The 57,671-nt window shown below is 63.1% G+C and carries 46 protein-coding genes and 5 pseudogenes (1 of these 51 running past the window's edge); 37 read left to right on the top strand and 14 right to left on the bottom strand.

Features of this window, described 5'->3' with window-relative positions; all coding sequences use genetic code 11:
• The 7 genes from HQQ79_RS17940 to HQQ79_RS17915 all read left to right on the top strand — a co-directional run.
• Positions 1–223 carry the 3' portion of a hypothetical protein gene (locus tag HQQ79_RS17940; RefSeq protein ID WP_173036125.1) on the top strand. The gene continues 695 nt to the left of window position 1, outside the view, so only the last 223 of its 918 coding nucleotides appear in the window; its start codon lies beyond the left edge, outside the window; it ends in the stop codon at positions 221–223.
• Complete coding sequence (locus HQQ79_RS17935; protein WP_173036123.1) at positions 205–1,344, top strand: alpha/beta hydrolase; 1,140 nt, start codon at positions 205–207, stop codon at positions 1,342–1,344. Before HQQ79_RS17940 ends, HQQ79_RS17935 begins: the two co-directional genes overlap by 19 nt.
• Positions 1,345–1,516: 172 nt before the next feature.
• Positions 1,517–1,756, top strand: a complete 240-nt coding sequence (locus tag HQQ79_RS17930; RefSeq protein WP_152427111.1) for a hypothetical protein — start codon at positions 1,517–1,519, stop codon at positions 1,754–1,756.
• Positions 1,757–2,035: 279 nt separating this feature from the next.
• Positions 2,036–3,871: a hypothetical protein gene (locus tag HQQ79_RS17925; protein ID WP_173036121.1), complete on the top strand. Its 1,836-nt coding sequence runs from the start codon at positions 2,036–2,038 to the stop codon at positions 3,869–3,871.
• Positions 3,872–4,125: 254 nt separating this feature from the next.
• Complete coding sequence (locus tag HQQ79_RS17920; RefSeq protein WP_173036119.1) at positions 4,126–4,998, top strand: ParA family protein; 873 nt, start codon at positions 4,126–4,128, stop codon at positions 4,996–4,998.
• A gap of 161 nt (positions 4,999–5,159) precedes the next feature.
• Positions 5,160–5,366 (top strand): hypothetical protein, encoded by a 207-nt coding sequence (locus tag HQQ79_RS18435; RefSeq protein ID WP_159558278.1) that lies wholly within the window; start codon positions 5,160–5,162, stop codon positions 5,364–5,366.
• Positions 5,367–5,426: 60 nt separating this feature from the next.
• On the top strand, positions 5,427–5,663 hold the full coding sequence (locus HQQ79_RS17915; RefSeq protein WP_173036117.1) for a hypothetical protein: 237 nt from the start codon (positions 5,427–5,429) through the stop codon (positions 5,661–5,663).
• A 115-nt stretch (positions 5,664–5,778) separates the two neighbouring features.
• Here the strand turns inward: HQQ79_RS17915 and HQQ79_RS17910 are convergent, their stop codons facing one another.
• The 3 genes and pseudogenes from HQQ79_RS17910 to HQQ79_RS19010 form a co-directional block, all read right to left on the bottom strand.
• Entirely contained in the window at positions 5,779–6,135 is a 357-nt protein-coding gene (locus HQQ79_RS17910) for a hypothetical protein (protein ID WP_173036115.1), read from the bottom strand.
• 106 nt (positions 6,136–6,241) lie between these two features.
• Positions 6,242–6,982 carry a nucleotide-binding protein gene (locus HQQ79_RS17905; protein WP_301952602.1) on the bottom strand — a complete coding sequence of 247 codons (741 nt, stop codon included), beginning with the start codon at positions 6,980–6,982 and terminating at the stop codon, positions 6,242–6,244.
• 84 nt (positions 6,983–7,066) lie between these two features.
• Positions 7,067–7,195, bottom strand: a pseudogene (locus tag HQQ79_RS19010) (hypothetical protein); the annotation flags it as partial.
• A gap of 388 nt (positions 7,196–7,583) precedes the next feature.
• Here HQQ79_RS19010 and HQQ79_RS19300 point away from each other — a divergent pair.
• From HQQ79_RS19300 to HQQ79_RS17875, 6 genes are all read left to right on the top strand, one after another.
• Complete coding sequence (locus HQQ79_RS19300) at positions 7,584–8,864, top strand: tyrosine-type recombinase/integrase (RefSeq protein WP_173036111.1); 1,281 nt, start codon at positions 7,584–7,586, stop codon at positions 8,862–8,864.
• Between the two features lie 305 nt (positions 8,865–9,169).
• On the top strand, positions 9,170–9,850 hold the full coding sequence (locus tag HQQ79_RS17895) for a hypothetical protein (RefSeq protein WP_173036109.1): 681 nt from the start codon (positions 9,170–9,172) through the stop codon (positions 9,848–9,850).
• Between the two features lie 341 nt (positions 9,851–10,191).
• Positions 10,192–11,199: a Fic family protein gene (locus tag HQQ79_RS17890; RefSeq protein ID WP_367948130.1), complete on the top strand. Its 1,008-nt coding sequence runs from the start codon at positions 10,192–10,194 to the stop codon at positions 11,197–11,199.
• Between the two features lie 446 nt (positions 11,200–11,645).
• Complete coding sequence (locus HQQ79_RS17885; protein WP_173036105.1) at positions 11,646–12,950, top strand: NRAMP family divalent metal transporter; 1,305 nt, start codon at positions 11,646–11,648, stop codon at positions 12,948–12,950.
• A gap of 1,098 nt (positions 12,951–14,048) precedes the next feature.
• Positions 14,049–15,839: an alpha/beta fold hydrolase gene (locus HQQ79_RS19295; protein ID WP_367948129.1), complete on the top strand. Its 1,791-nt coding sequence runs from the start codon at positions 14,049–14,051 to the stop codon at positions 15,837–15,839.
• 134 nt (positions 15,840–15,973) lie between these two features.
• Positions 15,974–16,423, top strand: a complete 450-nt coding sequence (locus tag HQQ79_RS17875; protein ID WP_173036039.1) for a hypothetical protein — start codon at positions 15,974–15,976, stop codon at positions 16,421–16,423.
• Here HQQ79_RS17875 and HQQ79_RS18840 read toward each other — a convergent pair.
• Positions 16,321–17,355, bottom strand: a pseudogene (locus tag HQQ79_RS18840) (PepSY-associated TM helix domain-containing protein). The gene HQQ79_RS17875 and the pseudogene HQQ79_RS18840 sit on opposite strands and share 103 nt — an antisense overlap.
• Before the next feature lie 68 nt (positions 17,356–17,423).
• Positions 17,424–18,044, bottom strand: a complete 621-nt coding sequence (locus HQQ79_RS17865; protein WP_173036100.1) for a DUF5134 domain-containing protein — start codon at positions 18,042–18,044, stop codon at positions 17,424–17,426.
• Positions 18,045–18,153: 109 nt separating this feature from the next.
• On the opposite strand from HQQ79_RS17865, the gene HQQ79_RS17860 reads away from it, so the two are divergent.
• The 5 genes from HQQ79_RS17860 to HQQ79_RS17840 are packed head-to-tail and all read left to right on the top strand — an operon-like array spanning position 18,154 to position 23,960.
• The gene (locus tag HQQ79_RS17860) at positions 18,154–18,531 is read left to right on the top strand and encodes a BlaI/MecI/CopY family transcriptional regulator (protein WP_173036098.1); all 378 of its coding nucleotides are present in this window, start codon (positions 18,154–18,156) and stop codon (positions 18,529–18,531) included.
• Between the two features lie 16 nt (positions 18,532–18,547).
• The gene (locus HQQ79_RS17855) at positions 18,548–19,360 is read left to right on the top strand and encodes a hypothetical protein (RefSeq protein ID WP_173036096.1); all 813 of its coding nucleotides are present in this window, start codon (positions 18,548–18,550) and stop codon (positions 19,358–19,360) included.
• Positions 19,361–19,400: 40 nt separating this feature from the next.
• Positions 19,401–19,610, top strand: a complete 210-nt coding sequence (locus HQQ79_RS17850) for a heavy-metal-associated domain-containing protein (RefSeq protein WP_173036094.1) — start codon at positions 19,401–19,403, stop codon at positions 19,608–19,610.
• Positions 19,603–21,699 carry a cytochrome c oxidase assembly protein gene (locus tag HQQ79_RS19290; RefSeq protein ID WP_173036092.1) on the top strand — a complete coding sequence of 699 codons (2,097 nt, stop codon included), beginning with the start codon at positions 19,603–19,605 and terminating at the stop codon, positions 21,697–21,699. Before HQQ79_RS17850 ends, HQQ79_RS19290 begins: the two co-directional genes overlap by 8 nt.
• Positions 21,700–21,701: 2 nt before the next feature.
• A complete protein-coding gene (locus HQQ79_RS17840; protein WP_173036090.1) occupies positions 21,702–23,960 on the top strand; it encodes a heavy metal translocating P-type ATPase in 2,259 nt (752 codons plus the stop codon).
• 382 nt (positions 23,961–24,342) lie between these two features.
• Here HQQ79_RS17840 and HQQ79_RS17835 read toward each other — a convergent pair.
• Positions 24,343–24,459: pseudogene (locus tag HQQ79_RS17835) on the bottom strand (IS481 family transposase); the annotation flags it as partial.
• 1,803 nt (positions 24,460–26,262) lie between these two features.
• On the opposite strand from HQQ79_RS17835, the gene HQQ79_RS17830 reads away from it, so the two are divergent.
• Together HQQ79_RS17830 and HQQ79_RS17825 are read left to right on the top strand one after the other, a co-directional pair.
• The gene (locus HQQ79_RS17830; protein WP_173036088.1) at positions 26,263–27,099 is read left to right on the top strand and encodes a beta-propeller fold lactonase family protein; all 837 of its coding nucleotides are present in this window, start codon (positions 26,263–26,265) and stop codon (positions 27,097–27,099) included.
• A gap of 344 nt (positions 27,100–27,443) precedes the next feature.
• Positions 27,444–28,142 carry a DsbA family protein gene (locus HQQ79_RS17825; RefSeq protein WP_173036086.1) on the top strand — a complete coding sequence of 233 codons (699 nt, stop codon included), beginning with the start codon at positions 27,444–27,446 and terminating at the stop codon, positions 28,140–28,142.
• A 1,302-nt stretch (positions 28,143–29,444) separates the two neighbouring features.
• Here the strand turns inward: HQQ79_RS17825 and HQQ79_RS19285 are convergent.
• The 3 genes from HQQ79_RS19285 to HQQ79_RS17810 form a co-directional block, all read right to left on the bottom strand.
• Entirely contained in the window at positions 29,445–29,711 is a 267-nt protein-coding gene (locus HQQ79_RS19285; protein WP_173036084.1) for an MgtC/SapB family protein, read from the bottom strand.
• Between the two features lie 74 nt (positions 29,712–29,785).
• The gene (locus HQQ79_RS17815) at positions 29,786–31,141 is read right to left on the bottom strand and encodes a nitrate/sulfonate/bicarbonate ABC transporter ATP-binding protein (protein ID WP_173036082.1); all 1,356 of its coding nucleotides are present in this window, start codon (positions 31,139–31,141) and stop codon (positions 29,786–29,788) included.
• A gap of 29 nt (positions 31,142–31,170) precedes the next feature.
• The gene (locus HQQ79_RS17810; RefSeq protein WP_173036079.1) at positions 31,171–32,913 is read right to left on the bottom strand and encodes an ABC transporter permease subunit; all 1,743 of its coding nucleotides are present in this window, start codon (positions 32,911–32,913) and stop codon (positions 31,171–31,173) included.
• Positions 32,914–33,123: 210 nt separating this feature from the next.
• Between HQQ79_RS17810 and HQQ79_RS17805 the strand changes: the two genes are divergently transcribed.
• From HQQ79_RS17805 to HQQ79_RS17765, 9 genes are all read left to right on the top strand, one after another.
• A complete protein-coding gene (locus HQQ79_RS17805) occupies positions 33,124–33,501 on the top strand; it encodes a helix-turn-helix transcriptional regulator (protein ID WP_173036077.1) in 378 nt (125 codons plus the stop codon).
• A gap of 2,194 nt (positions 33,502–35,695) precedes the next feature.
• Positions 35,696–36,235: a thioredoxin domain-containing protein gene (locus HQQ79_RS19280; RefSeq protein WP_173036075.1), complete on the top strand. Its 540-nt coding sequence runs from the start codon at positions 35,696–35,698 to the stop codon at positions 36,233–36,235.
• Between the two features lie 448 nt (positions 36,236–36,683).
• Positions 36,684–37,298: a vitamin K epoxide reductase family protein gene (locus HQQ79_RS19275; protein WP_367948128.1), complete on the top strand. Its 615-nt coding sequence runs from the start codon at positions 36,684–36,686 to the stop codon at positions 37,296–37,298.
• A 39-nt stretch (positions 37,299–37,337) separates the two neighbouring features.
• Positions 37,338–38,132 (top strand): DsbA family protein, encoded by a 795-nt coding sequence (locus tag HQQ79_RS19270; RefSeq protein WP_367948127.1) that lies wholly within the window; start codon positions 37,338–37,340, stop codon positions 38,130–38,132.
• Between the two features lie 1,309 nt (positions 38,133–39,441).
• Positions 39,442–39,984, top strand: a complete 543-nt coding sequence (locus HQQ79_RS17785; RefSeq protein WP_173036069.1) for a hypothetical protein — start codon at positions 39,442–39,444, stop codon at positions 39,982–39,984.
• 72 nt (positions 39,985–40,056) lie between these two features.
• Positions 40,057–40,653: a S24/S26 family peptidase gene (locus tag HQQ79_RS17780; protein ID WP_173036067.1), complete on the top strand. Its 597-nt coding sequence runs from the start codon at positions 40,057–40,059 to the stop codon at positions 40,651–40,653.
• A gap of 29 nt (positions 40,654–40,682) precedes the next feature.
• Complete coding sequence (locus HQQ79_RS17775; protein WP_173036065.1) at positions 40,683–41,375, top strand: GntR family transcriptional regulator; 693 nt, start codon at positions 40,683–40,685, stop codon at positions 41,373–41,375.
• A 133-nt stretch (positions 41,376–41,508) separates the two neighbouring features.
• On the top strand, positions 41,509–41,991 hold the full coding sequence (locus HQQ79_RS17770) for a hypothetical protein (RefSeq protein WP_173036063.1): 483 nt from the start codon (positions 41,509–41,511) through the stop codon (positions 41,989–41,991).
• Positions 41,992–42,029: 38 nt separating this feature from the next.
• Complete coding sequence (locus HQQ79_RS17765; RefSeq protein ID WP_173036061.1) at positions 42,030–43,103, top strand: family 43 glycosylhydrolase; 1,074 nt, start codon at positions 42,030–42,032, stop codon at positions 43,101–43,103.
• Positions 43,104–43,146: 43 nt separating this feature from the next.
• Here HQQ79_RS17765 and HQQ79_RS18825 read toward each other — a convergent pair whose 3' ends face one another.
• Together HQQ79_RS18825 and HQQ79_RS19265 are read right to left on the bottom strand one after the other, a co-directional pair.
• On the bottom strand, positions 43,147–43,548 hold the full coding sequence (locus HQQ79_RS18825; RefSeq protein ID WP_254066377.1) for a hypothetical protein: 402 nt from the start codon (positions 43,546–43,548) through the stop codon (positions 43,147–43,149).
• Positions 43,549–43,599: 51 nt separating this feature from the next.
• A pseudogene (locus tag HQQ79_RS19265) lies at positions 43,600–43,824 on the bottom strand (GntR family transcriptional regulator); the annotation flags it as partial.
• Between the two features lie 2,149 nt (positions 43,825–45,973).
• Between HQQ79_RS19265 and HQQ79_RS19005 the strand changes: the two are divergent.
• From HQQ79_RS19005 to HQQ79_RS17730, 5 genes are all read left to right on the top strand, one after another.
• Entirely contained in the window at positions 45,974–47,749 is a 1,776-nt protein-coding gene (locus tag HQQ79_RS19005; protein WP_173036054.1) for a glycoside hydrolase domain-containing protein, read from the top strand.
• Positions 47,746–48,579 carry a L,D-transpeptidase gene (locus tag HQQ79_RS19260; RefSeq protein WP_367948126.1) on the top strand — a complete coding sequence of 278 codons (834 nt, stop codon included), beginning with the start codon at positions 47,746–47,748 and terminating at the stop codon, positions 48,577–48,579. Before HQQ79_RS19005 ends, HQQ79_RS19260 begins: the two co-directional genes overlap by 4 nt.
• A 64-nt stretch (positions 48,580–48,643) precedes the next feature.
• A complete protein-coding gene (locus HQQ79_RS17740; RefSeq protein ID WP_173036050.1) occupies positions 48,644–49,855 on the top strand; it encodes a chromosome condensation regulator RCC1 in 1,212 nt (403 codons plus the stop codon).
• 118 nt (positions 49,856–49,973) lie between these two features.
• Positions 49,974–50,912: a DMT family transporter gene (locus HQQ79_RS17735; protein WP_173036048.1), complete on the top strand. Its 939-nt coding sequence runs from the start codon at positions 49,974–49,976 to the stop codon at positions 50,910–50,912.
• 138 nt (positions 50,913–51,050) lie between these two features.
• Positions 51,051–51,497, top strand: a complete 447-nt coding sequence (locus tag HQQ79_RS17730) for a hypothetical protein (RefSeq protein ID WP_173036046.1) — start codon at positions 51,051–51,053, stop codon at positions 51,495–51,497.
• 469 nt (positions 51,498–51,966) lie between these two features.
• Here HQQ79_RS17730 and HQQ79_RS17725 read toward each other — a convergent pair whose 3' ends face one another.
• The gene (locus HQQ79_RS17725) at positions 51,967–52,311 is read right to left on the bottom strand and encodes an Lsr2 family protein (RefSeq protein ID WP_173036044.1); all 345 of its coding nucleotides are present in this window, start codon (positions 52,309–52,311) and stop codon (positions 51,967–51,969) included.
• Positions 52,312–52,593: 282 nt separating this feature from the next.
• Between HQQ79_RS17725 and HQQ79_RS18815 the strand changes: the two genes are divergently transcribed.
• The 3 genes from HQQ79_RS18815 (at position 52,594) to HQQ79_RS17715 (ending at position 54,658) form a co-directional block, all read left to right on the top strand.
• A complete protein-coding gene (locus tag HQQ79_RS18815; RefSeq protein ID WP_367948132.1) occupies positions 52,594–52,770 on the top strand; it encodes a hypothetical protein in 177 nt (58 codons plus the stop codon).
• Between the two features lie 58 nt (positions 52,771–52,828).
• Positions 52,829–53,182: a PDDEXK nuclease domain-containing protein gene (locus HQQ79_RS18810; RefSeq protein ID WP_367948125.1), complete on the top strand. Its 354-nt coding sequence runs from the start codon at positions 52,829–52,831 to the stop codon at positions 53,180–53,182.
• A 981-nt stretch (positions 53,183–54,163) separates the two neighbouring features.
• Positions 54,164–54,658 carry a hypothetical protein gene (locus HQQ79_RS17715; RefSeq protein WP_173036042.1) on the top strand — a complete coding sequence of 165 codons (495 nt, stop codon included), beginning with the start codon at positions 54,164–54,166 and terminating at the stop codon, positions 54,656–54,658.
• Positions 54,659–56,198: 1,540 nt separating this feature from the next.
• On the opposite strand, the gene HQQ79_RS17710 is transcribed toward HQQ79_RS17715, so the two are convergent.
• Both HQQ79_RS17710 and HQQ79_RS17705 read right to left on the bottom strand, forming a co-directional pair.
• Positions 56,199–56,963: an IS3 family transposase gene (locus HQQ79_RS17710; RefSeq protein ID WP_173036040.1), complete on the bottom strand. Its 765-nt coding sequence runs from the start codon at positions 56,961–56,963 to the stop codon at positions 56,199–56,201.
• A 213-nt stretch (positions 56,964–57,176) separates the two neighbouring features.
• Positions 57,177–57,671 (bottom strand): annotated as a pseudogene (locus HQQ79_RS17705) (DUF11 domain-containing protein); the annotation flags it as partial.

Below are 57,671 nucleotides of genomic sequence, written 5' to 3'. Positions count from 1 at the left end.
CTCGCTCCGCCTGTTCGTTATGTCTGCCCGAGACCAGAGTGCCGGCAGGCCCCCTCTTCGCCTCCAAGGCAGCGCTGAGGTCGTCGCCGCGCAGCGGTACATCGAGCTCCGCGACAAGATCGTCGCCGGCCGCCTCGAGGTCACGGAACAAGAGCAGCGCTACTTACAGCGCGTGGACGAACGGCTCGCGAAGGGAGTCACCGCATGGGCGTTATCGGTGTAGCAGCAGGAGCGGCCACCCTGACGGCCATCGCGGCCGCGACAGCCGCAGGGGTGGTGGTCGCGAAGAAGGCGATCCACCCGCGCCCGAAGCGGACCGTCACGGTCGTCGACGTCGACGACGACGTCATCACTGTCCCCTCGGATGAGCAGACACGGTGCCCTGGTGAGTACCGCGTCTACTTCCACGATGGCCAGCACAGCATCCTCGTCGGAGATGTGCTCGATGACGACGGCCGTCACGTCCGCCGGACGATCTTGGGCGAACCCGCGACCGTCCCTGCAGCGGACGACAAGCTTGTCTGGAGCGGATACCTCCTCGATACACCAGCATCCGTGTCGGCATCCTTCCAAGAGGCCGCGATCACCGCAGACGGTGACACCCGCAAGGCGTGGTACTTCCCCGTCGAAGGCGCCATCACCTGGGCCATCCACGTGCACGGGATCCACTCGGGCCGGCAAGCCATCCTCCGCGCCGTACCCGACACCCTCTCTGCCGGAATGAGCTCCCTCGTCATCGGATACCGCGGCGACGTCGAAGACGGCCGCGGCCTGCCGGCGACCTTTGGTAACGACGAGTGGCACGACCTAGACGCAGCGATGCGCCACGCCGTCGACCACGGAGCAGAGCGCCTGGTGCTCGTCGGATGGTCGATGGGCGCAACGATCGCTCTACACGCAGCCGCCCGCTCTGCCCTCCGCGACCGGATCGACGCCATGATCCTGGTCTGTCCAGCTCTTGACTGGTTCGCGGCCCTGCGTGCCGGCGCAGCCAAGGCCGGGTTCCCGGGGTTCCTCGGGTCCCTGGGTGCCCTCACGCTTACGATCCCGGGAGTCGCTCGCTTCGCCGGCCTACGGAAGGCCATTCCGAGGCGATGGATGCGTCCCACCCCGCCCGCTGGGCTGCCGATCCTCCTCATCCACAGCTCCGGCGACAGAGACGTCCCCCTCGAGGTGTCCAAGCGCTTCGCCGCCACGCCCGGAGCCGCCGCAACCCTCGTGGAGATCGCGCCCTGCCCCCACGGCATGGAACTTAACCGTGAGCCCGAGCTGTTCCACGGCTCGATTGCGCGCTTTCTTTCATCGACTCAGGCCCTATCCGAGGCTGCAGAGATGCACGAATAGGGTACTTTGGTCGTGCCTAGCGATTTGGTCGGGCTGCGACATCGGGTACCACGGAGTCGCGCTCGCCAGTCGCTTGAGTCGCCTACCCGCAAGGAGAAGGAGCATCGATGCAGTCTCGCGACACGCCGCCCCAGATGACCGCGCGCATGCATGTTCCCGCCATGGTGTGACTATGAGCGACTTTGGACGACGCGCCAGCCGAGCGCAGAACGCCCCGACGGTCCTTCTGCAGGGCCGTGTGCTTCCTGAGACCCGCCAGGCGTTCAAGGACGCCGCTGAAGAGAGCGGCGTCTCAGTCGCCTACTACCTCGACGCGCTAGCGCGGACGCTTGTCGCCGAAAACGGCGCGATGCCGCTCGTCGAGGACCCGCGCCGACTCAACCGAGTGGAGTTGCCTATCCCGGCCGCTTAACGACAAAACCCCCGCCAGAGGCGGGGGTTCGGGGCTAGGCCCCAAGTCATGTTTCTCACTACCTGCTACGTCGCCAAACAGATCAGGTCGTGAGCTTCCGAGAGAAGAAGCCCGGTTGGAGCCGGGAGCCTTCGTCGTACCGCCACCCCGAGAGGAGGAGGTGTCGCCATCGTAACGCACATTGCTGCGCCCGGCACGGGTGAATTCATCGGCGTGTCCTCTTCGGATAGTGCCTGGGATTTGACGCGTGCCATCGCGCCTCGTCGGTACGTGAACCGCATGATCGCGGAGGCGGACGGGACGATCCGGTCGAACAGCTACCCGTCGAAGTTCCCGACTGCAGGGCACGCTCCCCCGTCGACGCCGTGGACGATCGATCTCACCGACCTTGACGGACGGTTCTGGTTCGCCGCGTTCGACCTCGACGCGAAGACCCCGGAGGACTTCGACCAGGCGGCCGAGGACCTTGGCGTGCTGGTGCGGATCCTCCGCGACGCGCAGGTGCCGCACGTGGTGTGCCGCTCGAGCCCCACGGGCGGTTTCCACGTGTGGGTGCCGCTCGGAGGCGTCGATAAGGCCACGATGGTGCAGCTTGCCGGCGCAGCCCGCGCTGTCCTGCCGTCCCTTGACCACGGGCTGCTCTGCAACGACCGCACGGGCGCCGTCCGCCCGCCGCTGACCCCACACGCACGGGGTGGCGCGTCCGAGGTGATGGCTGGCGCCGGCGACGTCGACGTGCTCCGCACCCCGACCGTGACCGCCGGCGATCTCCTCCGTGTCACGGCTGCGTTCCGTGAGCTCCGCCCGGCCGTGGATCCTGCGGACTCCTCCCCCACCGGTCCCGTCGACGCCCGTCACCGGGTGCACCGGTCGCTGCCGGCGTGGGGTGAGGCGCACATGGGAACCGTTGCCGGCGGCCGCGACCCGTCCCGCACCGGCTACCTGTGCCTGCTCGCGGCCGCGGTGTCCGGGTGGACCCTCGCCGACGTCGAGCACGCCGCGAAGACCGCACCCGGCATGGAGCACTACCGCACCCGCAACCGTCCCACCGGCGGCCGTGAGCCCCGCACCGCGGCCGAGGCTGCCGCGCGCCTCGAGCGGCAGTGGGCGAAGGCGCAGGAGCGGGCCGTGCTGTACCGGTACGCACCCGAGGAACGCCAACAACGAGACCTGACCCAGCTGACCGGCATCGTCGACGTCGTCCAGGCCATGCTGCAGGCGTTCACCGCCTCCCCCGGCCGCTGGACCCGCACCGAGGCGGACCTGCACGACAGCACCGTCCTGACCTACCTCGCTTGGGTGTCCCTGCGCTCCGGCTCCCGCGACGTCGGCGCCGCACTCCGCTCCGTGGCGATCGCCACCGGGATCCCCTCGAGCACCGTCGACCGCTCACTCCGCCGCCTCCACACCGCCGGATGGATCACCCGCCGACGCCAGGCAGACGGACCCAACGCAGCCGTCTGGCGGCTCACGGATCGGTTCTCCACACCGCCCGTACACATCGGGCCACTTCACGATGTGACCGCCCGCCCCCCGGCCGAGCTGTTCGACGTCAGAGTCACCCTCCTAGACGCTCTTGAAGACCGACTCGACGCCGGACGACACGACGTCTTCACCCGCGCAGGACTGGGACCCACAGCCCGCCGTGTCTACGAAAGCCTGACCACCGACGAGCATGCGCCCGAGGTGGTCGCTGACCGCGCCGGACTCCCCCGCGGCCGCGCACGAGCAGCGCTCGCACGCATGCGTCGTTGGACACTCGCGATCGCCACACCCACCGGCTGGCGCCGGCGACTCCAGGACTTCCGCACACACGTGGCCAAGCATCTCGGCGTCGACGGGATCCTCCAGCGCCGAGAACAGCAGTACGCCGACGAGCGAGACCTCTGGGCCTGGTGGCAGAACCACCTCATCCGTAAAGCCGGCAGACGCGGCCGCGACCGCACCCCCACCACGCAGGTCGTCTTGTTCCGATCTGTCGACGAACACGGTGGACCCGAGGCATATCCGGCGTACCCATGCTTGAGCGATGGCCGAGCCGACCACCAAGAGGCCATGAGGTTTGTACGCCGTGGGGTCCTGCAAGAGCTCCGGGACTTCGAGTTGGCAGCTTGAGTGTGCGTTCCTCGCTCGTCGAAGCAGTCAATGCAAGTGTTTATTGTGTTGCAACCCTTGCAACCCTTGCAACCCTTGCAACCCTTGCGTGTGTTGCAAGCCTTGTGCAGCGGAGCTCTACCCCTCCCCGGTGAACGCACGTGTTTATTGGGTTACTTGTCTTACAACCCTTGCATTTGTTGCAAGACTTGTATATGTTTGGTTGCATGGCTTGCAACCAAAACAAGCCTTGAAACGATTGCCTCGGAGGGCTGATGACGCACATCACAGCAATTGCCAACAACAAGGGTGGTGTCTCCAAGACGCAGGTGACTTGTCAGCTCGCTGCTGCTCTTGCGCGGGCTGGACGCCGCGTTCTTGTCGTAGACATGGATCCCCAGGCGAACGCCACTCGACGTCTAGGGATCGAGTGGGATCCTTCTGCACCGATCCCCACCATGTCCGAGGTGATCGCGGCCGCTCAGGATGGCGCAGGGGAGGCGGCTGTAGTTGCCTGTGGCTGGGATACAGATGTGGCACCAGAAGGAGAACGGATTGATGTGCTCCCGGCCCGCTTTGATCTGATCAATCGTGAATCCGAGGCTGGGGTCGTCGGCGCCGTACGTCGTCTCACCAAGGCACTGTCCGGTTGGACGGACGTGTACGACGTCGTCCTGATCGACACCCGGCCTGATCTCGGCCACCTAGTGCAAATGGCGTTCGCCGCTGCAGACACCGTGCTCATTCCCTCTGACCCGAACTACGACTCTGTCGAAGCCGCCATCCGGGTTCGAGACTTCGTCTCACTTCACGCCGCCGACCTGATGAACTCAAATCTGCGCGTGGCTGGCGTTGTCGTCACGCGGCGGAAGCGAACCAAGGAACATGATTTCCAGATCGAAGGCCTCGCCGACGCCTTCGGCGAGCTCGTCTGGAAGCTTGGGGGAGTGGTTAAGTTCGACGACGGGACCGACCTCTTGAACCCGAAATACCTTCCCGAGTGGTCTCGTTTTGCGGAGGCTGACGCCGCCGCAACATCACTGGGTGCCTGGCCCGGTGTTGACGGCCGGAAGGCGGTCGCGCTCTACGACGCACTCGGTCAGATGTACGCACAGCGCATCCTAGAGAAGGAGAAGAACGCCGTATGAGTGCGCCAGAACGCCGCCGCCCCGGTGCGAACAGCCCAATCAGACTCACCGCCAACGTTGAACCGGTTCGAACAGGCGCCGAGGCACCCGTGACGCCTGAGTCGCCGAGGCGGGATGCCCCGCCCGCCGAGCCAATTAAGGAAGCGACGATCCCCACGACCGTGGCGCTGCGGGAAGGTCTCAAGCGTCGCGCCCAGACGGCAGTCCTCCACACAGCTGCCTTGCCCGGCGGCTACCGGTCCTTCGCGGCGCTGGTCGACGGGGCGCTCGAGCGAGAGCTTGAACGACTCGCGAACGAACACAACGGCAGCGTTCCGTTCGAACCGAACGCCGGCGGGTTCCGCACCGGCCGACCGTTCGGCAGCTAAGGCCCAGGCCGGCCAAGCGACCGTCGTCCGCATCATCGTGCTCGAGAACCCGGCCGTTACGTGCGCGGCGATCTCCAGAAGGACCAGACGCCCACCCGCCACAACGTCGAGGTGTGGTTCGACCTCGGCGAGAACGCTGCGACCACCATCCGTTCCAGAATGTCAGTGATCATCGTCGGCGACGATCGCGCCGAGTCGTGGGATGCGGGCAAGGAGCACCAGTTCCGCCGCGTCCTCCGCGCCAGCGCCATCGGCCCGGATCTCCGCTTCCAGGTCGGGCGAGTCCGCAAGGTCTAGCGCGATGGTAACGACCTCTCCCGATAGGTCTCGATAGGCCCGCCGACGCGGACCCTCTGCCGGTATCGACGACAACGCCCCGGCTATTCTCTCAGGCCGGGGCGTTGTCTAAGTTCTACTTGCCGAAGATCAGGGGTGTTGCTGCCGCGACTAGCCCAGGGAACGTGAAAACTGCGGTGTAGACCGAGCACACGATCGCTGCATCCGTGAACGGCTTTTCGGCGGTGCCGGCGTTCTTGCGGTCCTGCGCGATTGCGCTGAGCATTTCTTTCGCCACTGCGCAGGCGGCCCCGAGACAAACCGAGAGGAACGCGATCCAGGGCGACCCGGGCACCTTGAGGATGACCGGAAGGGCCAGGGCTACGCCTACCGCGACGACGAGGAAGATGATGGTCGCCGGGTGACGGAAGAACCCCTCGACTCCGCGGCCGAAGCGAGCAGCCAGAGGGGGAGGGGCGATGGGTGAAGTCATGGACGGACCCTTTCGGAATGTGACAGCGCCTCATACCAGCGCCATGACCCACTTTGGTGAGCGCCCGTGGTCCATCGTCGCTCGGAAACGATCTTTAGGCGGGGGATCACCCCTGAACCAGCCCAGCGGCGTCCAGTTCGGTGCGAAGCGAGTCTTTCCAGTTCGAGCCTGGGTACTTGACGTAGCTCAGTCCGGCCAAGTCGGAGGGGCGCTCCACGTCAGCGTCGACGACCACTATGTTTTCGCGACCGATGTTGCCGATGAAGTAGCCCAGTTCGAGGACGACGTTTTGGCGTGCGCGCGCCTTCGGCTCGGTACCTGCCTGGTGGTCCCCGATGGTCTGGCCCACGTCGTCCGGCGTGAGCAGGACGATCACGAAGGACGCGGCCACGCCGTACGCCTCGAACTTCTCGATGATCGTCTGCCCGCGGCCGGCTTCTTCCGCAAGCGAAATAGGCATTAGGCCCGTGACCCTGTGGGCGAAGAGCTTGATCGAGTTCAACGCCGCCTCGTCGTGACCGTGAACGATGAAAATCGACTTCGGTGCATCGGCGCCGGCGGCGGCGGCGACTTCGGAGGCAGGCGTAGCGGCTGGCGTGAGAGCAGGGGTAGCGGTCGATCGCAACGGTGGAGCGACCGGATCCAGGTCGTCGAGGAGATCATCCGCCCAGTCGACCGGAAGTCGGTTTGCCCTCGGCGAATCCGTCAACCAAGCGTCCGGGTCTTCCTCCACCTCGTTCGCGGGCGTGCTCCGCCAGACAGCGGGAATCTCGGAGGCAACGCGCGATTGCAGGTAATCATTGAAGAGCTTCCTGGTCCGGTTCGGTGCGTGTTCCTGCACCCACATGACCAAGTTCGGCATCGAATCGGCGAAGAGCTCCATCCGGCCTGCCTCGCCGGAGTTCTGTTCGACCGCTTCGGAAGCGAGGATCTGGCCGACAACCTCGGATGCGGCGTCCGGGTAGTCCGGGTCAGCAAAACCCAGCGAGCGATACAACCGCGGGTGTCGATCGATGATGTCGCTCGTACCGGTCTCCCGTCCCAGCACGCGCCAATCCGAGTCGTTCCAATTTCGGCCGCGTAGGCAGCAACAGCGATTTGCAGGGGATCCACACGAGCCATCCTCGAATCATACGAGGTAATCGCAAACGACCGTTTCTGGGATGTCTCTCGTCCGACATCCCCATGACCGGCGAGGGCTTGCTGTTCGTGTTGCAGAGGGCAGCACCGCAGCGTCGTGTGACGGGAGGTGAGACGAGTGTCGCTACATCGCACGTGAGTAGACGGGGCGCAGCCCGGCGCCGGAGGGATCTCGGGCGAGCATGGTGCTGCGTGCGTGCGAGGTGCCTAGTCGCTTCTACCCCCGCCAAAACGTTCAGAGAATGACTATTATCGGATCTGACCCGGCAGTCGTGCGCAGCGCCGGCGCCGCCAGGAGACGAGGCCGTGTGGACCAGGACATCGCAGTCGAGGGTGCCGCGGCGGATCCTGTGGCAGCGCTCGCGCAGCGTGGTGCGCGTGGTCGGGCTGCGTCAGCGGAGGAGCGTGCGGCGGCGGAGCGGTCCCGGACGGCCTTCGCCAGGCTCCGCGCGGCAACGGGGGAGGGGAGCACGGCCGCTCCGGGCGCCGTGACGGTGCCGGCGGACGCGTCCCCGCGCGTCTTCGCGGAGGCATCCCTGTCGCCGAACACCATCCGTGCGTACCGGTCGGACCTGCGCCAGTTCGCCCGCTGGCGCGCCGGGTTCCTCGACCACGAGATCTCCGAGCCGCACGAGCTCGAGCAGATCATCACGGCGCCGGTGGCCCCGGCGGAGGTCGCGGCGTTCCTCGCCGACAAGGCCAACGCGGTCCTGCCGGACGGTGCGCAGCGGTACGCACCCGGCACGATCAGTCGTTACGTCGCCGCGATCGACTGGGAGCACGCCCGCCGCGGCCACACCCCACCCGGCACCACCCCGATCGTCCGCGACGTCCTCAAGGGCATCCGCCGCACCCGGTCCGTGCCGGTGCGGCGGGCGAAGCCGATGACGTTGAAGGCGCTGCAGACGACCCTGCTGCAGATCGACGTCGCCGACCTCCAGGCTGGCGCGTTGGCAACTCGGGACCAGGCGTTGCTGCTGTTCGGGTTCGTCGGCGCGTTCCGCGAGTCCGAACTCACCGCCCTGACCGTCGGAGATCTCCGCCTCGTCGACGGGGAGGGTGTCTACGCCCGCGTGCGGCGGTCGAAGACGGACCAGGACGGTGTCGGCCGCATCAAGGTGCTGCAGCAGGGCGCGAACCCGGTCACCTGCGCCCCGTGCGCGTTCGTGCGTCTCTCACGGCTCATGGCGGCGCAGGACGCCCGGGGCGAGGCTGGCCTGTTCGCCGCGCTCACCGGCGCCACACTCGCGGTCCACGTCTGCGCGGACGGGGTCGGCCCGAATCGGTTGCCGCCGTCGATGCCGTTCTTCCGGGCGGTGTCAAAGTGGGGCCTGTTCCGGGACACCGGTATCAGCCCCACCACCGTTGGGAAGGCCGTCGCCCGCCGCGCGCACGCCGCCGGGCTGGGGGAGGAGGGCTGGTCGGGGCACTCTCTCCGTGCTGGGTTCGTCACTGAGGCACGCAACGCCGGCGCGACGGACGTGGAGATCATGAACCAGACCCACCACACCAACGCCGCCACCCTGCAGATCTACGACCGCGAATACGCACCCTTGGTCCGCAACGCCGTCACCCGGATGCGCTTGTGACTCCCGAAAGCTCCCCCAAACCCGGCGCCGAATTCCGCCCTGACACGGAGCTGCTGCTCGAGGCGCACTGGGGCAGGTTCGTCGCGTGGTGCGCCGCGACCGGACACGAACCACAGCCGGCGACTGCAGCCACGGTCGAGCAGTTCCTGACCCAGTTCCCCGGGGCTGCGTCGACGCAGCGGCTCCGCCGACACTCGATCCGTGCGCACCACCTCGCTGCTGGCCTCGCGGACCCGATACCTACAGTGCAAGCGCGCGTGTGGCCGCGACGAGAAGCTCCCGACCGTGCCGCGGTCGAGGCAGTGTTGGCGGCGATTCCGAAGTACCGGTACCCGATCGGGCTCCGCGGCCGCCGCGACGCGTTCCTCATCGTCCTCCTCGGCACCCTGCACCTCACCCGCGGGCAAGCACGCACCATCAACCCTGACGACGTCGCGGTGACCAGCATCGTCCGGATCCGCGGCCACGTTGTTCCCTCATCGGACGAGCCGGCGTCCTGTCCGGCGTGCGCGGTGACCCGGTGGCTGCGCATCGTCGGGCCCGTTTGGACCGGGTTCCGGAGCGACGCCATCCGGCTGCTGGATCCAACGAGGGGGAACCTGGACCAGCACGACTGCGAGCAGCCGCTACCGGGGGAGTGGCGTCGGGCAGAGCAGCTGCTGTTGCCGTTAGACGTGCACGGCTGGGCCCGCACCGGCGTCGCCCTGTCCGGGCGGTCGATGACCAGCATCACGCCGAGGCGACGCGACGCCGCGGCGAAGGGTCCAATTACCGAGGTCCTCGGTGCTGTCGCACGGCAGCCGTCACGGTTCGACGCGTTGACGCTGCAGGAGACCTACACCGAGCTCGGCGCCATGGACGCTGCCGTCGACGCCGCCCTCGCACGGCTCGCCGCGATCTGGAACGACGCGCAAACACTCGACGCTGACCTCGAGCAAGCAGTTACTCCACGCAAGCGAGAGATAGCACCGGATATCGATAGCTAGCAAGTCCGTCGTGGTGCTCGCATTGAGCCCCCGTCGCCCTGACCGGTACGCCGGAGCCGTGGACTTGCCTGGCAGCATCTCCGACGTTGTTGCCACTTGTCACGGATAACTGACATCATCGAGAAAGCTATCGTCAGGAAGGAGCCGCGGTGACTGATTGGCCAGTGCACACGACACGCGTCGTCCCCTGGACGAGCACGAGCCGTCGCGGCACCCGCGACGACCGAACCTTCACCGAGGTCACCGTCTCCATCCCGCCGACGATCGCTGATGTCGACGTTCCCGTCATCGCAGAGCGGGACCTCGCCCGTGCCCGCTACGAAGCGGCCGACCTCGAGCGCGTGGCCGACGGCGTGCTGAGCCCCTTGGCCGGGTTCCTGATCCGCATGGAGTCGGTCGCGTCGAGTCGCATCGAGCACGTCGAGGCGACGCCTCGAGCGTTCGCTCGCGCGATCGGCGGACTGAAGGAGAACACCTCCGCGATGTCGATGGTCGCCGCGGGCGCTGCGATCACGAAGCTCATCGACGCCTCGAGCACGACGATCACCATTGCTGAGATCCTCGCCGCACACAAGGCACTCATGCGGAACGACCCGGACCTTACAGAGCGCCCCTACGCCGGCCGGGTCCGCGACGTGCAGAATTGGATCGGCGGCTCCCAGCACTCACCTCGCGGCGCGCTCTACGTCCCGCCGCCGCCGGAGGAGGTCCCCGCGCTTCTCGAGGACCTCATCGTGTTCGCCAACCGCGACGACGTCGAATCCGTCACCCAGGCGGCGATCGCGCACGCCCAATTCGAGAGCATCCACCCGTTTACTGACGGCAACGGCCGCATCGGTCGGGCGCTCATCGGTGCGATCCTCCGCCGGCGAGGTGTCACGCCGCACACGGTCCTTCCGGTCGCCAGCGCCCTCGCCGCCGACACGACGCACTACTTCTCCCTCCTGACTGCGTACCGAGCCGGTAACGCCGAGGCGATCGTCACCGATCTGGCGCTCTGCGTCGAGACGGCCGCACGGGAGGCCCGCGGTACGGCGCGAGCCTTCGCCGGCTATGTCGACGCTTGGCGAGAGCGGGCCGCGCCCAGAGCGGGGAGTGCTGCTCAGCGGATCCTGCCGGTCCTCCTGACGTTGCCGGTATTCACCGTCGAGCAGCTCGTCGACGAGCTCGGCGACGTTCCCGAGCGCAGCGTTTACCGCGGTGTGCGGGCCCTCGAGGAGGCACAGGTCGTTGAAGCTGTGACGGACCGGAAGCGAGACCGTGCATACGCGGCCATGGATGTGCTGGACGAGTTCGGGGATCTCGACGCTCGCATCCGCGAACGCATCAGCCGCCTTCGCGCCGCCTGAGACGCCGTGTCCGCGCGAGCACTGCGACACGATCGAGAGCGGGCCTCACGTGACCGACGACGAACGGTTGTCGCTGGCCGTGGTGTACGACCACAAGACCCTTGCGCGCATGTGTCGCAGAAGAACGCTTTGGCACCCCAGAACCACGGGACACCACTCCCCATGAGGTGTGGTGATGGGGTCTACCCGTAGAACTACGGCTTGGCTGGTCGGCGACGCATCCGTCGGACCTTCGTCCGGTTTGGTTGCAAGTCGACGGACGCGAAACGCGGTGCAGACGCCGATCTGTTTGTAGTCGTTAGCGTCTGTCCTTACCGGACACCCGTCGTGAGGGACCGCTGCAGGTACCACTCTCATACCTGTAGCTCGCGATCCTCAAAGGCAGTGCAAGCAGCTTCATGAACTCCTATGGTTATGGCGGTTAGGTTACCCTTACCTTCGATTCCATGCTCGAGAACACCACCGCCCCACCCGTCGAACTCGCCGCGCCGGCCGCGGACCGACACGGCGACCCGATGCCGCCGCGTCGCCGTGGCCTCCTCGCGGTGTGGGGTCCCGGTCTCATCGTGATGCTCGCCGACACGGACGCCGGCTGCCTCATCACGGCGGCAGAGTCCGGGGCACAGTGGGGCTACACGATGGTGCTCCCTCAGCTCGTGCTCATCCCGATCCTGTTCATGGTGCAGGAGATCACCGTCCGGCTCGGGGTCGTCACGCAGAAGGGTCACGGGCAGCTCATCCGGCAGTACTTCGGCGGACGCTGGGCCTGGGTCTCGGCGGGCACTCTCGTCCTGTCCGCGGTCGGGGCGCTGCTGACCGAGTTCGCTGGGATCGCCGGCGTCGGGGAACTCTTCGGCGTCTCACGTTGGATCACGGTGCCGGTCATCACCCTCGCGCTGGTGGTCGTCGCGATGCTCGGCAGCTACCGGCGGGTCGAGCGCATCGGCATCGTCGTCGGACTGGGGCAGCTGGCCTTCGTGCCGGCGATGCTCCTCGCCCACCCGTCCTGGAACGAACTCGCTCGGCACTTCACCGCACTCCCCCTCTCGGACCACGACTACATGTACCTGCTCGCCGCGAACGTCGGCGCGGTGATCATGCCATGGATGATCTTCTACCAGCAGACCGCGGTCATCGACAAGGGACTGACTGTCCGGGACCTCGGTCGTGAACGGCGGGATACCGGGTTCGGCTCCGTCCTCACGCAGGGGGTCATGATCGTAGTGATCATCACCCTGGCCGCGACCGTTTGGAAGGGTGGTGTCGGTGCGTCCGCGCAGCTCGGTACCGTCGGCGACATCGCCAGGGCGTTGGAGCCCGCGCTCGGCAACGTCCCTGCTCGGGTCCTGGTGGGTCTGGCGATCCTCGGCGGGGCGCTCGTGGCTGCGATCGTCGTCTCCCTCGCTGGCTCTTGGGGCATCGCGGACGTCCTCGGATGGAAGCACTCGCTGAATGGTGGGTTGGACCGCAGCAACCGGCGGTTCTTCGTCGTGTACGCCCTGACGCATGTGGTCGGCGCCGTCATCGTGCTGTCGAGCCTCGACCTTGTCCGGCTCGCCGTCGATGTCGAGGTGATGAACGCACTGTTGCTGCCGATTGTGCTCAGCTTCCTTCTGCTGCTTGAGCGTCGGGCGCTTCCGCCGGAACAGCGAATGCGTGGCCTGTACCGCTGGCTCGTGACGGTGCTCGCCCTGATCGTGATCGGCTTCAGCTTGTACTCGGTCCCCGGCGCACTCGGCCTGCTCGGCTGACCCCGACACCGGAGCCCCGATAGCGCAGACCCCGGACCGATATGGCAGGGGCAGAAGCAGCCGAGACTCCGGGTGGCAATGGCCGTGAACGATACCGGAAGGCTGTTGCCTCCGCTCCCACGGGGTAGCACCCGTATGGGGCGCCTCCCCATCTGGGGACTTCGTCGGGTTTGACTTCCGGAGCGCTCCACCAGTTGTTCCCCTCCCGTCGTTGGCGGCCGACTTTGGCGACCTCCGCTCGGCTGGGCACACTTCGCGATGGGGTCCTGACACCTGCGCCCGCCGGCGCCGTCTGATTCGGGAGCACAAAAGTCGACGGCAGGGCGACCCGGGGAAGATCGCGACCATGTCACCTATCGATCTCGAATACAGCCTCGATGGGCTGCTCGCCGCCGAGAGCGGTGGCCCCATCAGGCTCAAGCGGCAGTACCGGTCCCGCACCGCTGGCCTTCGGACGAGGCGCCCGTCGCGGTCGGAGCCGCGTCCTTCGTGCTCATCGGCGTCCAGGGCGGCCGACCTCCAGCGCCGCTCCAGATCGCCGCGGACGTCGTGACCAATGGCCCAACTGCTCACCGAGCCGGACCGCTCGCCCCTGAAGCTCCTCCGGGTACTTCCTCGGTGCTCCCATAACTCTCCTCCTCCCGTGGGTCGAGAGCCTCCATCAGACCCGGGGCGGAAGAGTTCCGTGTTCTGGGAGAGCGACAACGACGACATCGAAGTGCCCGCTACCGCGGCGACCAGCCACGCGCGCGGGAACGGGTGAGCGCATGCGGGCGGTCGGGGTGTGGCCGACATGCCGCCACACCTAGAGGTGGCCCGCACCACACCCTTGGCGCGCCTTCGGTGCTGATGGATCCGGCGACGGAGCGCCGGTCCTGCCGGGCCTACGGCCCCATTATCTGCCTTGAAGCCTTCGGCAGCGTACGGACGTCCGGGACCCGATCAACTGGCTTTCGCAGTACGGCCGACTATAACCGCGACTGATGATTATCCCACAGCATGAAACGCGTGGAATATTGGATTCCGACCTATGAGTATTTTCATGAATGACAGGGTGAAATTCAGTGGGTCGGCAGTTTTGCGATCCATCATCAATCGATGCAGATACTCCGGAACATGTTGCGTGGCGCGACATCTGGCTTCTCAAAAGCGCTGACTCTCGACCGGGGCCGCACACTGCGCATGGCGGAGTGCTTGACAGCTGTCACGGTTCTCGCCAGCGTGTCTGAATATGTCACAAACGGGGGAGACCGTCGTAGAGGGGGCCTAAACGACTGGCAGGTAGTGCGCGAGACTCAGCGTCAGATGCTGCCGGCGGGAGCTTTCCGACTTTTCGACGTCGTGTCAAACCGCGTGGTTAGCTTCACGCTGACGCTGTCCAAGGGGGTCATTGCGATTGTGGTTCTATCGGGACGCGCCAACCCCCGTATTTCTGGGGCCCTTCAAATAGGTTCCGCGCTCGCACAGCTCCTTCTTGGGCCGCGCACCCGCCGCGGCTCCGATGGGTCGGACAATGCCACCATGCAGGCGGCAATAGCTATCGGCGCGGCTCGCATCTTCGGCACGCCACGTGCGACTGACGTTGCCCTTTCCCATCTTGCGCTCCAGGCAACCCTTGCCTACCAGGCTGCGGGGTGGACTAAGCTCCCCAATCCGGATTGGAGGAGCGGCGAAGCTCTGCTCGGGGTAATGAGAACACGCGCGTACGGAGACGGTCGGTCGTGGCAGATATTGCATTCCCACCCTCGAGTCGCTCGTGTGCTGAGCTGTAGCGTACTCGGCTTCGAATGTGCATTCATGCTGGTGTTCGCGCGTTGCGCACCGCTGACCTGGCTGTTAACCGCAATCGCGGCTTGCTTTCATGTTACTGTCGGAATCACGATGGGACTTGGCCGATTTACCACCGCATTCCCTGCGATGCTGGTCGCAGTCCCTTATGTCTTCGGGTCGCGTCGCGTGGGGGCAGCCGATCAAGTGCTCCCACGTCTGTTCGCTGGCACAATCGGAATCGGCTGTACCCTCGGCGCAATAAGTTCAGCCCGTCGGGAGCACCGCTATCGACGCGCGAAGGCATTATTGCGCTCTCATCAGACGAAAGAGGGGACAACGGTTCGATTCGAAGAATACTGCTCTGACCTGGCAAGCGATCTCTGCTTCGTCCTCCTTCCAGGTCTTGGTTCGAGCGAACAGGACCTAGTGCGATGGGCTACACGGCTCTCGAGCGCAGCACGCGTGATCGTCCTGGCCGACGTACTTGGCGGGCAGACGCTTACGGCCGGTGGACTGGATACAGCGCTTCTCGGCATAAGCGAATTCGCTTCGACTCTTCCGGAGCGGGTGGTGCTGGTCGGGCACTCGCTCGGTGCGTGTCTTGCCGGCTCTATCGCTGACCTCGTGCCGGAGTCAGTATTCAGCGTTATTCGGGTCGATCCAACGAATCCTGCAACAGTAGATACAAACGCTTCCACGAACGCAATCCTGCGATCTCTATACCTATTTCCATCAACGTTGTTCCTCTCTGGCGGCTGGTCTCTCCGCCGGCCGGAGCGGGGGGCTGGGCTTCCAGAGCCGGCCCGTCGACGTTCCTCGGATCTGCAACGAACCCCATCTTGGTGGCGACGGACGGCCCATCTATTCCGGGTAGTTCTGGATGGGTGGGCCACGAACGGAGTCCCGGGTGTAGTTTCAAGCCAAGGTGTCGACATATTCTCGCCCGGTGTGTTTCGTCAACGAACTTCCGATGCGTTGGCAGATCCCAGGCGCCCCCACCACGTGATTGACGGTTCTTCTCATCATTCGCTCCTCAGTGCACCCGAACACGCCCGAGCGGTGACTGACATCATTCTTGAACACGTCAAGTACCTCGAACACGCCCAGGACCGCGGATGAAGCATCGTGTTGTTGTCGCTGCTCACTGGTGTTTCACGTGTGCGTCATGTGCGCTCCTCGTTCTCACGCTCCTCCGCCAGCACCCTAATCGTTCCGTCGCGCTCCTGCCGCACGTGCGTGGTCTGCAACCCTTCATGGATGAATTGGTACCTGACTGGCGCTTCTTTGCTCCCCGTCCGATGACGACGGATGTTCTGCTGTTCGTGCGCTCGCTCGACGCCTTTGAAACACCATCCGAGTGGGTGGCATTAACTAGCTACCCTGAGCGTAAGCTCCGTCAGCTCATATTCTTCCCTGATCGTCGTCGTAGCAAAGCCCTCCTGGATGTCACGAATCTGTTCCTACAGCAGCTAGAGCAATTTCCCGATGACTTCAGTCAGCGATCGATGTATCGGTTACTCGCTGAACACGTTCGTATGAAGGTGCAGATGATTGAACCGGCTGCGATCGGGTTCCAGTTCTGCATTGTGCGGAACAATGGTTACGAGGGTGGCGACATTACTATTCCGTTCACGTCGGGGTACATTCCTCTCGCTGCACAAAGCGGTGAGTTGAAAATAAGAGAAGAAGAGGAAGCAAAATGACTATCGACATGACGCAACAGTTGCTCGCACAGGCCACAGCTGACCGACCACTGACGCGAACCACGGCACCATCGTTTGTCCGGACCCCCATTCAAACGATGTCCTTCGCAGCCATGGCGTTGGCAGCATTCGCAGGGGCCCAACTTCTTGCGGAAATGGGAGCACTTGACATGGCAGCAGGGGCCGGGGCGGCGGCTGCTACCGCCTTGGCAGTCTGATAGGAGGGCCGGGGAGAAACTGAGTCGTTCGTGCACCGCGTTCAGGAGACGCGGTGCACGAGGCTGAGTCGAGGCTTGCCAAGAGAAGATTCGCCGGTAGCCGCGGACACCACATGCAGGACCGACCATGTCGCGCTTTGCGCGTATCTTCCGGATCCGTATCACCCACAGGCCGAGACCGGCAAGGGCGACGACGCCGAGCCAGGACGCGGCTGTTTCGCTGTAGAGCCGGCCGACGTCGCCGAGGAACAGAGACCGGTGGAACGTGTCCACCCAGGTGCGGAACGGCAGCGCCCCGGAGGTGCCGTACACGAGCAGGTCGCCGCGGACCTTAGCGGTGCCGGGGTCGATGAAGATCGCACGGTTCTGCGAGTCCATCAGCCCGGCTTCGGCTTACATCACCCGTGTCGTGGCGCCCTGTGCGGGTGCTGGGCGGACGGCGGCGACGGTGTCCTTCGGGTGGTGCTGGTCGATGTAGGCCTGCGCGGCGTCGATCTGGTCCGCGAGCGGCTTCGCGGCAGCAGTCGACGCTGCGGTGAGTTCGTGCCGGTACATGCCCTGCTCGATCGTCGGGCCGAGCGCGTACACGGCGCCGGAGAGCGCGGCGATGAGGATGAACGGGCCGATGAAGAGCCCGGCGTAGAAGTGCAGGCGCAGCAGGAACTGCCCAAACCAGCCCCGCTGCGTGTTCCCCGGCTGTACGGACGCCGGCACGCTGGCGCCTGCCGTAAGGACGGTGGTTGTGGGACGATCGCCGGTGGCGGTCACGCCTTTCTCGGTCCTCAGCTCGTGGGGATGAACGCGAGCGCCATGCCGGCACTCATCACCAGCAAGAGCACGCCATCTAGGCGCGCCAGGGGGTGTTGCCGAATCCGCGCCGACGCGATCAGGCGCACCAGCAGCCAGACGGTCGCGACCGCGAACACGACGACGAGGATCCAGGCAATCGGCGTCCAACCGGACCAGGAGGCGTGCACGCTGTGCCCGCGACCGGTCATGTCCATCTCCGGCATCGACATCGACGCCCCGCCCGCCACCGGCAGCATCATCACGCCCATGACGACCATCGCCGCCATCATCACCACGTGGTAGCCCAGAACCAGCCGCCCCGAACCGCCCGGCCCATGGTGCTCATGGCTGCCGTACCGGCCGCTTCCCAGTGTCAGGACGAGGTAGAACACTGTGGCGAGAGCGAAGACGATGATCTGCAGCGTCGGCGGGGCGAGCGTCATCCCCAACGACCACGGCATCGCCAGCATCGCGACGCTCATCAGCACGTGGAAGACATCGCTCACCCGTGACACTCCGGTGCTGCTGGGTCGGAACGAGAAGCCGAGGTACCCGAGGGCCGTCACGGTGAACAGTACTGTGAGGAGAACGGACAGCGGCAAGCTGTTTGACACGAACGGGAACCTCTCTCGCAAGGGCAGGCGGCATCATTCTACAAGTTGTAGAAGCGTACCTCTACTTTATGTAGAATCGCCGCATGGTCGAGAGAGTTGGTGAGCGCCAGTGAGCCCGCGTCGAGCGCATGGGTCTCTCGAGGCAAGTGTGCTGCAGCTGCTCTGGGCGCAGGAGGGCGCGCAGACCGGCCGGCAGGTCCGGGACGCTCTCGCTAAGGACGGTGACCCGCTGGCATCGACGACGGTGCTGACCGTCCTGGCTCGGTTGGAGAAGAAAGGCCTCGTGGAACGGGACCCCACTGCGAAGGCGTATCGGGCAAACAGGGTTGACCCGGCTGAGACGGCCGACTCGATGGCGGAAGTGCTCGGTCGCTCCAGCGACCGCACGGCGGTCCTGCAACGCTTCGCCGGCGCGCTCGGCGCTGAGGACCTTGATGTGCTCCGAGCCGCGCTCGGTGCGGCGGGGATCGACCCCGCACGCGTGTAATGCAAGAATCGGCGGCGTGATCACCGTCCTTGCGCTCGTTGTCCTCGCAGTCGTGGTCACCCTGCTCGCGCCGTTCCTCTTCGCTCGCGGTACCTGGTGGCTCCGCCACCCGCAGATCGCGCTCCGCTCCTGGATGACGGCATTGATCGTTGCTGCCGGGTCGCTGCTGCTGAGCGTGGGGATCGCCGCGGTTATGGTCGCGTCGAACGCGCACCTGCACGGACTCGGCGCTCCCGCCGCTGGCCTCTTTGCCTGGTGCGGCCTCGGCGTTGCCGGGGGCGTTGCCGCGCTCCTCGTCGCGAACGCGGAACCGATATCAGCGGCGAAGCACCGCACCGACGTCGCGGTCACGCTCCTGGTCGCGCGCTCCACGGTGCGAGTCGAACGGATCGGTGGGCAGGAGGTCGCGTATCTCCGATCCGCGGATCCGATCGCTTGCTCCACTGCCGACGGTCGCGTGCTGATCTCGACCGGCGTCGAGGATGCGATGCCCCGCGGCTGCGTCCGTGCTGTGATCGAGCACGAGCGCTCCCACGTCCTCGGCCGCCATGACTTCATCGCCCGGATCGCAGCCCTGAACGCGGCAGCGTTCCCGAGGCTCCGGACTGCTCAAGAGTTTCGGCGCACAGTTGCACTTCTGATCGAGCTTGTAGCCGATGACGCCGCAGTTCGTGTCTGCGGCCCCGCAACAGTCTGCAACGCGCTGACGCTGATGGACCGCATCGACCCGAACCCGGGTCTCGCGCTTCGCGCCGCCCGGTTGGCTGGCGCCACGGTGAAGACGTGGCCGCATCGCCGTCGCCTCGCCCCACTCGTTCGCCCCCACTGACCGAGCTCCCACTACCTTCTACGTTTTGTAGAATGGGTGCATGGAGCGCTTCGAGTACCACGTCGTCGGGATGACCTGCGAGCACTGTGAACGCCGTGTCACCGGCGAAGTCGAAGCGATCGCCGGTGTCGAATCCGTCACCGCAGACGCCGCTACCGGACTTGTTGTCGTGACCGCACAGGCCGAGCCGGACGCGGCGGCGGTCGCCGAGGCGATCGACGAGGCAGGCTACGAGCTCGCCAGTGCCTGACACCGCCCCAGCCACACTCGACCGGGCAGCGCCGGCGACCGCTGCGCCACGGCCGGGCACGGTGGTGCGCGCGCTGCCGTGGGTAGGCGCGATCATCGCGGTCGCCATCGTCGTGGTCGCGGTGGGCATGCTCGGGTCCTCCTCGTACGACCGGCTAAGTCGCGGCTACCCGGGCATGCTCACCTCAATGCTGAGCGCCCTGCTCCGCCTCACCGCAGACATGACTGGCGGCCTCACCGTCGGAGTGCTCTTCGCTGCAGCGTTCCTCACGCCGCGCCGTTCCCGCACCCTCATCGACAATCACCGCGACCTCCGCCTGGTCCGCCCCGCGGCGACTATCTGGCTGATCGCCGCGGTGCTGCTGGTCCCTGTCGACGCCGCCGATGCCGGTGGGGTGCCGCTGACGAAGCTCCTCACCCCGGGCGCGATCGGCTACCTCGTGCAGGCGAGCTACCTGCCCGGTGCGTGGATCGTCGTCGGCTGCATCGCGGTGACGATCCTCGTCGCCGCGTACCTCGTTCGCAGCTGGGTCAGCACCATGCTCCTGACCGGCATCGGAGCGGTCGGTCTGCTCGCACCGGTCCTGGTGACGCAGGTCCTTGTCGGTCCGAACCACGACTTCGGCGGCGACGCCGCCATGTTCGCCACCCCCGCGCTCGGCATCTGGATCGGCGCGACCGCCGTTCTCACCCGCCGCTGGCGAGCGAACCGACCCGGGACCGCGACAGTCAGACGCCATCGCATCCTCGCTCTCACCGTGTGGATCATCTGGACCGCCGGATCGGTGATCATCGCCGCCGTCGAACTCGCCGGCACGGCACCCTGGGCCGCGCCCACTGGGATCCTCTTCGCCGTGCAGCTGCTGCTCGTCGCCGTGGTCGCCGGACCGATCCTGCTGCGCCGTGCCTGGTTCGCCACCCGCATCGCACCGGCTGCGCTGCTCGCGGCGCTCATCATTGCGGTGGGGATCGGGGTCGTCATGGCGCGGATCCCGCCGCCGGTGTACTTCGTCCCGACCGACGGGCAGCAGCTGTTCCTCGGCTACCAGGTGAACACACCGCTCACTCCGATCACGCTGTGGACAGCTGGCCGGGTGAACATCCTCTTCCTCGTCATTTCCATCGTGGGCATCGCTGCCTACGCGGCCGCCGTCATCCGGCTCCGGAAGCGCGGTGATCGCTGGTCGAACGGGCGCACGAGCGCGTGGATGCTCGGCTGGGTCTCGGTGATTCTCACCACCTCGTCCGGGGTCGGTCCGTACTCGTCGGCGTCGTTCGCCGTGCACATGGGCCTGCACATGAGCCTGAACATGCTCGGCCCGCTGCTGCTCGTCCTCGGCGGACCCATCACCCTGTTCCTCCGCGCCACTACCGCCCACCGCCGCGACACCTTCGCCGGCCCCCACGAGTGGCTGGTGGCGCTGACACACTCGAAGCTGCTGAGGATGACGTACAACCCGATGTACGTCCTCGCCGTGTTCGTTGGTTCGTACTACGCCATCTACCTCACCCCGTTCTTCGACTGGGCCATGCGATACCACTGGGCGCATCAGGCGATGACACTGCACTACCTCGCCATCGGGTATGTCTTCTACGCCCTCATCATCGGCGTCGACGCACCACCCCGACCGTTGCCACACATCGGCAAGCTCGGCCTCGTCCTGGCCGCCATGCCGTTCCACGCATTCTTCGGCGTCGTCGTGATGACGAGCACGGACCTCCTCGCTGGCACCTATTTCCAGTACCTCGACGTCCCGTGGATCGGCAGCCTCGCCCACGACCAGTACGTCGCCGGTGGCGTCGCCTGGGCGGCCGGCGAACTCCCGCTCCTGGTGGTCGTCATCGCCCTCGTCACCCAGTGGTCGAAGCAGGACGCCCGGCAGGCGAAGCGCATGGACCGGCACGCGGACCGGGGCCTCGACGACGACTACGAGCAGTACAACGCCATGCTCAGCAAGCTCACCACCCGCGACACCACAGCAGCCGCAACGCAGCCTGACCCAAGACCATCCGCCGGACCAGCGGGGACAACCGAGCATGAGGGCGCCGATCACCGGCCGACGCTGACCGTCACCGACCACCGGGAGTAGCCGTGACCACCACCACAAGGCCGTCCCGCACCGACCAGGAAAACGAGCAGCGGCTCGAGCTCGACATCGGTGGGATGACCTGCTCTGCCTGCGCCAACGCGATCGAACGCAAGCTCGGCAAGCTCGACGGTGTCACCGCTTCCGTGAACTTCGCCACCGAACGCGCCACCGTCGCAGGTCTCGGCCCCGACGATGCCGCCACCGCGATCGCGCAGGTCGAACGCGCCGGCTACACCGCCGCCGTCCACACCCCAGGTGACGACGCCTGGTCCGCCCGCGCCGCAGAGACCCGCACCACGACCCTCCGCCGTCGGCTCGCTGTCGCGGCGCTGCTGACGATCCCGCTGTGCGACATCACGATCATCCTCGCCCTCGTCCCCGCATGGCGGTTTCCCGGCTGGCAGGCACTGTGCGTCCTCCTCGCCGTCCCGATCGTGACCTGGGCGGCCTGGCCGTTCCACAAGGCCACGCTCCGTCGCCTCAGGCACCGCAGCACCAGCATGGACACCCTGGTCTCGCTCGGCGTCGTGGTGTCCTTCGGATGGGCGCTCTGGACGCTCCTCGTTGACCCCGCCACCACTCCCGGGTACTGGCTCGGGTTCGGAAGGACTCCGGCTGGCGCGGACTCGATCTACCTCGACGTCGCCGCCGGCATGGTCACCTTCCAACTCGCCGGCCGGTACTTCGAGAGCCGCAGCCGCCGCCGCGCCGCCGACGTCCTCGAAGCCATCGGCGACCTCGGCGTCACCGAAGCGCAACTCCTCACGGACGGGGAGGAGAAGACCGTCCCGCTCAGCGCTGTCCGGGTTGGGAACCTCGTCGTCGTCCGCCCCGGTGGCCGCATCCCCGTCGATGGCACCGTCACCGACGGGGCCGCGACGCTTGACGTCTCCGCGATGACCGGTGAGTCCATCCCCATCGAAGCCACCGCAGGAACGACGGTCATCGGCGGCACGCTGGTGCAGGGCGGCCGGCTCATCATCCGCACCGACGCGGTCGGCACTCGCACCCGCCTCGCGCAGATGGCCGCCGTCGCCGACGACGCCCAACGACGCAAGGCCGCGATACAGCGCACCGTCGACCGTGTCACGAGCGTGTTCGTCCCCGTCGTGATCGGCATCGCGATCCTCGTCGCCGCTGGTTGGCTCATCAGCGGCGCCGCCGCCGGCACCGCAATCGCGAACGGTGTCGCGGTCCTCATCATCGCCTGCCCCTGCGCACTCGGCCTGGCGACCCCGACAGCGCTCATGGTGGGTGTTGGCCGCGGCGGCCAGCTCGGCATCCTCATCAAGGGCCCTGGCACCCTCGAAGCAAGCGGCCGCATCGACACCGTCGTCCTCGACAAGACCGGTACCCTCACCACCGGCCAAATGACCCTCACTGCCATCGACACCTTCACCGAGGACGCCGACACCGCTCTCGCCCTCGCCGGCGCACTCGAGGCGGCGTCGGAACACCCCATCGGGAAGGCGATCACCACCGCAGCCAGCAACCAGCTCGGCACGCTGGAGCCGGTCGCGGCGTTCACCGCGCACACCGGGCTTGGAGCCGCCGGAATTATCGGCACCCGCCACTGTGTGATCGGCCGCCGCGAGCTCCTCGAGCAATCAGGCGTTGCCGTCGACGATCGTGTAGCTGCGGTTGTCGAGCAGTGCGAAGGGGGCGGTGCGACCGTGGTGCTGCTCGCCGTCGACCGGGAAGTAGCCGCAGTACTCACCGTCCGGGACACGCTGCGTTCCGGCGCCGCCGAGGCCGTCGCCCAGCTGCGCGCCCTCGGGCTCCGCACCGTCCTGCTCTCCGGAGACTCCGAGACCACGGCCACTGCTGTTGGTGTGGAGGTTGGCGTCGACGAGGTCATTGCCCGCGTTCTCCCGGACGAGAAGGCTGAACGCATCGCCCAGCTCCAAGCAGCTGGACACCATGTCGCGATGGTCGGTGACGGCGTCAACGACTCCGCCGCCCTCGCAACCGCAACGCTTGGCGTCGCCGTTGTGCAGGGCACCGACATCGCCATGAAGGCCGCCGACGTCATCATCGTCCGCGAGGACCTCCGCGCCGTCGTCGACGCGGTCCAGCTCTCCCGCACGACCCTCCGCACCATCCGCATCAACCTCGTGTGGGCGTTCGGGTACAACATCGCCGCGATCCCGCTTGCTGCCGCGGGCATGCTCAACCCACTCATCGCCGCCGCCGCGATGGCGCTGTCATCCACACTCGTCGTCTCGAACAGCCTTCGGCTGCGGTCGTTCCATCGGCCGTAGTCCGCCGTCTGTGGAAAGGGTGGGGAGGGGGAGCATGCGGGAACTGACGCTCCACGGGGAAAGAGCGTGCGGAAGCGAGGCGGGAGCGCGAGTCCGGTGGGAAGCTACAACTCAGAGCGAAGCGCATTGAAGTGCGTCATCAAGGTGGCCTCGACAGCAATGTTGGTCACGGTGGGGTTGAGCTCATCCGGCAGCCGACCGGCCACGGGGCACCGGACGGCGACCCTGATCGGGCTGGCATCCACCCGCCCCACCGGTCCACTGAGGTTCAGAGGGCCATGCCGGAGAGGACTCAACGGCGCCTTCAGAGAAGCATCCGTAGACGTGTCAGTGACTCTGGGGAGCCTGTTTGCCGCCAAGACAGGCGACTAGGCGTCCTGAGTCACCACGTTGGTACCAGTCGGGCTGCGAGCGTGAGCCCGTGGCTCGAGTGGGTCCGACCAGTGTTGTAGCGCTCGATCCAGGGCGCAAGTGCGTCGGCACGATCTTGGCTGCTGGTGATGTGCTACCCGTAGGTACATTCGATTGCGAACGACGCGCCGTGACAGCCGTTATTGGTGAATTCGGCAGCTGTGGCCCGAAATATCCGCCGCCGCGAGCACTCTTTCCCGACCTGTCTCCGGTCCACGCTGTCCCTCAGTGGGAGCCTGCACAATCTACGCGCCTTAGAGGCCAGTCGGCTCACGCCAGTTTTTGAGGGAAATGGCTCGCGGGGATAATTCACGGCGTAGGATTTGGCGGGCAGTGGCCCTTGACGCGATCACAATCCCATCTATGGTCCCTGGGTGGATAGCCCGGAGCTCCGTATTGGGTGGTTAAGGCTGGGTGTAGCTGCAAGTAATCGTGGACTGGTTCCGCGCGGTGTTTTCGGAGATCTGCTGGCCATTAGCATCAAGCACGCGGCACCCAATGGAAGGAATCGCGAGTGCTGGACCGGGACCCATATTGGTGTCTACGTAGAAAGAGGTCGTATAGGAGCCCGATTCTTCCTCCGCGTCCAAAGAGTGGCGGAATTTGGCGTTCGGGTATAGGTCGGCAAACCAACCGCCGTCCACCAACTTGCCGGACCTGCGCACCGTTACTCCCGAGTAACCTTCCTTTGGTCCAGTAGCCCCGAAGAACTCGACCTGTGCAGGCCGCCCCACTGCATGAATCTGCGAGGCGGAGCGCGTGGCGCTCTTTGTGGGACTTGAGAGGACTGGCGCGCTTGCCGGAGCTGTTGCGGAGATTGCCAGTGCAGCAGCCGTCGAAATGAGGAATACGGATGCGACCTTCATTTACCCTCCCCGGGTGAAAATATCAAGGTTTCGGTGTCTTGTGTGCTCAACCGATGTTCAAGTCGGCTGACGGGGCCTTTCGTTAACGACGGTTCTCTCAACCTTCGCTTGCGCTCTTGGGTCCGTGCCCGGTGCGGGGCCTGAGGCCTGAAATGGTAGTTGCGCGAGGTCTGAAGCGCCGTCTTCGCATTTGTCGTCGCTGGCCCGCTGCGGCTGGAATCGCCACACACAAGCGTGGCGCGGCGTCCTGGCCATCGCTAGCCCCCGCAAGGGGGACTGCGCATTCGGGTTGATGCGGTGCGCGGGCAAGTTGGTCGTGTATTTGACGTCGAGTAGGGAGTGCGACGGAGAACGTAGAAAGTATCTGGGAGCTCACCGTGGGTGACGGAGACGCCTGCCTGATAGCAGCGCGCGTCGCCGGTGTGAATGACTGGCGTATCGACTGGACCGTTTAGGAGCGACCAAGGCTGTTGGGCGCAAGCATGGCCATCTTCGGGAACGTTGAGCGCAGACGGGCTCTTCGCGGTTGGTACTGGTGAGAGCGGTCACCAAGGCTGTGGAGCACCGCGATTAGGGACCGACAGCCGGGAGTATCGCTCGATCAGGTGACGGCCGTCCTTAACGAGCCCCTGGTGGGACCTCGTACCCCTCCGAGTTGTAGGACGCGACTGATGTCCCGGCAGTCAGCCATCCGCAATAAGGGGGACCCGGGGTGTACCCCCTCGAACGGTGAGGCGGCCCGAAGTGGTTCACCTGGCGGCCTGCCGCCTTACGCAGTTGCAACGAGTGGAGAGGTCTGCTAGAAACCTTCTATGCGTACAATATCAAGTGCTGAAAGACTGTCCGTCCAACGTGCGGCGATGGTGCGACGAGTCTGCTTCGGGTTCGCCGCTGTGGTGGCTCTGACCGCCGCTACATGTGGTCTTGCGCCCGCGGCGTTCGCTGAGACTAACTCAACTCCAGCGATTCCTGTCGGCAGTACGCCGATGTCTGTCGCGGTGGGTCCGCACTCCCGAAACGTGTACGTGGCCAACTGGAATGACGATACGGTTTCGCTACTCGACGCGAGGTCGAAAAAGGTTGTAAGCACTATCCCGGTCGGGCACGGTCCCGACGGTCTTGCGGTCGCTCCAAATTGGAAGACTTTGTATGTGGCCAACGGCGGCGACGACTCGATCTCAGTAGTTGATGTGCGCTCACGCAAGGTCGTGGACACCATTCAGGACGGCGGTAATCCGATGGGGGTCGCGGCTGCCCCGGATGGGAAGACTGTGTATGTCACGAATAACGGCAGCAATGCGATGACGATCATCGATACAGAGTCGCGTCAGGCCGTCGCTACGGTGCCCGTCGGTAAGTACCCGATGGGTGTGGCGGTCGCTCCGGATGGCAAGACTGTTTACGTCGCAAATCAGAGCGGTAACACGATTTCAGTAATCGATGCCGCGTCTCATAAAGTTACTTCCACGATTACAGTCGGAGTGAGCCCGGAAAGCGTGTCGGTCGCCCCGGATGGTAAGACTGTCTACGTCGCCAACGCGACAAGCGGCGATGTGTCGGTCGTTGATACATCGACTCATAACGTGAGCTCGTTCGAAGCTGGTTGGGAACCGATGGGCATTACGGTCACTCCAGATGGGACCAAGGTTTTGGTGACCAACGCAGGTGACAACACGATGTCGGTATATTCGACAGGGTCGGGGAAGGTCTTGGGCACGATTCCCGTGGGCGCCAGCCCGTGGAGTGTCGCTGCCGCTCCTGACGGTCAGACCGCCTATATCGCGAACATGAAAGACAACACGGTTTCGGTCTACTCGTTGGCACAGTCATTGTCCGACAGTCATGGCGTCCGGTCGAGGTGAAAGAGAACAAGTATTAGTGCTGACGAGAAGCGCGAGGATCGCGCCGCACGACCGCTTATCTGGGTCTTACCGCGTTGGTCGCACAATAGACGGCCACGGTTGATTTGACATCGGAGAATACTGCTTATGCAGTGGATGGCCGGCCACCTGGCCGGCCATCCACTCTGTACGAATTGGTTTTCGGAGCGCGAGTCACGGATGCCTTTTGTTGGGAGGCGGGCCATTCGCGATCACATCTAACTGAGGTGAATCGAACCAAGCGAGGGCTGTAATCGTAAAATCATGGGTTGTAGGCGCTTGATAGTCCAAGCGAATGCTTTGAAGTCTTCGACGGAAGGATCAAGATGCTCAAGTCCCGACGAGCTATCGTCGTGGCATCAACGCTCTCAGCCCTAGCGCTCCTTGCGGGCTGCGCCACCGAGCCTTCACAAACTACCGCCGATCCGGCGGCACGGGCCACAATTGCGGCCGGCACGGAAGGTGCCGTCAATTTTGAAGGTGGTTACTTGCAGATTGGCTCGGGACCAAAGGCGGTCGATATCTACCTCGACCCCATGTGCCCTTACTGCAGGCTCTTCGAAGAAAAGTCCGGCCCGATGCTCTTTAACGCTGCAAATAACGGCGACGCCACAATACGGATCCATCCGGTCGCCATCCTCGACCGCCTCTCCAGGGGGACTGCGTACTCGACGCGCGCCGCGGCACTACTGACAGCGGTCGCCGCAAAGTACCCGCGAAAGACGGAGGAGTTTGTGCAGGATATCTACGCCTATCAGCCTTCGGAGGGTACTGCAGGTCTCACCGATAATCAGCTCCGGGACATCGCTCGACATGCCGGCATCTCGGTTCCGGAGCAGCTCGATGCAGCTCAGTACCGGATGTGGGTGAAACAGTCCACCGCGCGCGCCATGGCGGGACCGTTGCCGACAACGAGCCAGCTGCCGGCGATCCGTACCGTACCCACCGTTGTGGTAGACGGCAATGTGTTTCCCGGCAGCAGCACCCAGACGGCGGCGTTCGCACGATTCTACTTGAGCCACTAACGGGCTAACACTCAAGCCCGACGGTAACGTATCCTCGCGTGCATCCCAAGACGCCGCACCATGCCGGCGGTTCCGCTATCGGGAACTTCTCTGATACGTCCGGCAAGCTTGTGTTCTATTCCTCGTTGGTTCCAAGGCTGCGCTCAGATTGCTGCCGTCGATGAAGGCTGGTCAAGCGATATTATTCGGCCGCTCCCATGTTCGTCGTCTTTGAGTATTTGCGACGTCAGCGGGCTTTTCAAGTCCTTTGAAGGAATTGCAGCGAATACGACGCTCTACGATGGTCCCGACGAATGCTTGATTCTCAGCAGGCTCTTCGCGTGGAGGTTAACTTCCGTGCGGGTAGCGGGTAGTGGGTAACGGGACGTCGTTCTCGTCGGCCAGAAGTCCGCGCTTTGGTCTGACTACGGATGGGGCGGGGATCGGAGAAGCTCCTCCCGAAGGCGGAAGGTCGAGCGATTAGAGGGCAGGGCACCCCGTCGGGCTGAACTTTGGTTGCTCGTTACCTGGCGGCCGTCCAGTAATCGGCTCGGTGCCGACGGACGGCCTGCGGAACTGCAGATGCCCTACCGCCGCCCAGCGGCAACGGCCATTGTCGAGATGCCCGCCGCGTCGAATGTCCCTCGCGCTCTCGAACCAGTACCTGCCCTCGGCCCGCGGGCTCCGCTCCAGTGTTCGGCTTCCTGGCTGTCACAGCCAGGGCGATGAGGTACGCTGATCGAACAGTATATTGGCACTCGCGGAAGGTGCCTCGATGGCAACAGTTTCAAGGGCTTCTGCTCTCTGGGTCCTGACGACGTTGGCTGCAGTGGCTGCGATTGTGGTTGGATCCGTCGCGAAGATTTGTGGCGTCTGTCGGCGCCCCAAGGCTACTGCATCTTCAGAAGGCTTCGCGGCTAGCAGGGCCGCCCTCTCCGGCAAGGGAGGGGGGCTTGTCAGAGCCACTTCTCTGCGGTCCGACCGGTAGGGTCTTCGTGTCGACGTTTACGAGGACTTTGCCTGTTCGCTCCGTCGGCAGTTTGCACGCATGAATAGCCTGCGAATTGAAGACCACGTCACACGAGAGTCTAAAATGGATGATGCATCCTGACTCCTTCGTCGACCTCAGCTCTCTCGGAAAGAAACCGCGGGCGATGCAGCTATGCGCGTTGAAATGGCGAGACCACATGTTTTCGGTGCGATGACTGACGTACTCTTCAGAACTTAGCCAGAGGAGGGGTGCGCTATTCGATACTCACCGGCTATCGATCGCTGCTGCTCGGGTCGCTCGCCGGTGAATGGACTGTTCTGTCGAGAACTGCATCACGGACGGCGCTTTCGATCGGTACCTGGGCGCATGGACCAGCTTCGGTCTGCCCTTGGAAGGGTCGTGACGGGACCAAGTCCCACTCCCACACCAAGGACACGGACGTCGGAGACGGTCTGCGCGGAGACTCGCGTTTGGACCGCGGTGCGCCAGAGGATGTTGCGAGTGCCGGTGGTGACGAACAGGCCAGCGCCGAGACTGACCAGTGCGTTGACGCGCAACCCCGCCATCCGTAAGCGCCATTGCCGTCCCGGCCCGATCATCGCTCGGAGTCCGAGTCCGTATCCGGTCAGCAGCCGAAGGGTGACGGCGGCCCGACCCAGTCGAGCATGTCGGTTTACCCCTCGTCTGGTGCCTTGTTCTCGGCGATCTTCGCCAGGAGCGCGGCGGCGACGTCGGAGAGGACCAGCTCACCTGATTGTGCGTCGTAGTCGAACAGCTCCCCGTACCGGCCCCAGTCGATGGCGATGTCGAGCTGCTTCTCCGTGTCGGCGTCGTTGAAGCCACGCCGGAGCAGGTCGCGGAAGAAGTCGTCTCGGAGCGCGCCGTCGTTGCTGTTTCGGAGGGCCTTGACGATCGTCCGCACGAGCGGGGCATGCTCGGCGGCGAGTTCGGAGAAGATCTCCTTGCTCTCGAGGATGTCGGCTGTGTACCAGGCCTTGCCCCTCTCGGTAAGGAATGCTTGGGCGCCTTCGACCTTGAGCAGCTGCAGCATGCAGGCAGCGTCGACGAGCGGAAGGAGGTCGTCGACTTCGAAGGAGAGCTCGTCGGCGAGGTCCGGAAGATCGGCCTGCCCGTCGTGGGCGAAGACGATCTCCACGAGCCCGGCGAGACCTCCGACGCTCGCGTTGGGCATTGGGTGGGAAAGCGGTCCCACTGTGGCGGCTCGCACCGTGGCGTCGTCCTCGCGGTCGGTGAGGATGGCGTAGAGCTTGTCGACGGCCGCGTCGAAGGTGGGGCTCCGACGATCTCGAGGTCGCGGCAGGGTGATGGGAACTTCTGCCTTGATGTGGCCGGGGTTCGATCCGAGGACCAGGACACGGTCTGCCAACAGGACCGCTTCTTCGATGTTGTGGGTGACGATGCAGATGCTCTTCGTTGGGAATCCCGGCTGGGCCCACAGAGATGCGAGTTCACCGCGGAGGTTCTCGCTGGTGAGGACGTCGAGGGCTGAGAATGGCTCGTCCATCAGCAGGACGTCCGGGCGGAGGACCAGCGCGCGAGCAAACCCGACGCGCTGTCGCATGCCGCCGGAGAGCTCGCGGGGGTATGCCGACTCGAAGCCGTCGAGGCCGATCGAATCGATTGCGGCGAGGGCGCGGTCTCGGCGGACGAGTTTGCTCACGCCGGCGGCGATGAGACCGAGCTCGACGTTCTCCAGGACAGTCAGCCATGGCATGAGCGCGAACGATTGGAAGACCATCGCGGTGCCAGGGTTCGCTCCGTTGAGGATTTCGCCGCGGTAGCGAATCTCGCCGGTAGTCGGGGAGATCAGGCCGGCGAGTGTCCGCAGCAGTGTGGACTTGCCCGACCCGGACTTCCCGAGGAGGGCAACGATCTCTCCCTGGTGCAGGGTCAGGTCAATGTTGTCGAGCACGTTCAGGGTGGTGCCGTCCGCGGAAGGGAAAGACATGGATATCCCGGTCGCGGTGATGAGTTCGATGGTGGCCGGTGCGTTGGTGATGGCGGTCATGGTGATCGCCTCCTTCCGGTGGTGAGAGTTCAGGTGAGAGAGAAGCGGGTCTCGGCGAAGCCATAGAGCCGTCGCCAGAACAGGCGGTTCAAGCCGACGACGAAGATGGCCATGACGGTGATACCGACAAGGGTCTTGGCGAAGTCTCCGCTTGTCGTGGAGTCCGCGATGTAGGCGCCGAGGCCGGCCGCGTGGAGTGTGGTGTGGCGATAGCTGACCACCTCGGACACGATGGACGCGTTCCAGGCGCCGCCGGCGGCGGTAATACTGCCGGTGACCCACGCGCCGAAGATGGCTGGCCCGTAGAGGGAACGCCACATCTGCCTGCGAGTGAGGCGCATGCTGGTCGCGGCTTCACGGAGGTCAGTCGGGATAGCGGATGCGCCCGCGATCACGTTGAAGAGGATGTACCACTGGGCACCGAGGGACATCAGGAGGATCCCTCCCCAGTTCAGGCTCACTCCCGTGGCGATCAAGGCCAGTGTCGCGAATGGGAACAGGAAGTTCGCGGGGAAGCTCGCCAACACCTGCACGATCGGTTGCGCGATTCTGGTCACCTTTGGGCTCAGGCCGATCCAGGCTCCGATCGGAACCCAGATGAGGGTGCCGACGATCAGCAGCACGATCACCCGTCCGAAGGTCAGGACGCCAAGGCCCGCAGCAACACCGAACTGTCCGAGTCCGGTGTTCGCGCTGATGAAGCTGAGCATCGCGAACACCCCCCAGGCGATGACGGCGAGGACGAGGACGAGGAAGACCACGTCTCCCGCGCGTCGCTTCTGCACATTCACGCGAAGCGGCGGACCGGCGATGCCAAGCGGGCGGGTGATCCAGTCCAGCGCACGTCCGAGTGGCCGGAGCGTGCGGGCAAGGATGGTCGGGATGTGCGACCGGCGAAGGAACGACAGCACCAGGCTTGTCTGGATGGTCGCCGCGGTCGTGTCACCGGAGCGGAACCGCTCCGCCCAGGCAGCGAGGGGACGCCAGAAGAAGAAGTTCACCCCGATGACCATGACGACCATGACTCCGATGGCGAGCACCACGCGGTCCAGCTGGCCGTTGTCCGTTGCTGCGCCGACGTAGGCTCCGATGCCCGGGAGCGCGTAGGTGTTGTTGTTGACGGAGATCAGCTCGGACGCCACAAGGAAGAACCAGCCGCCACCGAAACTCATCATGCCGTTCCAGACGAGCGGGATCATCCCGTTGGGGACGTCAAGACGCCAGAACCGCTGCCACCGGGTCAGGCGGAGCATCCGCGACGCTTCGTCGAGGTCCTTCGGCTGCGTGACGAGCGATTGATAGAACGAGAAGGTCATGTTCCACGCCTGGCTCGTGAAGATCGCGAACACGCTCGCGCACTCAAGACCGAGTTGCGTGTGCGGGAACAGCGTGAGCCAGATTGTCACCGTGACGGACAAGAAAGCCAGGACCGGCACTGACTGCAAGATGTCGAGGAGCGGCAGCAGGATCTTTTCCGCACGCCGAGACTTCGCGGCGATCGTGGCATAAACGAACGTGAAGACGAGAGACACGGCCAGAGCCGCGAACATGCGCAGCAGCGACCGGGCTGCGAAGTATGGCAGCTGAGACGGATCGGTGGACACTGTCGACGGTGCGGTTGAACGGTTGAAAGGTGCGTCGATGGCGTGAGACAAAACTAGGATCAGCCAGAAGGTGACCGCAACCGACGCGAGGACAACGGCATCGACAGCAGGGTGCCGTCTGGGTTGCAGCGACGCGCCTTGGCTAGTGAACGTGAGTGAACGGGACATGGACATCTGACTGCTCCAGTCGGAGAAGCCCCGCTGTCGACGTCAGGCGAGCCGGGTGGGGAGCGGGGACAGGATCGGGGGGGTAAGAACTATGAGGATCGGAACTCATCACCGACCACCTCCTCGTCTCAGGGCCGCAGTTCGGCCGTGGTGGAGCGTACATGGCGTTCAAGCGCTTGCGCAAACGTCGAATTAAGGGATGATGGGTGCATGTTCAGCAAAGGCTCCACCCCCTCCTCGCAAGAACAGCTCGAAGCGGCCAGCGATACATTCGAGCTACTCGCCACACCAAGCAGGCTGCATCTGGTGTGCTTACTCGCAGAGGGTGAATCCGACGTCTCCACCCTCGCCGAGCGAGCCTCGGCCTCGATCGCTGCGACCAGCCAGCACCTTGCGAAGCTGCGGGCGGCAGGTGTTGCTGCGGCACGGCGGGATGGCCGCCGGCAGCTCTACCGCATCGATGATCCACACATCACTGCCGTCGTCCGGCAGATGTTTTCCCACATTGCCCCCGACGGCACCATCGCCACAGGACGCGATGAACGACGCCCCGCGCGTCGTCCACGATTCGACGCGAGCCTCGCGTGAACGCACTGCCCCCCCCGTTGGATCGCGCTGGTCCGGGCAACGCGAGCAGTCGGTTCGTCCTAGCCGAACCGCGATTCGAGTCCGATCAACGGCAGCCCGGACCCACGTTATGAGCGGTGAGCCGATGCGGTGCTCTGGTTGTCTGCGTGGCCGTCGGCGGTGATGGCGTTCGGCGGGATAGGGGGGATTGCGTCGCGGTGAACCTCGCCTTGCACCGCTGGTTCGTGCAGCAGAATTGTCCCGTTCCGGGCCTGCGGGCCTCCTTGACCGAGCCGAAAGGCACTCACGCGTTCTGAGAGCGCCGAGATACCGGGATCCGGTCGTCTTCGATGTCAGTTCCGGTTAGAGCGAGTGCGAACCCGCGGTGGCCACGTGTCTTCCACACAGCGATGATCGACGCGATCGCGAGACAGAACGCGAGAGGCCCGGAAAAAGGGAAATCGACTGCGAGCAACGTGGCCCACCCACCGGATCCGAGTGCCCATCGCGCCAGCCGCTTCCCGATGTTCGGGACCGGAGTCGGCCTGAGGCGCACGACGTGCTCGCCCAGAGTTCGACCGGACACGAGGACGATGGCGGGCTGAAGGAGGGGTGCAAGAAGCGCGGAGGTGTCGATGAGTGTGGTGAGCCGGTATCGAGTACACCGACCTGCACCTCGAGGGCATCGATCAGGCGCAGACCGAGGAGCGGAAGACCGCCCTCGGGACCAACGCCCCGATCGTCGTCACCGACACGGAAACGGGTGCATGGTCGGGGTTCCGCCCCGACAAGATCGAGAACGTCCGCGAGTGGGAACTGACCGACGACCAGAGGCAGGTGTGGGAGGCCGGCTACATGGTTGGGTTCGAGATGGGCGCCCCGGAGCTCATGGCCGAGATCCTTGCCCTCCGCGCACAGCTCGAGCAGGCAGAAGCCGCCGCGACCGGTACTACGCCGAGATCTGCCACCGCTTCGCACCCGCCGAGCCGGAGCGGAGCGGCCAACGTTCGCGGAACTCTGCGGTGCCCGCGGCGAGGACAGCCGAGCCGAGCCTCACGAGGAGACCACGAACCGGATGTTCCCACAGGACTCCGGCGCCCACGCCCGATCGGGGAGACTGAAACCAAGGGACTCACGTGCGACCCGGCCCCTTCGACGTCGACATTCATCTTCTTCGTGGCAGTTCTCGCACCCGCCCCTCCCATGTGCTGTCGTCGTCGCTGGCATGGGCGGCGGGCGAAAACAGCGCGACGCCGAGAAGTTGAGCTTGTGGGTCGGCATCTGACCGGATGGTTCCCGGGCTGCCCCGTCTTCTCGAAGTGAGGGTGGGTGCCTCGCCCGAGATGATCGAAAGGGTGCGTCATGGCTTGGCTCACAGGACACGAGCGCACGCGCACAGTCGGAGACGTGGTGGCATTGCTGCGGCACCGGACTGGACACCCTGTCCTGCATCGACGGCCCGCGTGCGACCAGGCTGGGACGGCAGGGGGCACGAAAGACTCTCGCCACGGTTTGCCTGTCTACGATCCTCGCCCGCTACCGCGGTGCGGCATCGGTGGCATGGGACAACAACCAGACCCGCAGCACCCTCGGCTGGTCGACGGCGGGCGCCCGGCAAGACGGGCCCGTGCTCGACCCCTGCCGAACAGCGACCGGCGCCTGGGCGCCGATGCGCAGTCCGCAGACCTTGCCTCATACGTCCACCACCAGCCACTCGACGGTGCGATGTGCTCCACTCGAGGCCGTAACCGCTCGCCGCGGGCCAGCGGTTCGGCGCCGAGCCGGTCGACCGGGTCCACAAGGTGCGGACGAAGTTCTACCGGCTCGCGAAGATCGCCGCGGTGATCCTTGGCGTCGACTGAGGTGGTTGTCGTCCGGGTTGCAGGACGAGGCAGACGGCTTCGCCATCTCCGCTGTCTCGAGCCTCCAGACAGGCTCTCTTGGACCGTGGTACCCTGATCGACCAGAATATTTTGTGGAGTCAGGAGTCAAAGTGGCAAGAGTTTCGAAGAGCCGCGGCGCCTGGATCCTGGGTGCGGTAGCCGCGGCTGTCGTGGTCGGGGCCGTCGCGACGATCGCTGTCCGATATCACCGACCAGCGCCATCGCTGACGCCGGTCGGCTTTGTGTCCGGAGCCGTCGCATTTGAGGGCGGGGGAGGTGCGATCGGTAGGGGTAACGCGCTGCGAGCGGATCGGAAGGTGCCCCGGGTTGACGTGTACGAGGACTACGCCTGCCCGCTCTGCCGAGAGTTCACTCTCGCCAATAACCGCTGGATCGAAGACCAGGTCAGAGCCGGCAATCTGACACTGGTGATGCATCCGGTGTCATTTCTTGACCGCAGTTCTCTTGGTTCGAAGTGGTCCTCAACGGCAGCTGACGCCGCCATGTGCGTCGGGGCGGCCGGGCCGAACGCCTTCGTGGCCATGAGTGATGAACTCTTTAAAATACAGCCGGAGGAAGGCACAAAAGTCGCCGCTGACAAGCTCGCGATCGCTGCAGCGCGCTCGGCTCTCGGGAGGAAGGACTCCTCTGTCGAAAAATGCATCATCGACCGCGCCTTCAATCCTTACGTGGGCACCTGGACCAATTTCGACCTGCATCACAACCTTGCCGGTCAAACGGGACCACTCGAAGGTACGCCGACCATCCTGATTGACCACGTTCAGTTTGACGGGCCGCTGTCCGACCCGCACATTTTTCAATCGGCGGTCAGGGACGCTGCTCGGCGCGACGGTCGGCGCGCTGACCGATGATTAACGAACGTTCGCGTCGAAGTACAGCGGCACGCAATCGAGCGCCTTTAAATGGCTGGCTGCTGGTTCTAGTGCCGTTCGCGCTCATACTCATTGTTGTGATGATGACCCCCACTCGTCCGACTCTTAGTTCTGATGGTCAGCAGATGACGCCGTCATTCGGACATGCTGTCGCAGAGCCAAAGAACGTGGACATTGACCACAGTGCAGTTGTCCACGTGTCTACCCACGTGGGACAGGTCATTCGTTTGAACACGAAGTGGCCCCTTGACTGGAAGCTCGCCGGGCCCCCTGCCACTAGCGTCGTTTTGTTCCGACCTGGTGAACGCTACGCGACCTATACCACCGTACCGGGGCTAATCCCCCACGCGGAGGGCTCCGCGACAATTGAGCTGAAGCGTGAGGACGGGTCGGGCCGCGTCTCAATCGAGGTAAATGTGGGTCCCGAATGAAAGTCACATCCAGAAACAAGGCCACTAGATGCTGGCAGCCAGGCTCCCTCACCACCTGGCTATTTCGAGCGTTCAGCAGTTTGGCTGCATTTGCATCCGCAGTGCTACTTGTCGATACTGGCATTCATCAGCGGCATCCATCTGCTTCATTGCAGTGCGACATTACGGCGACCGTGAGCTGCTCTCGTGAGATGGATCAGTGGCAGAGCCATGTACTTGGCATACCGAACCCAGTCTTCGGGGTCGTGGTCTTTGGCTTTCTCGTTCTCGTGTCCTGGCTGGAACCCACTCCCGCGCCAATCCGCCGCTTCCTTCATTGCTCCGCGGCCGCCTGCATAGCAGGATCGTGGATCGCTGTTCAGTGGTTCTGGTACCAAAGCCTTTTCGTAATCGGTGTGGTCTGCCCCTGGTGTGTCGCGGTGTGGTTGAGCGTCATTCTGATGTTCTGGGTCGTTCTCCCGCGACATTTCTGCCGATATCGATTCAGAATACAACCGGTACGTAAGCGACTGCCTGGCTGTCTTTGCTCATACGGATGGGTACTTGGGGCCGCGCACGCGTGCGCAGTCCTCATAACCACTTATTGTGAAGTGCTGGCGTCACAATATTAAGACGCCAGTGCAAGTTGACTTAAGCGAATCAGGATAGTCATGCGAAGAAGATCAGACAATTTGAGAAATACACATTCTTCCAGAAAAATGACTGCGCGGGGGGTAAAGCTCGTCTGGTGCGGGGCAGGAGCAGCTGGCCTGGCCGCCCTCGGATTCGCGCTCCTTCTCACTGCGCCCCCGCATCCAGGTCAAGCCGAGTCCTCCGCATTGCAAACGGACGGTTGGATCCGACTGGTGGGCGATGCTGGAAAGGTGACGCCAGTCCGCGCGGGACAGTCACCGATGACCGAGCTCCGCGATCATCGTGTCACGATTGATGAGGACTACGGTTGCCCGGACTGTCGAGCCTTCACGACAACCTTCATGCCATCCCTGATGCAGGCGGTCGGGCACGGGGACGTCGAGGTAGACGTACGTCCAATCAATTGGCTGGGGCGGACGAGTCCATCAGACTCCTACTCTGCGCGTGCAGCGAACGCCGCGGTATGCGTCGCTCGCTGGGCGCCGGCCTCGTTCGTGAATGTCGATCGGAACCTGTACGAGGACCAGCCGGTCGAAGGGGGTCCCGGGCTGTCCGCGTCTGAGCTCGCATCAATAGCCGCCAGGAGCGGCGCGACCAATCCCGAAGTGCAGTCCTGCATCAAGTCTGAGTCACTCCAATCGGTAGTACGTCACGCTACGTCGCTGGCCACATCCTCGGGTTCCGTGGTGGGTACACCCACGGTCGTAGTTGATCGAAAGCTGGTCACCGATGGGCACAGCTACATCGACCTCCAGGCGCTAACAGATCGGCTCCGCCAGTGGAATGCAGTCAGGCGCCAGTCGCGTGAATAGTCAACACAAGGCGTCGGCGCCCGTGGAACATATCGCCAGGCTGACTCTCGACGGCGCAGGGCGGAGGTATATCAGAGATGCTGCGCTACTCAGCGACGACCTGGATGAGGGAACCAGATGCGATATCCTGCGAGCACTTCGCCGTGCTGAAGGACACACAACAGCAGCGGTACTCGACGACGGCACTCTCCTGTCTGACATCCGTTGTGCCCTACTTTCCACGCAGGGGAAATGGGACCTACATCAGATGCCGACGATTACACAGCTGCACGTAACGCCTCGCCGGTGTGCAATGGGCAGGATGTTGACTCTTGAGGCGCCGATATCCTGGTGGTCGCAGCTGCGTATCTGGTGTATCGGTCTCGTTTCGGAAGGGACACGTGTCGTCGAATCCATTCGGCTACATCGGATCCTAGAGACACCTTGCCAGGTCGATATTGACACAAGACAGCTGCAGCTAGTGCTCAACGTTGATTTGACGCCGCCGAACGCGGGGCGCTCACGCATCGAGAAAGCCCTGCACCGAGCAAAGTTCACTAACATGCTTGGGGGAGAGCGAGCGGCACAGTGATTGCAGCGCACGAGCCTCACTGCAGGATGGCGCGCCGCCACGCACGCACACCACGTTAGTAAGTACAGAGCCTTCTACTGCGGATCGCATCCAGTAGCCACGTTGCCGTCTGCGGGTGCCGTCGCCCGTTAGTCAACGCGTCCTCTGCCCATAGCGCACGTCAACCCATCGGCGGGACTGAATCCCCCCCCGGCTCGCTGTGCCGACACCGTCGCTTCTATCGGGTCGACGACCGCGCTTCGAGCTCACCTCCGAGCTGATCGAAATAACCGGCTCGAGGTCCGTCGAACACCCTGCTGATCCGAGCCGATCAGGCTCCGGCAGCTCGAACTCCCGGCATGCCTGACCCCCGTACGCGGAGACAGCGTTTCGTGACGACGACGATGACCGCGGCATCGATCGCCGGGGCCGTGCCGGAGAGCTCTTAGGCGTGCGCTCGACTCCTCACGCCCGCACGGCTAGACAGTCTGCCTCCGGTCAACGGAAACGAGTCGCGACGCACCAGGAAGGGGTGCAGTTTGGCGCGCTCCTGGACGGAGCCGAAGGCGAACCCCCTCCACATGGGCGGTCCACCAGCACCGTGCGCTCAACAGGCCGCGTCAGCGGTGGGCATACACAGCATGCCCTGGGTCTGGTGAAGCAGCAGTACACACACGACGTGTTGTCTGTTACTGTAGCGCTGATTGATCAGCACTCTGCTTGATCAGCATGTGAAATTCTAAGTAAGGAGTTCTCAACGTGACTTCGATCGTCTCCAAGGTCTCGAAGAAGAAGCGTGGCCTGCTCATCGCAGCAGCGGTCACTTCCATTGCGGTTTCTGGTGTTGCGGCCATCGGGACCGGCCACGCCCTGATCGCTAACAACACCTTCACGAAGCCTGCACAGGCGCAGTTCACCTTCACCGGTACTCCGTTCGACGTCGTGGAAACTACGGCGGGCTACAAGGCGACCGAAACGTGGACCGCTGCCGATCTTTCCAAGACGCATGACGCCACCTTCGATGGTCAGTTCACTGCGTTCAAGGGGAAGAAGGATTCTGACCTGAAGAAGTTCGGGAACGAACTGTCGATCGCGTACGTCATCGCCGGCAAGCCCTACGCCGCGGGAACGCTCGCTGACCCGAAGTCTATCTCCGAGGCGTACGGAAAGGATCTGACTGTCGCAAAGGCCAGCACGACGCCACTCGAGGTCGACGTGACGTGGAGCGGGAAGGATGCCTCGCCCGCGAAGCAGCTGACGGGGAAGTCGAACTTCAACGTCACCTACCAGATGAGCAAGTAGTCACCTTGATGACGGGGAGGGGCGATTCTTCCCTCCCCGTCATCTTCCACTCACCGCGACTAGAAAGTGTTTATGTTAACCCGGATCCTGAACATCTTCGCGTCATTGCTCTGCGTGCTGATGGTGGCACCAGCTGCCTTGGCATTCTTCACCAACGGGTTTTATGTCGATGTCACGAGTGGCTCAATGATCCCGACGTACCAGATTGGCGACGTACTCCTTGTCACTCGCAATATTCCGGCAGACGGTCTCGCTCTTCGACAGATCGTTGTGATCAACCCCAATGCCATGGCGCCTCAATCGCACTACACCGGCGACGCGCTCCATTTTGGCCCGTTTGTGCACCGCATCGTGGCGAAAGAGTCGGGGGGTCACTACCACACGCGGGGGGATGCGAATCAATGGACTGATCCGGGCTTCATCACGAAAGCGAACATCGAGGGGCTTCCTATGCTTCGACTGACAGGCGTGTCGGCGCTTGTCTTTCGCTGCATGAATGAGTGGAACGTACGCATTGGCGCGATCATTTCGTGCGCACTCCTGTTCGCTCTCGCAGCGACACTGAGGAAGCCGCGATTGCGAGAACGGCGCCGTGCGTCTGAAACCGCAGCCGAGGCAGCCTTCTCGGACGAACGCACCCAAATCATCCCGGAGCACGGGGGACTGTAGTGCCTGTGCCGAATGAGCGGCTCCATCTCATGGCTGGAGCCACGATAGTTGCCGACTCTGTCTCAACCACCGTCTTGTCCTGGATTGCAGATGGAACCCTCCAGGCTGGGGAGCGAATCCACGACGCGCAGGTGGCAGAAACGCTCAATGTCTCGCAGTCCGCTGTTCGGGCCGCGCTACGAAGCTTGCGTGATCTGAACATCGTCGAGATCGAACCCAACCGTTTTAGCAAGGTCGCGGAAGCCAACCCCACGGCGTTCGTCTGCGCGTTCACAACATGTGTTGCCCTATGGAAACATGGGGCAGTCAAATCTCTACCGGGTCTCACGCAGGCGGATCGGAAGGCGTTCTGCGACGCCTTCCGCGCTCTCCGTGAGCGCATCGACAAGCAGCCAAATGTTAATCCTATTGCCGATCCACGATTTAGTGCCGAATTCATGACGGCGTTGCGCCTCCTAGTCGACGACGGAATAAACTCGATCATGATCGACTTTATATCGCGGCTCGAACCGATGATCCTCCACTTTGCACGAATCAGTTCGAACTTCTTTGACCTCGACAAACTCAAAGACGTCATAGAGTCCCTCGAGCGAGCGGTGCATAATTCGGACATCAGCGAGGTACTTGCCTCGCTCGATCAGCTAGATAGTAACGTGAGCGACTTCCCCGAACGGTTTAGGCGCCAACACGATATGCAATATGACCAGACGGGCTCAAAGTGAGGGCCCAGCAACCGCTAGAACTAGCGCCGACCCAGAAGGAGACAGATAAGTGCACTCCGGCCGCCATAGAGCGCTACGCGGTTCCGGCCGAGGCTGGATACCACTCGCCACGGCTTCAATTCTGACACTGACTATGGTCGGCGCTATCGCAACAAGCAACTGCAAGATTACGAATAATACATTCACGAAGCCTGATCACGGCAAATCCTTCGCGCTGAGCGGCACGGCCTTCTCGGCAGAATTTGATCAGGCGCACAAGTCTGCCGTTCAGGAGTGGTCAGTTACGAACTCATCGAGAGTCGCCACGGCTGTCTGGGATGGCAACTTTGTCCTCGACCGTCCGCTGTCACCCAAGGGCGCGAAGCACCTGCACATCACCTACGTCGACTCAGCGGGCGATCGCGGCTCCGGCGGGACGTTCGCGCAGCCCGTGGACATGGTGACAGCATTCGGTGGAAAACCGTTTGAGCTTGGGCCACTCAGCGAACGTACCTTTCAAGTCATTGTCACATGGGACGGCTTCGACCCAAAGCCAGATTCCTCGTTCACTGTCAGATCGGACTTTCAAGCGTCGTATGATATGAACACCAGGCTGCGGATATCCCGTGAGTCTTAAATGATGCCGCTACAAAGAGAACGAAGGAGGACGCAGAAATGCTTCTGAGGCGCACCTCGATTCTGACCACCGTAATCCTCGGCCTTGTCAGCGTCGTGGCGATCGCAACCCCCGCGAGAGCAATGGACGCTCCGTTGTCGACGATCGTCTCCGGTGTCCCCTGGCACGCCCAGCAGGATCCGTACGCGGATACCCGAGCGCTGAGCTCGACCGTCGTGCAATCTCACACCCCGAGCATCCTCCATTTCGGGGGAAACTACTACATGCTTGGACTCGACAGGTCCGAGGGTCACGACTTCAGCGGTGTTCGTTGCTACGAAAGTTCCGGACTCTCGCACTGGTCAGCGAAAGGTCTTGCGCTCGCACCGACGGAGTCCGTTCCTGATCTGCGGCCAGACTCGGTTGTCGAGCGCCCTCGAGTAATCTACGACGCCAGCACACATCAGTTCGTCATGTGGATCCACGTCGATAATGCACGCTATACAGAGGCTCGCGCCGGTATCGCAGTCAGTCCCTCGCCTTGCGGGCCCTACAAATACCTCGGCTCAAGCCGCCCTCTCGGGCACGCATCACGCGACATTGGCTTGTTCAAAGACAGCGACGGAACAGCCTACCTGCTGAGCGAAGACCGATCCGTGTACGGACTCCGCATCGACCGTCTCTCGTCGGATTACGAGCACATCGTGAACTCCGCTGGTCCAGGAGGATCGGTGGCACTGCTGCATCCCTATGGACGGAAGTCGATGGAAGCTCCAGCAATGGTGAAGGTGGATGGGCGCTATTGGTTGTTCGGTTCTCGACTCACCGGGTTCAGAAGCAACGATAACTTAGCAATGAGTGCAGAGTCACTCGACGGCTTCTGGACGTCCCCGGTTCTGTTTGCTCCTGCCGGCTCGAAAACCTACCGGTCGCAGACAGACGGTATCCTTGTCATTGCGGGTACGAAAACCATGACATATATCTATCTCGGCGATCGGTGGGACCCACGCGACCTCGATCACTCCACCTCGGTTTGGTATCCGATTACGTTCAATTCCGGAGCCCCCTCGCTAGTGAAGCGGCGTGTATGGACCATCAACACAGCTACGGGCCAATGGCACGGGGGCGCCTGAAATATCGTGCTCCTCCTCGGAAGACAATCACGACCTGTATAGCCTACGACAATTCCTGTTCCACAAAAACGGTGGCTACTGGAAGGAGCTGGTCGATTGCGTTGTGACCAGCGGCTACGTCGTGTTGCGCGACTGCTGAACCGAAGGAGCCGATAAACGCTTGCAGCCGTTCGTCGTTCAGTGGCAAATTGACGTTTCGGGCTATGTGTGAGACAGCCGTGAGATTACGGTCCAAAGCATCAACGAGGAACGGGTTAGCGGACTCGTGGGAAAAGAAGAGAATCAGGTCATCGAAAGCAGCAATAACGGTTCGCCGATCCATCGACTCAGGATTAGCTAAGGACGCTTCCAAAGCAAGCAGCAGGAGTCGTAGGCGCGCAATGGCCTCACCATCAATTCTCGGTACTACAAGATCAATTCCGAGTTTCCACAGCGCGAGCACCACCTGGATTCCCGGGACGAATAGCTCAAGACGAGGAACTGAAACCCGCGTATACCGATTCGCGGATGACTCCACTAGGCCGTACTCAGCGAGTCTCCCGAGAGCAATGCGAACGGGGCCTCTCGAAGTCCCGATCTCCTCAGCGATGAGCGAGTCATCGAGCTTAACGCCGGGTTCGTACGTTCCGTCCTGTATTCTCGTACGGATTTGAGCGAACGCCTGATCGTGGAGGAATCGACGATCGTTAGTCAGCGTGATGGGAATCTTCGGTACGGGCATTCGCGCTGACGGCTCCTTGTGAGTGCGTTCCGAGATTGGGAGGAGCCCATGCTCGAAGCCACACGTGTCACTGTGGCACGAACTGCGGTCCCGCTCCCGCCGATAGGTGTTTTCGTGAAGCTCGATCACCGGCAGTGAGGCGTTCCGGCGAGGCCCTCGCAGGGCGGGCGGTCGTGCTGCCCTGTTCCCCGGAAGGAGAGTACACGACCTCGCCGCCTGTCGTGGGGTGCTCTGGGCGGTCTGTCTCCCGGCCTCGTGGGCGACCTTCCACAAGTGTGCAGACCCGGCCCCGGCCGCCGCTGGTCGCGGGCCCCTATGAACGAGGCCGTCTTGTTCTCCTGCACGACGACCGTTCGATCGAAGCATGGAAAAAGTCGATGTATCGCGTCTCGAGCCAGGGAACCCCGGTCAAGTGTTCGAGCACAATCATCTGTATCTCGTCTGGGTGCCGGAGACCCTTGGCGTGCCATTCGTGCGGGGGTCCGCACCGATTGATCGTCGAACGCGATTCTGCGCTGGGCTCGTCTTCGATTCCTGACTGCATGCTCATCAATCAAACACAGGTAGAACGGTACGTCTACATGCGTCCCTCGTGTGAGGGGCGAAACGGTCGAGGCGGCCAGAATAGTGATATGGCCGGGCGGTGGGCGTCGGCGTCGCCTGCAATGTGAGGACGGTAACCGTGCGATCCGTCGAGAGAGCTCTCTACTTCTCCGCCGAACGGAATCAGCACGATAACCGCGTCCCAGGTTGCCGGCCCGGACAGCCTGCTCGGCAAAGCCCTCGCGGACGCGTGCAGGGATCTGTTGCGCCAACCCAATTTCAGACGGTGATCCACACGCACCTGTTCGCCGTCGTCTATGCCGGACCCAGCCTTGAGCCAAGAGACTGACTGCCAACCTGGGCCACAGCGTGACCGTCATCCAGGTTGTCTTCGCAGTCACGGTGAGACATAAGGAGCCGAGACTGCCTCGAGCGGGACCGATCGGCTGACAATCTCCGAAGCGTGTCGGAAATCAGCACTCATTAGGATTGCCGTCCAGATTTGTCGTAGCCGCGGCACCGTATCAGGGGCATGGTGGGGCTTGTAACCCCCGGCCCACATAACGCCAAATGTGGCGGAGAGCACAAGATCAGCCGTGTACGCAATTTCCTTTTCTTCAGCCACCGCTCCACGCGCTGACGAGAGCTGAAGCCGAGTGAAAGCCCTCCACGAATATGCTCTTTGTGTCAACCGTTCGGAGTGCACCGATTCGTGTATGAGACGAACAGCTCCAGGCGTAATCGGGTAACGAGCAGCGTCAATACACGAAGACAACAGCATTGTAATCAGATGTTCGAGGCCCGCAGGCTCCTCAATAGATGCGCCTAATTCCACCCAACGAGCATCCTGAGCCTCCACAACAGCGGCAGCCAGCTCATGCTTTGAATGAAAAAGATGATACCCGATTGCAGACTTTGGTTTGTTCATTGACGCTGCAATACTCCCGAACGATGCACCCCCGTAGCCGTGATGAGCGAACTGTAGAGCTGCGGCACGAATAATCGCCTGACGTGAACGTTCCTTAGATGCTTGTCTTTGGTTCAAGGTGTCCTCTCGATACTCGCGGCACGGAAGGGCATTCCGGGGACGTCGCCTCGTCACGACGCAGATATCACCGAGCTATCAGCAACAAGCCAGGCAATCTCGCTTTAGATCGAATCTGGATTCGACCAGCGAAGAACACATTGCGAACTTCAAGAAGCATGCTGCCAGCTGGCATGGCAAAGCTGCGCATGCACCCTTTCTGTAAAAAGCTTCGAGCGTGGTGCGGTTGCGGGTATGACGGGCTTAGCCCGTGAGGGCTGCGGTGGTCAACAATGCGGCTATGAGCCCAGCAACGTCTGCCCCTCGCGCGGGGCAGGAACCGATTTGCCCCTCGTGGGAGGGTGACGCGCGGTCATCGCCTTGCAAGAGGCAATACACGGCATATAATGAATCCATCCAGCTAAAGTCCTCCGTCGAATGGGATTCCATTGATTGCGCGAGGGTAATCGCGTGGATTATATTTCGAGCGCAGATGAACAACGCACATATAGTTTCGCTGTGCGATGAGGCTATCTTGGGTGTACTCGTGCGTCTACCATCACGATAACGGAGCAAAAGTTCTTGATAACGAGACGTCACCTCATTACTGTTGCCTCAATTGCAGCAACATCCCCGTTCTTCGTAAACCCGAACGAGGCGAGTTCCTCGGCGCTGGCCACACCCACCGCAAGCGCTTCCGCCGCCCCGTCCTCCGTTGCGGGCGTCCAGGCGTGGCTGAATCAGACGTTCGGCTCGCTCAAAGGATGGGTCTCTGTTGATGAAGACGGCGTCGCGGGCACGGCGACATACAACGGGTTAATTCAAGGTCTGCAGTCGCTTCTCGGGATCAGCCCAACTGTCCCCGCTTTCGGCGCCACGACATGGTCCAGGCTGTTGCAGCACGGTCTCGTAGGAGGCGAGACCGACAACACCTGGCGGCTGATCGTCCAGGGCGTACTGATCTGTAGGGCATACGGCGCGACGATGACAGGAACCTGGGACAGCGACACCCGCTCAGCCCTCAGCAATTTCCAGGCCGACCTCGGACTGTCAGCTAGCACTGATGCGATGGCGCCAAGAGTCTTGCGAGCGGCGTTGACAATTGACTCACCCAAACTCGTCGACGCTGGCATTGCGGAGGTCCGGGTAGTGCAGCAATACCTGAACGCTACCTACCAGGAGCATTCAGACTTTATTTACGTGGGAACCAGCGGAAGATACGGGCAAGAGACGCACCGTGCCGTCGTGCGAGCGGTGCAATACGGCACCGGACAGGCAACCGCTGACGGGCTTTACGGGCCCACAACAGCACGCCTGCTGAAGGCCACCTCGGCGGCTACCGTTACCGTCGGGTCGTCTGGCACATGGACAAATCTTCTTTCCGCGCTCCTGCTCTTCAATGAGTATCCGACCAGACTCAACACAGTTTTTTCTGCCGCAGACTCGGCGTCCGTCCTGGATTTCCAGAAAAGGCAGGCATTCGCGAAAGCTGAACTCACTGCAATTGGTGACTTCCGGACCTGGGCATCGCTCCTGGTCAGTTACGGGGACCCCACACGAGTAGCGGCTGGCGCAGATATGGCCACGAAGCTTTCGGCGGCCCAAGTAAATGCGATCATCGGCAGTGGTATTACTATTGTCGGACGGTACTTGACGAATTCGCAGATTCCAAACCCGCTCGACAAATGTCTTACGGGTGAAGAACTCGAGCGTATTCTTGGCGCTGGGCTGAAGCTTTGGGCTATCTTTGAAGAGGGTGGATACCGAACGTCCTGGTTCAGTGCGGCTCAAGGGACTGCGGACGCCAGGCGTGCCCACGACGCAGCATCGCAGCTTCGTCTGCCCCGCGGCTGCGCCATAGCGTTCGCAGTCGATGTCGACGTGACCGTCGATCAGTTGACGACTAGAGTCTTGCCGTATTTCCGTGCGGTTAATGCACAGCTCGCGCAACTTGGCGGCAAGTATAAAGCCGCAATCTACGGTTCTCGACAGGTGTGTTCTGCGGTGAGTGACCAGGGTTTGGCGGTCTATTCCTACATCGCCGACATGGCATCACTGTGGGGCGGCAACCTTGCACAGCCGCTCCCCGCGAACTGGGCGTACAACCAGATCGCCAACGCGACTGTCGGCGAGGGAGACGGCCAGGTTGAGATCGACCTGAACGTGGTCTCGGGTCGTGATCCGGGGATTTCCTCCCTCAGCCCGACTCCGACTCCGACTCCGACTCCGACTCCGACTCCGACTCCGACTCCGACTCCGGCTCCATCGAAAGCGTCCGGCCGCGTACCGAATAGGCCGTCATCTGAAGTCGGTAACCGGCTTGGGCGTGGGCCCCATCTGCCGGAGGTCAGCGGATGAGCCCGAATCGCAGACGGGTCGCTGTTGCCATCACGGCGGCTTTGGGCTGCGGACTACTGCTGTCGGTAACCCTTGGGTGGTTTACGTTGCCCCGGCAGTTGGCTCCAGTCGATTACGCTTCCGAGTCTGCACCTGTTCTGCATGCGCTTCCTGAAGCCCGGTACGACGCAGTGATTCCAAGGCTCCTCCAGGCTCCCGCTGTTGTCAACGATGCCGTGGTCTATTCCGTGAAACGCGACGCGCCCTTGTATGGGGACCGTAGTCAGAGCCCTGTGGCAATGCTGAAGAGCCGTGACTTTCTAGGCCGGCGGACGACAACTGTCGCGGTTCGAAAAGACGGCCCCTGGGCCTTGATTCTCACTCCGGCTCGCGTTGTCCTGCCATCGACTACTCCTGAGCACTTAGCACCGGCGCAGTCGGCGGGTTGGGTGAGGTCTCGATATCTCACATCGCCTCACCGATTGGCCGAGCGCGTCGAAGTCGACACAGGGCGCGGCACTCTAACAATCACGGGCCCCCGAGGAAGCGGAGCACGGTTCAACGTCGCAGTCGGCAGTAAGAAGAACCCGACACCTGCAAGGGTCACGGGCTACATCGAGGAGCGGTACGCCGATCCGACGCAGAGCAGCGGCGCCACGGATATTCAACTGACCTCGCTCCACGCAACACGCGCTGATGAACCGTATAGAGGCCATGACGGCGGCCTGATCGGCATACATTTCTCCGCAATGCATGCAGGACGAATTACCCATGGCTGTATCCGGGTCGACTCGGACACGTTGCGGGCGCTGAACGCTCTGCCCCGGGGAACCCTCGTGATCACCCGGTGAACCCCGAACGCGTTCGCAGAGTCGACGCGTCCACGACTAATCTGTATCTCCCAAGGAGCAGTTCATGATCGCCGCGTATGTCATTTCCCGTCCAGGGTTCCTCCGCACGCTTTCCACGAAAATCCTCTCCGTCACCCTTGTCGGCTTACTCGTGCCGGCAATCGGAACGCGCTTCGGCGAGCAACCGCCTCGAGTGGCTGTCTCACAGGCCGCAGGTGCCTACCATTCGATAGCATTGCTTCGCGACGGAAGCCTCGTGTCTTGGGGCCAGAACACGTTCGGTCAGCTCGGTGATGGCACAGTGAGCAACCGTGCCACTCCGACCCCAGTTGCGATGCCCAGTGATGTCCACGTAGCTGCCGTCGCGGCGGGAAGAACCCATTCGCTCGCGCTGACCACTACCGGGGCAATATGGGCGTGGGGGGACAACAGGAGCGGCCAACTCGGCAATGGAACCCGGACGCCCTCAAAGATTCCCGAACCCGTGACTATGCCCAGCAACCATGTCTTCACGCAGATCGTGGCTGGAGATAACTTTTCAGAGGCGCTCGCTACCGACGGAACTGTCTGGGGCTGGGGAGACAACTGTTTCGGACAGCTTGGCAACGGCACGACCCAGACTACTCTGCGCCCGGTGGAGGCTCTGACACCACCGAATAGGATAGTGACATCCCTCTCGGCTGGGGCAACGCATTCGCTCATGCTCACCTCGGACGGAGCGCTCTGGGCTACGGGGGATAACCGGTACGGGCAACTCGGCGACGGCGGCACGACCGCAGCATCCGCGCCCGTTCGAGTGAAGCTTCCCCAGGACCAAATCGTCACAGCTATTGCGGCAGGTGCCGGTCATTCCTTGGCCGCGACCAAGGACGGTAACGCCTGGGCATGGGGATTGAATGACAGCGGGCAGCTTGGCGATGGCCGCGCCGTGAACTCACCGCTGCCGGTGGCGGTGGACCTCCCGGCAGGAAGTAGTGTGACGTCGCTGTCAGCTGGTGGCCGTAACTCGATGGCGATCACCTCCGACGGGGCATTGTTGGCGTGGGGCAACAACCTCCACGGCGCCCTAGGAGACGGCACGACTACTAGCCGGTGCGTCCCCGTAAGCGTGTTGCTCCCAAAGACTGCAGCACCGACTCACTCTGCGGTCGGAACGATGGCCGCATCGTCATTGACTACTGCCGGGTCTTTGTGGTCATGGGGATACAACCGCTACGGCCAAGTCGGAGACGGCAGCACCAAAGACCGCATCATTCCGGTCCGCGCAGCGCTCTGACCCGTGAGCCAGCGGAAAAGGTCAATCGATTCCAGTTCACCCAAAATGACGGTACGAAACATCTCAAGCCCACGCCACGCACGAGCACTTCGCTACCTCCCAGAATAGGAGAACCAACGTGACGTCTCCATCGGATAAAGTAGAGAGCGACCCCCGTGACGCAATTGCATCCGATAGGGGACGAGCCGGAGGCCTGATAACCGGAGTTCTAGCCGTGGCAATCTGGGGATCCGCTTTCACCGGGATTCACATCGCATTACGCGGTTTTGGGCCAATCGGGCTCGTTCCAGTGCGCCTGTGCGTCGCCGCGGTGGTGCTGATACTTCTCAGTCGGCTGTCGGGCGCTCGGCTGCTCCCCATCCGCTATCTCCCAAGGGTTCTCGCCTGCGCTGTGGTCGGAATGATCGGCTACCAGACGTTCCTCAATATCGGGGAGACCCAGGTCGCGCCAGGCACCGCGAGCATGCTCCTAGCCGCGGCGCCTCTCGTCGGGGCCCTGGTCGTCAAACGCGACCACACCAATCGAGCCGGCGTAGTATGGTGGGCGTCCAGCATTGCCTGCCTCAGCGGAGTAGTTCTCACCTGTCTCGACGCCGTTGGCGCCACGACGGCGTCGTCACTCGCACTCGTGGCTCTTGCTGCGATGCTATATGGCCTATACCCGCCTCTGGTCAAGCCGCTACTCGGTCAGGCAGCCGGCCTGTCAGTGGTCACGAGCATCACGCTCGTAGCCGCCTTGCTTAGCCTGCCCCTATTCCTTGTGGAACCGGTGAACGTCAAAAACGTCACGGCGAGCAGCTGGGCTGCAGCGTGCTTTCTGGGCGTTGTACCGTCAGCAACTGCATTCCTTCTCTGGACCGCGTCGATCCGGCGCCTCAGAACAGTCGAGACAAGTGCACTCCTGTACCTAGTGCCGGTTTTTGGCATGGTCGTCGCGATCTTGTGCGGGAAGCAGATTCCGACTCCCTTGAACATCATCGGAGTGTTTCTGGTGCTCGTTGGAGTGTGCTATGGCTCGCTCTCGTGCAGGCGCGCGGACCAAAAAGCATCCCGATGAACCATCAGAGAGTTCGTCGGGCGACCTACACGGACCCCGTCGCAGGAGGGCCTAGCGCCATTATTGCGTTCGGCTTCGATCTCCGAGACCTTCGAGGATCGAATTCACCGTTACGGGTCGACGGAAAGTGTTAAGACCGTGAGCCCGTTCGCTCGAGAGATCGATTCCATAATCAGGCGTGCGCCGCTGGAAGCTCAACTCTTCAGCGTTCTTCTATTTACGTTAGCGCTGATGATATTCACGATCATTCTATATTACATGGGGCTGTCCAACAAGCTCGCTATGTCCTCGGCAGCGAGGTGTTTCTGTGCGCTACAGGAGGTAGGCATCGATAATGTGGATGTAGTCCGTGTGTATTCGATCGTAGGGCAGGAAGTGAAGCTGAAAACCGTATATCCTCTGGGTTGGAAGCTAGCCGGGCATACCAGTCCTCAGGTAGTCTCGTTTCATCCGGGCTTGCGCCTGTCGACGTGTACGACGCTACCGAGTCTCGTCTGCGAACACGTGGGTATTGAAACGCTCATGCTCGAGCGTCTCGATCTTGAAATGCGTGTGTTTGTTGAGGTAGATGTAAAATACGCTTGACTTCTCACTCCGGCGCTGGCCGTGGTCCGATTCAGTGGTAAATCCGTTCAGGTCGACGCCTCGCGCTGACGGTGCTTTGGAATCTGGCCCCTACCTTGGGTAGCATATGCCGCCGCCGGAAGGGGGCCTATAGGCCATATCTGGCGAGGCGCACCGATTCTGGAACGGTGCCTTTCGGCGAAACTTGCAAGCAGCGCAAATGGCCTTCTGTATACGCCTATCACCGCGTCCAGAAATTGCGGCGAGACCGTTTCCCGCGGGGAGCCGTGGTGTTGGAAGCGAAGTCCGAAGATGGCCGCATCCACAATAGCAGTGACTAGAGCACTATCCGATTGAGCGCAGCCAGTTCTGACGAGTACTTTCGGCCAAGCGGGTGCTGGTTTTCGGTATAAATAGTTTCGCGGATTGAGCGACGCAGGCCGACTGCCAGCGTGAGTAACCGGCCTGCGTCGCGCGTGGGGGAGTGGAGTCAGTGGGCGGCGTCGTACGCGTCGCGGACAGCCTGGCTGATGCGACCCCGTGAGGAGACCTCGTGGCCGTTCGCGTTCGCCCACTCGCGGATCTTCGCGAGCTCTTCAGAGTTCCCGCGCTTGGGAGCGCCGCCGGCAGCGGTGCGGCCGGAGCGGCTCGTGACCTTGCGGGCGGCGGCGACGTAGTCGGAGAACGCTTCGCGCAGCGCGTCGGCGTTGTCGCTGGTGAGGTCGATTTCATAATGCGCACCATCGAAGCCGAACGTGACGGTGCTGCCGCTGCCGTCTTCGATTGTGTCGCCGGTGAGGTCGTCGACGAGGTGTGTAGTGACTTTCTGCGCCATGGTGGAGGTCGCCTTTCGCTTGGGATCATCTCTACTATGGCATAGTCGGCCCCCAGAACGCTCTGTCCGTCATTCTTGCTGCGGATGTTCGCGCAGGCTGCGCCGTGACGTCCGGTTCGTCGCCATTACTATCCGGGTACGCTGCTGCTCTTGCCGCGCTGAATCAGCAAGTGCGCGTTGCTCGGCGCACGATGCGGCGCTGCCTTACACGCGGCCCATCAGTCTTGACAGGGAATCCACGCGACGAGTCTGCAGCGCTAGGGCGATGAGGGGGCCAACTTCATCGGCCGGCTCACGACGGTTCTGCGCGGTGAGTTCCCAGAGACGAAGGGATTGTCCCCGCGGAACCGCGTGAACATACGGGCGTTCGCGGAAGGGTCGCCGGGCGGGCAGATTCTGCAACAGGCTGGCGCACAACTGCCCTGGACCTATCACGGTGTTCGTTCGCCGACTCGATGAGCTTCAGCTCCGCGACTGGTACCCCAGCCAGGGGTAGGGCCACGGGTGGTCGCGGAACGTGCTCGAACACCAGATTCGTCCCGCGGCGCGCACACGGTTTGCTGAGATGCGTCCGCCGGCGGACTCGCATCTGGCGCCGCAGATCACTGAGGACCCGCGTGCGCTGTACATCCTTGCCCTCAACGGTAAAGCGACGGAACGCCACCTCGAGCGGGCGGTGGTCGACCGGATCGCTGACACGCTCCGCGAACCTGGGGAGGGCTTGGCATTTGTCGGTCGGCAGGTGCACTTCGACGTCGAGCAGATCCCGGTCGGTGTCGCCAGCTACGACTTCCACCCGCGCGCGGTCCGCGCAGCACTACCTTCGGAAGACGACTTCGCAGCCGCCCTTGTCGCCCATCTCCGATCCTAAGGAATAGCCGACAGCTCGTTGAGTTGAGGAAAACACATGAATAGGCGCAAGCGCTGCCACCGGCGCTTGCTGTGACGAGAACATGTCCATCGAGGTGGGCACGGAAGAGTGAATTGTATTCCTAACGATCTCTGATCGGCAGATCTCAAAGCCGCAAACAGTGGCGTTAATTGGCCCCACCGAGAGGGGTAGAGCAGACCCAACCCGTTGTGAGCTAATTGGCACAAGCCGGTTCTTGGGGTGGGCGGCCTCGTTAAAACGTGTCTGGTGCGCAATCCATTGGAAGCGAACCGTGCACTGACGATGCGCTGGTTCCATGTCATGAGACGGCGTAAGGCAGGGAGCTATGCGATTGGCGCTGAAGTTGATCGCCGACTTGGAGATGTAATAGTAATGTACCTAAATAGAATGGCACGTATCTGTATTGCCGCGGGTGTTCTCGCAACCGTCGGTCTTGGGTCTGCTGGTGTCGCTCAAGCTGAGCCCATGTCATCCTCGTCTTCGTCTGCATCTACGGTTGACGCAATCTTCACGGGTTCAAGCGCCTCCAACGGGGACTTCACGGTACAGATCACGCGAGACGGCAAGTCTATTGGGGAGCTTGGTTCTGATCCCAGCAACACGTTCCGCAGCACACCGTACTTCACGTCCTTCCAGCACATCGACGGATCTGCGTCTTCAGATTACGAAGTTCCAGGCAAGTACACAGCCACTCTCGTGCCGCTCGCGAAGGATTTCTCGTCGACTCAGTGTGGTGTTCTCCTGAATGACCACAAGGTGGATGTCGAAAAGGGTGGAAACGGAGGATCGGTGACCTGCAGCTGGGTAATTAAGTAGGCTCGCTCAGCTACTATCAGTGGAGCAGAGAGGTTGCGCGAAGTCACCCCCTCTGTACGCGTTCACGCTCATCGGGTCCGACGTCGTACCGGTTGCTGCCGGTAGCAATCACTGCGACTCTTCGCATATTCGATACCAGGTCCAATGATTTTCTCTCTGACTACGAAAGGCTTCAACGGTATGTTTTCAAAGGTTATGCTGACGGTACTGGCTGTGACGGTCGGAACGCTCGGGGGCGTGGCACCCTCTCATGCATCAGACATCACTCCTGTATCTCATGCGTCCGCGCAGACGGGGAGGGGAGGATCGGCGGTGGATAAGGTTGCTTATGTTCAGGTCTACGGATCAAATGGCTCGGATAGTGACCTTATTGGGTACGGGCTTAGCTCTGGAAAGAAGTGGCTGAAGGGTGGATGGATTGGCCATCCAGCCAGCAACGCAGATTTCCACTTCAATGAGATCGCGGAGACGCGGCCAGGTACGTATAACATCCAGTTCTATGCTTCACCTATGAGCAAGTCCGGATTTGTTAATATCCCGAAAATTGGTTGTCGCGTGTATGACCTCGAGGGTAATATTCTGCAGGACGTTGTTCACAATGACAGCAATAATGTTGAATGCACGTACGTGCAGCAATGAGGTTCTCCTACCTCGGGGGCTGCTGCAGGTTCTGTTGACTCGTTCGTTCCTCCGACGGCGAGTGCGAACTGTGGGTTGACGATTGTCTCTAACTCGATCGGGGTCACCCTCCTCCGGCTGCGTTGCCGTCATTTCCGGTGCCGGGTTACCTCGATTGAGAGCAGCTTCGGTCGGCGTCGTTTGCTTGGCTGCAATCGGGGCCGCGATTGCTCTCGAGGTGCAAGCCGCGGACGGTCGGTTGCCGTCACTATCGAACACGTCTTCCCGCGCCCCCGAACTCCCGGCGCGGCGGCAGATGACGGTTTGCAAGTTCGTTGCAGGCGTCTGTCTCAGACTGCCGCCCGACGTCGGCGTCGGGGTGGGATGTTGGGTGCCAGTTGTTGCCTGATAGAGACGTATTCTCGAGGGGGAGCTCGTCGACCCGCCGAGATGGGTGCCGCTCTCGTTGAGGGTCCCCACCGGACGAGAGTGGCGGGGGCGCTTGATGAGCGGCGGCACCATTTTGCTGCTCAACGGCGATACAAGGTCGTGCGTCCGTGATTATGTACACGCACGTCTGTGGCCGCTGCGCCCCGGACGGCGAGCATGAGGTCTTCCGCCTCGGCGTCGGCGACGTCGAGCAGCGTCACGACGTATTGATCGGGGATCGCCAGGAGATGCCCGGCGCCACGCCGCTCTTGCGTGACCAGGGTGGCGGCCTGCGGTTCAGTCCAGGATCGTGTGTGGCGCAAGCCATCGAGGTGGGAGTAGAACGCGCAGGCAGCGGCCTCGAGGGTTGCAACACCGCATCACGCATGAAGGCCTCAGCGAGTTGCGGCTGTCGATGCACCGGGGTCGGCTCTTCGCACGCGTCCTCGACTCCAATGCGGGCGCAGCCGTGGACGTGCGACGGCGAGTCCACAAGGACCCCGACCCTCTGCCAGAAGGCTCCACAAAACGACATGCCTCCGTAAGCGACCAATCTCGGGAGGAGGCAGCTTCGAACACCACACGTAAGCAGGCGTGGTCCGTCTTGCCGCTCTTCGGGTGAGCGTAGGACGGACCACTTCTGACCCCAAGCGCGTTTTCCCCGGAAGGGGCCACCCCTGTCAATTGTGACGCGGACCGGCAGGGTCCAAGTTGCACCCGTCTCGGGAGCCGATCGGCTCCCGTACTCGCTCCGCGCGCATCGGGGCCTGTGAAGATCCGGTCGCCTTGGCGTCGCCGCAGGCCCGCCCGGCGATGCGTGCGGTGTTTGGGACCACCACGCGACACCGCAGGGTGCCCGGTGGCATGCTCGCGCTCCTCGATCAGAACGCGAGGACTTCCCTCTCATTCAAACGACCACGTCGGGGCTTTTCTCGAGCACCACCAAGCCGCCCGGCCGGGCCCTATTCTGTCTCCCTCATCCGGGGCGGCTGCGAAGGGCGACGGGACGGATTCGTCCGATACCCACTTGAGTTAGCCGAACGCGCGCAAACAGAATGACGGACAAAACGTTCTAGGCGATCAGCTCGGACTAACTTCTTGGAACGGAACCGACTAACCCGGTCTGCGTGGACTAGCGTCCCTGCTGGGTGCTGACTGCGCACCACCATCTGCAGAGCCGCGACGGTGAATGAGGACCGCACCGCTGATCGAATGGCCTACGATCCGGCGAGACCACGCGTCCTTGACCGCGCACATGTAGAGCTTGCCCCCCCCTTGTCGAGTGCTCGGTGATGTCCGCCAACCACAGGCGGTCCAGGTCTGGCGCCGTGAACGCACGTCGGACACGGCCGTCATGCGCCGGTGGCTCGGCCTTGCGATTCAGGCCGCGCTTCTTCGCGTGCAGCGACCGGAGCCGCTGTTGCGAGCACAACCGCCACACCCGCTGCTCGGACGCCCGATGACCGGCAGATTGCAGGTCGTCTGCGATGAACCGGTACCCGAACGTTGTGTCTTCGCGGTGCGCGTCGATCACGTCGTTGGTGAGCTGCGCGTCCGCCCAATCGCGATCGGTCACCGGAATGGCATGACACCGAGAGAACGCCTGCTTCGAGAAACCCAACACCAGGTAGGCCACCGCTGCCCGGCGGAGAACCTCGTTCTCCTGCTCGAGCAACCGGAGGCGTTTCTGCGGCTCCCTCGGCCTCGCATGCTCTACAGCTTCCGCCGACGGCGCAGTGAACGATTCGACACCGTTGTCGCGGTCTGCGAACCGCAGCCAGCGGACCAGGAGCCTCGGAGACTCCGAAGTTTTCGCGACCTGCCGCACCGATTTCTCACCCCTCCGGATGACCGCTATCACGTGACAGCGGAACTCCTCCGTATGCGCTTTCACCACGGCGCGCATCCTTTCAGCAGGAGCTAAGCCCCTAGGTTTCCGGAGTCAATCAAAGCCGCAACAGTCCCGTAGGCCGTGCGGTGTCCGAAGCTCCTTACAGAACCGAATTTCCCTGAGACTTACCGCGGCGATGGACGGTGATATTGCGCTGTTGCTCTCCTCCGGCCTCTGTTCGCCTCGTATTTGTCACAGGCCGGGTGCTGAGTCGCCGGATCAGTGCCGGCCGCATTTTGCCCGCAAGAGTCGCCGTGTTACTAGTAAGAGCGATCCGATGGTCAATGCAATGACCGCGAGGGTCGAAGGCCATGCTAGGGATGCTCCGGTGAACGGCAGTGTTTGCGGTGGAACTGCGGGGTTCGCCGGCGCTGCTGCAAGAGTCACGACGGCAGTGCTGGAGCTCGAGGCGACTGCTGAGCCGGACGGAGCGGTCCCATTCGCGGTCACGGTGTTGCTCACGCTGCCAGCGTTGATGTCTGCCTGGGTCAGGGTGTAAGTGGCGGTGCAGTCAGTGTTCGCTCCGACAGCGAGCGTGGTTGTTGGGCAGCTGATGTCGGACAGGGTGCCGGTGCCGGTGAAGTTGCTGGACGCGACAGCGAGATCCGTGATCGTGACATTGCCGGAGTTGGTGACCGTGAACGTGTAGTCAACCTTCTGCCCTGCTGACGCGGTGGGCTTCGACGCCGTGGCATCGATCGTCAACGCCGGCGC

Source organism: Curtobacterium sp. VKM Ac-2852, assembly GCF_013205045.1.
Classification (GTDB): domain Bacteria; phylum Actinomycetota; class Actinomycetes; order Actinomycetales; family Microbacteriaceae; genus Curtobacterium; species Curtobacterium flaccumfaciens.
This window is presented reverse-complemented; position numbering and strand designations above follow the sequence as displayed.

Coding starts and splice junctions, on each gene's coding strand:
- HQQ79_RS17740 (WP_173036050.1), top strand. CDS start 48,644: ATGATCGCCGCGTATGTCATTTCCCGTCCAGGGTTCCTCCGCACGCTT.
- HQQ79_RS17765 (WP_173036061.1), top strand. CDS start 42,030: ATGCTTCTGAGGCGCACCTCGATTCTGACCACCGTAATCCTCGGCCTT.
- HQQ79_RS17825 (WP_173036086.1), top strand. CDS start 27,444: ATGCTCAAGTCCCGACGAGCTATCGTCGTGGCATCAACGCTCTCAGCC.
- HQQ79_RS17925 (WP_173036121.1), top strand. CDS start 2,036: ATGATCGCGGAGGCGGACGGGACGATCCGGTCGAACAGCTACCCGTCG.
- HQQ79_RS17815 (WP_173036082.1), bottom strand. CDS start 31,141: ATGACCGCCATCACCAACGCACCGGCCACCATCGAACTCATCACCGCG.
- HQQ79_RS17780 (WP_173036067.1), top strand. CDS start 40,057: ATGTTAACCCGGATCCTGAACATCTTCGCGTCATTGCTCTGCGTGCTG.
- HQQ79_RS17805 (WP_173036077.1), top strand. CDS start 33,124: ATGTTCAGCAAAGGCTCCACCCCCTCCTCGCAAGAACAGCTCGAAGCG.
- HQQ79_RS17885 (WP_173036105.1), top strand. CDS start 11,646: ATGCTCGAGAACACCACCGCCCCACCCGTCGAACTCGCCGCGCCGGCC.
- HQQ79_RS19285 (WP_173036084.1), bottom strand. CDS start 29,711: ATGATCGGGCCGGGACGGCAATGGCGCTTACGGATGGCGGGGTTGCGC.
- HQQ79_RS17935 (WP_173036123.1), top strand. CDS start 205: ATGGGCGTTATCGGTGTAGCAGCAGGAGCGGCCACCCTGACGGCCATC.
- HQQ79_RS19260 (WP_367948126.1), top strand. CDS start 47,746: ATGAGCCCGAATCGCAGACGGGTCGCTGTTGCCATCACGGCGGCTTTG.
- HQQ79_RS17905 (WP_301952602.1), bottom strand. CDS start 6,982: ATGTGGGTGCAGGAACACGCACCGAACCGGACCAGGAAGCTCTTCAAT.
- HQQ79_RS17725 (WP_173036044.1), bottom strand. CDS start 52,311: ATGGCGCAGAAAGTCACTACACACCTCGTCGACGACCTCACCGGCGAC.
- HQQ79_RS19270 (WP_367948127.1), top strand. CDS start 37,338: ATGCGAAGAAGATCAGACAATTTGAGAAATACACATTCTTCCAGAAAA.
- HQQ79_RS17910 (WP_173036115.1), bottom strand. CDS start 6,135: ATGACTTCACCCATCGCCCCTCCCCCTCTGGCTGCTCGCTTCGGCCGC.
- HQQ79_RS19295 (WP_367948129.1), top strand. CDS start 14,049: ATGCAGATACTCCGGAACATGTTGCGTGGCGCGACATCTGGCTTCTCA.
- HQQ79_RS17775 (WP_173036065.1), top strand. CDS start 40,683: ATGGCTGGAGCCACGATAGTTGCCGACTCTGTCTCAACCACCGTCTTG.
- HQQ79_RS17810 (WP_173036079.1), bottom strand. CDS start 32,913: ATGTCCCGTTCACTCACGTTCACTAGCCAAGGCGCGTCGCTGCAACCC.
- HQQ79_RS17715 (WP_173036042.1), top strand. CDS start 54,164: ATGATTTTCTCTCTGACTACGAAAGGCTTCAACGGTATGTTTTCAAAG.
- HQQ79_RS17875 (WP_173036039.1), top strand. CDS start 15,974: ATGGATGAATTGGTACCTGACTGGCGCTTCTTTGCTCCCCGTCCGATG.
- HQQ79_RS17770 (WP_173036063.1), top strand. CDS start 41,509: ATGGTCGGCGCTATCGCAACAAGCAACTGCAAGATTACGAATAATACA.
- HQQ79_RS17850 (WP_173036094.1), top strand. CDS start 19,401: ATGGAGCGCTTCGAGTACCACGTCGTCGGGATGACCTGCGAGCACTGT.
- HQQ79_RS17930 (WP_152427111.1), top strand. CDS start 1,517: ATGAGCGACTTTGGACGACGCGCCAGCCGAGCGCAGAACGCCCCGACG.
- HQQ79_RS19275 (WP_367948128.1), top strand. CDS start 36,684: ATGAAAGTCACATCCAGAAACAAGGCCACTAGATGCTGGCAGCCAGGC.
- HQQ79_RS17920 (WP_173036119.1), top strand. CDS start 4,126: ATGACGCACATCACAGCAATTGCCAACAACAAGGGTGGTGTCTCCAAG.